Annotated in this window: 49 protein-coding genes (2 of these 49 cut by a window edge); 32 read left to right on the forward strand and 17 right to left on the reverse strand. The window is 67.0% G+C overall.

The window, feature by feature from the left end; translation table 11 throughout:
* The 16 genes from ASF16_RS12235 to ASF16_RS12310 form a co-directional block, all read left to right on the forward strand.
* Positions 1 to 236, forward strand: the 3' portion of a protein-coding gene (locus ASF16_RS12235) for a 3-keto-5-aminohexanoate cleavage protein (protein ID WP_056167246.1). 688 nt of this gene lie to the left of the window's left edge; only the last 236 of its 924 coding nucleotides appear in the window; its start codon lies off the left edge, out of view; it ends in the stop codon at positions 234 to 236.
* A gap of 74 nt (positions 237 to 310) precedes the next feature.
* Entirely contained in the window at positions 311 to 1306 is a 996-nt protein-coding gene (locus ASF16_RS12240) for a Bug family tripartite tricarboxylate transporter substrate binding protein (RefSeq protein WP_056169065.1), read from the forward strand.
* A gap of 55 nt (positions 1307 to 1361) precedes the next feature.
* Entirely contained in the window at positions 1362 to 2312 is a 951-nt protein-coding gene (locus ASF16_RS12245) for a 3-hydroxyacyl-CoA dehydrogenase NAD-binding domain-containing protein (RefSeq protein ID WP_056167249.1), read from the forward strand.
* A gap of 59 nt (positions 2313 to 2371) precedes the next feature.
* A complete protein-coding gene (locus ASF16_RS12250) occupies positions 2372 to 4171 on the forward strand; it encodes a feruloyl-CoA synthase (RefSeq protein ID WP_056167252.1) in 1800 nt (599 codons plus the stop codon).
* 146 nt (positions 4172 to 4317) lie between these two features.
* Positions 4318 to 4830, forward strand: coding sequence for a sigma-70 family RNA polymerase sigma factor (locus ASF16_RS12255; RefSeq protein WP_056167255.1), 513 nt, complete (start codon positions 4318 to 4320; stop codon positions 4828 to 4830).
* Positions 4827 to 5909 (forward strand): FecR domain-containing protein, encoded by a 1083-nt coding sequence (locus tag ASF16_RS12260; RefSeq protein ID WP_235507351.1) that lies wholly within the window; start codon positions 4827 to 4829, stop codon positions 5907 to 5909. The genes ASF16_RS12255 and ASF16_RS12260 overlap by 4 nt, the downstream gene beginning before the upstream one ends.
* Positions 5910 to 6163: 254 nt before the next feature.
* Positions 6164 to 8620 carry a TonB-dependent receptor gene (locus ASF16_RS12265; RefSeq protein WP_056167258.1) on the forward strand — a complete coding sequence of 819 codons (2457 nt, stop codon included), beginning with the start codon at positions 6164 to 6166 and terminating at the stop codon, positions 8618 to 8620.
* 157 nt (positions 8621 to 8777) lie between these two features.
* Positions 8778 to 10400 (forward strand): PepSY domain-containing protein, encoded by a 1623-nt coding sequence (locus tag ASF16_RS12270; protein ID WP_056167261.1) that lies wholly within the window; start codon positions 8778 to 8780, stop codon positions 10398 to 10400.
* A 76-nt stretch (positions 10401 to 10476) separates the two neighbouring features.
* On the forward strand, positions 10477 to 11127 hold the full coding sequence (locus ASF16_RS12275; protein ID WP_056169071.1) for a nickel uptake transporter family protein: 651 nt from the start codon (positions 10477 to 10479) through the stop codon (positions 11125 to 11127).
* 6 nt (positions 11128 to 11133) lie between these two features.
* Entirely contained in the window at positions 11134 to 11445 is a 312-nt protein-coding gene (locus ASF16_RS12280) for a DUF3649 domain-containing protein (protein ID WP_056167263.1), read from the forward strand.
* A complete protein-coding gene (locus ASF16_RS12285) occupies positions 11442 to 11804 on the forward strand; it encodes a DUF3325 domain-containing protein (RefSeq protein ID WP_056167266.1) in 363 nt (120 codons plus the stop codon). Before ASF16_RS12280 ends, ASF16_RS12285 begins: the two co-directional genes overlap by 4 nt.
* A gap of 161 nt (positions 11805 to 11965) precedes the next feature.
* Entirely contained in the window at positions 11966 to 12601 is a 636-nt protein-coding gene (locus ASF16_RS12290; protein WP_056167270.1) for a hypothetical protein, read from the forward strand.
* Positions 12601 to 13905, forward strand: a complete 1305-nt coding sequence (locus ASF16_RS12295) for an efflux RND transporter periplasmic adaptor subunit (RefSeq protein ID WP_056167273.1) — start codon at positions 12601 to 12603, stop codon at positions 13903 to 13905. Before ASF16_RS12290 ends, ASF16_RS12295 begins: the two co-directional genes overlap by 1 nt.
* A 59-nt stretch (positions 13906 to 13964) precedes the next feature.
* Entirely contained in the window at positions 13965 to 15932 is a 1968-nt protein-coding gene (locus ASF16_RS12300) for a MacB family efflux pump subunit (RefSeq protein WP_304439418.1), read from the forward strand.
* Between the two features lie 56 nt (positions 15933 to 15988).
* Entirely contained in the window at positions 15989 to 17368 is a 1380-nt protein-coding gene (locus ASF16_RS12305) for an efflux transporter outer membrane subunit (RefSeq protein ID WP_235507352.1), read from the forward strand.
* A gap of 8 nt (positions 17369 to 17376) precedes the next feature.
* Positions 17377 to 17838: a transcriptional repressor gene (locus ASF16_RS12310; RefSeq protein ID WP_162241076.1), complete on the forward strand. Its 462-nt coding sequence runs from the start codon at positions 17377 to 17379 to the stop codon at positions 17836 to 17838.
* Between the two features lie 91 nt (positions 17839 to 17929).
* Here the strand turns inward: ASF16_RS12310 and ASF16_RS12315 are convergent, their stop codons facing one another.
* Positions 17930 to 18439 (reverse strand): HU family DNA-binding protein, encoded by a 510-nt coding sequence (locus ASF16_RS12315; protein WP_056167283.1) that lies wholly within the window; start codon positions 18437 to 18439, stop codon positions 17930 to 17932.
* A gap of 285 nt (positions 18440 to 18724) precedes the next feature.
* Between ASF16_RS12315 and ASF16_RS12320 the strand changes: the two genes are divergently transcribed.
* Complete coding sequence (locus tag ASF16_RS12320; protein ID WP_056167285.1) at positions 18725 to 20470, forward strand: sensor domain-containing diguanylate cyclase; 1746 nt, start codon at positions 18725 to 18727, stop codon at positions 20468 to 20470.
* Between the two features lie 25 nt (positions 20471 to 20495).
* Here ASF16_RS12320 and ASF16_RS26560 read toward each other — a convergent pair whose 3' ends face one another.
* Complete coding sequence (locus tag ASF16_RS26560; RefSeq protein WP_200926898.1) at positions 20496 to 20669, reverse strand: hypothetical protein; 174 nt, start codon at positions 20667 to 20669, stop codon at positions 20496 to 20498.
* Positions 20638 to 20766, reverse strand: coding sequence for a hypothetical protein (locus ASF16_RS26975; RefSeq protein ID WP_255354952.1), 129 nt, complete (start codon positions 20764 to 20766; stop codon positions 20638 to 20640). The genes ASF16_RS26560 and ASF16_RS26975 overlap by 32 nt, the downstream gene beginning before the upstream one ends.
* A gap of 169 nt (positions 20767 to 20935) precedes the next feature.
* Between ASF16_RS26975 and ASF16_RS12325 the strand changes: the two genes are divergently transcribed.
* Positions 20936 to 21955 (forward strand): M14 family zinc carboxypeptidase, encoded by a 1020-nt coding sequence (locus ASF16_RS12325; RefSeq protein WP_056167288.1) that lies wholly within the window; start codon positions 20936 to 20938, stop codon positions 21953 to 21955.
* Between the two features lie 132 nt (positions 21956 to 22087).
* Positions 22088 to 22900 (forward strand): alpha/beta fold hydrolase, encoded by an 813-nt coding sequence (locus ASF16_RS12330; protein ID WP_056169079.1) that lies wholly within the window; start codon positions 22088 to 22090, stop codon positions 22898 to 22900.
* Between the two features lie 30 nt (positions 22901 to 22930).
* Here ASF16_RS12330 and ASF16_RS12335 read toward each other — a convergent pair whose 3' ends face one another.
* The 3 genes from ASF16_RS12335 to ASF16_RS12345 all read right to left on the reverse strand — a co-directional run bounded on the left by ASF16_RS12335 (position 22931) and on the right by ASF16_RS12345 (position 26735).
* The gene (locus tag ASF16_RS12335) at positions 22931 to 23728 is read right to left on the reverse strand and encodes an SGNH/GDSL hydrolase family protein (RefSeq protein ID WP_056167291.1); all 798 of its coding nucleotides are present in this window, start codon (positions 23726 to 23728) and stop codon (positions 22931 to 22933) included.
* A 155-nt stretch (positions 23729 to 23883) separates the two neighbouring features.
* Complete coding sequence (locus tag ASF16_RS12340) at positions 23884 to 25437, reverse strand: SPOR domain-containing protein (RefSeq protein ID WP_156372056.1); 1554 nt, start codon at positions 25435 to 25437, stop codon at positions 23884 to 23886.
* 239 nt (positions 25438 to 25676) lie between these two features.
* Positions 25677 to 26735, reverse strand: coding sequence for a DUF533 domain-containing protein (locus ASF16_RS12345; protein WP_056167297.1), 1059 nt, complete (start codon positions 26733 to 26735; stop codon positions 25677 to 25679).
* 394 nt (positions 26736 to 27129) lie between these two features.
* Here ASF16_RS12345 and ASF16_RS12350 point away from each other — a divergent pair, with 394 nt between their 5' ends.
* Positions 27130 to 28644 (forward strand): AMP-binding protein, encoded by a 1515-nt coding sequence (locus tag ASF16_RS12350; protein ID WP_056169082.1) that lies wholly within the window; start codon positions 27130 to 27132, stop codon positions 28642 to 28644.
* Between the two features lie 215 nt (positions 28645 to 28859).
* A complete protein-coding gene (locus tag ASF16_RS12355) occupies positions 28860 to 29120 on the forward strand; it encodes a hypothetical protein (protein ID WP_056167302.1) in 261 nt (86 codons plus the stop codon).
* A gap of 166 nt (positions 29121 to 29286) precedes the next feature.
* Here ASF16_RS12355 and ASF16_RS12360 read toward each other — a convergent pair whose 3' ends face one another.
* Positions 29287 to 31338 carry a DUF4238 domain-containing protein gene (locus tag ASF16_RS12360; protein WP_056167305.1) on the reverse strand — a complete coding sequence of 684 codons (2052 nt, stop codon included), beginning with the start codon at positions 31336 to 31338 and terminating at the stop codon, positions 29287 to 29289.
* A 379-nt stretch (positions 31339 to 31717) separates the two neighbouring features.
* On the opposite strand from ASF16_RS12360, the gene ASF16_RS12365 reads away from it, so the two are divergent.
* Both ASF16_RS12365 and ASF16_RS12370 read left to right on the forward strand, forming a co-directional pair.
* Entirely contained in the window at positions 31718 to 36685 is a 4968-nt protein-coding gene (locus tag ASF16_RS12365; RefSeq protein WP_235507353.1) for an ATP-binding protein, read from the forward strand.
* Positions 36686 to 36972: 287 nt separating this feature from the next.
* Positions 36973 to 37629 carry a DsbA family oxidoreductase gene (locus ASF16_RS12370; protein WP_056167307.1) on the forward strand — a complete coding sequence of 219 codons (657 nt, stop codon included), beginning with the start codon at positions 36973 to 36975 and terminating at the stop codon, positions 37627 to 37629.
* Positions 37630 to 38006: 377 nt separating this feature from the next.
* Here the strand turns inward: ASF16_RS12370 and ASF16_RS12375 are convergent, their stop codons facing one another.
* From ASF16_RS12375 to cphA (ASF16_RS12385), 3 genes are all read right to left on the reverse strand, one after another.
* A complete protein-coding gene (locus tag ASF16_RS12375; protein WP_369817146.1) occupies positions 38007 to 38534 on the reverse strand; it encodes a CreA family protein in 528 nt (175 codons plus the stop codon).
* Positions 38535 to 38584: 50 nt separating this feature from the next.
* Entirely contained in the window at positions 38585 to 41173 is a 2589-nt protein-coding gene (gene cphA, locus ASF16_RS12380; RefSeq protein WP_056167312.1) for a cyanophycin synthetase, read from the reverse strand.
* A 237-nt stretch (positions 41174 to 41410) separates the two neighbouring features.
* Positions 41411 to 43615, reverse strand: coding sequence for a cyanophycin synthetase (gene cphA, locus ASF16_RS12385; RefSeq protein ID WP_056167315.1), 2205 nt, complete (start codon positions 43613 to 43615; stop codon positions 41411 to 41413).
* A 241-nt stretch (positions 43616 to 43856) separates the two neighbouring features.
* Between cphA (ASF16_RS12385) and ASF16_RS12390 the strand changes: the two genes are divergently transcribed.
* The 3 genes from ASF16_RS12390 to ASF16_RS12400 all read left to right on the forward strand — a co-directional run bounded on the left by ASF16_RS12390 (position 43857) and on the right by ASF16_RS12400 (position 47659).
* Positions 43857 to 46166: an ABC transporter ATP-binding protein gene (locus ASF16_RS12390; RefSeq protein WP_056167318.1), complete on the forward strand. Its 2310-nt coding sequence runs from the start codon at positions 43857 to 43859 to the stop codon at positions 46164 to 46166.
* Entirely contained in the window at positions 46167 to 46730 is a 564-nt protein-coding gene (locus tag ASF16_RS12395; protein ID WP_235507354.1) for a DUF1854 domain-containing protein, read from the forward strand.
* 497 nt (positions 46731 to 47227) lie between these two features.
* Positions 47228 to 47659 (forward strand): hypothetical protein, encoded by a 432-nt coding sequence (locus ASF16_RS12400; protein WP_056167321.1) that lies wholly within the window; start codon positions 47228 to 47230, stop codon positions 47657 to 47659.
* Positions 47660 to 48062: 403 nt separating this feature from the next.
* Here ASF16_RS12400 and ASF16_RS12405 read toward each other — a convergent pair whose 3' ends face one another.
* From ASF16_RS12405 to ASF16_RS12420, 4 genes are all read right to left on the reverse strand, one after another.
* The gene (locus ASF16_RS12405) at positions 48063 to 48614 is read right to left on the reverse strand and encodes an EF-hand domain-containing protein (protein ID WP_369817147.1); all 552 of its coding nucleotides are present in this window, start codon (positions 48612 to 48614) and stop codon (positions 48063 to 48065) included.
* Between the two features lie 176 nt (positions 48615 to 48790).
* A complete protein-coding gene (locus tag ASF16_RS12410; protein ID WP_056167325.1) occupies positions 48791 to 49708 on the reverse strand; it encodes a 5'-nucleotidase in 918 nt (305 codons plus the stop codon).
* Positions 49709 to 49778: 70 nt separating this feature from the next.
* On the reverse strand, positions 49779 to 51011 hold the full coding sequence (gene gspF, locus ASF16_RS12415; RefSeq protein ID WP_056167329.1) for a type II secretion system inner membrane protein GspF: 1233 nt from the start codon (positions 51009 to 51011) through the stop codon (positions 49779 to 49781).
* Positions 51012 to 51214: 203 nt separating this feature from the next.
* Positions 51215 to 52255 (reverse strand): LLM class flavin-dependent oxidoreductase, encoded by a 1041-nt coding sequence (locus ASF16_RS12420; protein ID WP_056167331.1) that lies wholly within the window; start codon positions 52253 to 52255, stop codon positions 51215 to 51217.
* Positions 52256 to 52456: 201 nt separating this feature from the next.
* Between ASF16_RS12420 and ASF16_RS12425 the strand changes: the two genes are divergently transcribed.
* The 6 genes from ASF16_RS12425 (at position 52457) to ASF16_RS12435 (ending at position 55622) form a co-directional block, all read left to right on the forward strand.
* Entirely contained in the window at positions 52457 to 52942 is a 486-nt protein-coding gene (locus tag ASF16_RS12425; RefSeq protein ID WP_056167334.1) for a CZB domain-containing protein, read from the forward strand.
* 229 nt (positions 52943 to 53171) lie between these two features.
* On the forward strand, positions 53172 to 53537 hold the full coding sequence (locus ASF16_RS12430) for a hypothetical protein (protein WP_156372058.1): 366 nt from the start codon (positions 53172 to 53174) through the stop codon (positions 53535 to 53537).
* Positions 53538 to 53543: 6 nt separating this feature from the next.
* Entirely contained in the window at positions 53544 to 54113 is a 570-nt protein-coding gene (locus ASF16_RS25475; RefSeq protein WP_235507355.1) for a hypothetical protein, read from the forward strand.
* 148 nt (positions 54114 to 54261) lie between these two features.
* Complete coding sequence (locus tag ASF16_RS26150) at positions 54262 to 54525, forward strand: hypothetical protein (protein WP_156372059.1); 264 nt, start codon at positions 54262 to 54264, stop codon at positions 54523 to 54525.
* A 36-nt stretch (positions 54526 to 54561) separates the two neighbouring features.
* The gene (locus tag ASF16_RS26155; RefSeq protein WP_156372060.1) at positions 54562 to 54942 is read left to right on the forward strand and encodes a hypothetical protein; all 381 of its coding nucleotides are present in this window, start codon (positions 54562 to 54564) and stop codon (positions 54940 to 54942) included.
* 251 nt (positions 54943 to 55193) lie between these two features.
* On the forward strand, positions 55194 to 55622 hold the full coding sequence (locus ASF16_RS12435) for a hypothetical protein (RefSeq protein WP_056167340.1): 429 nt from the start codon (positions 55194 to 55196) through the stop codon (positions 55620 to 55622).
* A 157-nt stretch (positions 55623 to 55779) separates the two neighbouring features.
* On the opposite strand, the gene ruvC is transcribed toward ASF16_RS12435, so the two are convergent.
* The 3 genes from ruvC to ASF16_RS12450 form a co-directional block, all read right to left on the reverse strand.
* A complete protein-coding gene (gene ruvC, locus ASF16_RS12440) occupies positions 55780 to 56328 on the reverse strand; it encodes a crossover junction endodeoxyribonuclease RuvC (RefSeq protein WP_056167343.1) in 549 nt (182 codons plus the stop codon).
* Between the two features lie 68 nt (positions 56329 to 56396).
* Positions 56397 to 57389 (reverse strand): phosphatidate cytidylyltransferase, encoded by a 993-nt coding sequence (locus tag ASF16_RS12445; RefSeq protein ID WP_056169095.1) that lies wholly within the window; start codon positions 57387 to 57389, stop codon positions 56397 to 56399.
* A 5-nt stretch (positions 57390 to 57394) separates the two neighbouring features.
* Positions 57395 to 57671, reverse strand: the 3' end of a protein-coding gene (locus tag ASF16_RS12450; protein WP_056169098.1) for a lysophospholipid acyltransferase family protein. 506 nt of this gene lie beyond the right edge of the window; the window shows 277 of its 783 coding nt (coding positions 507–783); its start codon lies beyond the right edge, outside the window — the gene reads right to left on this strand; it ends in the stop codon at positions 57395 to 57397.

The raw sequence follows: 57671 nt of genomic DNA on the forward strand, positions 1-57671 counted from the left end.
CCTCGCAGCTCGAAGCCAATGTCGCTGCCCTGCTGCTGGGCGGCCATGCGCGCGTGGGGCTGGAGGACAACCTGTACTACCGCCACGGCGAGCTGGCCACCAACGTGCAGCTCACCGAGCGCATCGTGCGCGTGATCCGCGAGCTGGGCATGGAGCCCGCCACGCCCGCCGAGGCCCGCGCGCTGATGGGCCTGCCGCGCGTGGGCGGCCCCCGCCCTGAATTCGCGCCGCACTGAACGGCACCATCCCGCCACCGCATCCATCGCCGCCGCACCCATCCCCACCAAAAAGAAAGAGGAGACAAGGAATGATGAAGCCGACACGCCGCCAGTTCATGCACCACGTGGGTGCTGCCACCGCGCTCGGGGCCCTCGCGCCCTGGAGCGCCTTTGCGCAGACCATCGAGCAGGTCAAGATCCTGTATGGCTTTCCGGCCGGCAGCGCGGGCGACAGCGTCGCGCGGCGCGTGGGCGAAAAGCTGGCGGGCTCCGCGTACACCCGCAACAGCGCGGTGGTGGAGAACAAGCCCGGCGCGGGTGGCCGCATTGCGCTGGAGTCGCTTAAGGGCGCACCGGTGGACGGCAGCGTGCTCACGCTCTCGCCGTTCTCGTGCACGTCGATCTACCCGCACATCTACAGCAAGCTGAGCTACGACCCGGTGAAGGATTTCGTGCCCGTGTCCATCGGCGCGGTCATGCACCATGGCCTGGCCGTGGGCCCGCTGGTGCCGGCTTCGGTCAAGACCGTGAAGGACTACCTGGCCTGGGCCAAGGCCAACCCGGGCCAGGCCAACTACGGCTCGCCCGCCGCGGGCTCCACGCCGCACTTCATCGGTGCGCTGCTGGGGATCAACAACGGCGTGGACTTGAAGCATGTGCCCTACCGCGGCTCCATCCCCGGCGTGACCGATGTGGTGGGCGGGCAGATCGCGTCCATGGTCACCCCGAGCGGCGACTTCATCCCCAACCACAAGGCGGGCAAGCTGCGGCTGATCGCCACGTCCGGCCAGGCACGCTCGCCGTTCTCGCCCGAAGTGGCGACCTTCGCGGAGCAGGGCTTCCCCGAGCTCACGACCGAGGAATGGTTCGGGTTCTACGCCCCCGCCCGCACGCCGGCCAGCGTGGTGGCCGCCGCCAATGCGGCCATCAACCAGGCCATCAAGGAGAAGGCCGTGATCGACAGCCTGGCTGTCGTGGGCCTGATCGCCAAGGGGTCGACCCAGGCCGAGATGGCAGCGTCGCAGCAGGCGGAGTTCGAGCGCTGGGGGCCGCTGGTCAAGAAGATCGGGTTCACGGCCGAGTCTTGAACAGGTCTTGACGCACCCCTGAGCCGCTGCGCAACAACGACAAGGAAAATCTTCGATGGATTCGACAGTGAAGCGCGTGGCCGTGGTGGCCACCGGCGTCATCGGCGCCAGCTGGGCGGCCTACTTTCTGGCGCAGGGCCTGGACGTGGAGGCCACCGACCCCGCTGAAGGCGCCGAGCAGAGGCTGCGCGATGCGGTGGGCCGGCACTGGCCCGCGCTGGAGCAACAAGGGCTGGCACCCGGCGCCAGCATGGCCCGGCTGCGGTTTCACGCGCGGCTGGAAGATGCGGTGGCGCAAGCGGACTTCGTGCAGGAGAACGGACCGGAGCGCGAGGATTTCAAGGCCGACCTGATGCGCCGCATCGACGCGGCGGCACCCCCGCACGCCATCGTGGCGTCCAGCTCGTCGGGCCTGTCGGTATCGGCCATGCAGGCCCGGTGCGCCCGGCCGGAGCGCATCGTGCTGGGGCACCCGTTCAACCCGCCACACATGATCCCGCTGGTCGAGGTGGGTGGGGGCGAGAAGACGTCGCCCGCGGCCATCGCCGCCGCAATGGCCTTCTACACCGCCATCGGCAAGCGCCCCATCCATGTGCGCCGCGAGATCCTGGGCCACATCGCCAACCGCCTGCAGGCCGCACTGTGGCGCGAGGCGTTCCACCTGGTGAATGAAGGCGTGGCCAGCGTGGCCGACATCGACACCGCCATCGCCCAGGGCCCCGGCCTGCGGTGGGCGCTGATGGGCCCTTTCATGAACCTGCACCTGTCCGGTGGCGACGGCGGCATGGCCCATCTGCTGGCCCACCTGGGCGGCCCCATCGAAGGCTGGTGGGACGACCTGGGCGCGCCGCGCATGACGCCCGAGCTGCAGCGCCGCGTGGTCGAGGGCGTGGACCAGGCGCTCGGCGGGCGCACGCAGGCAGAGCTGGCGCAGGCGCGCGATGTCGTGCTCATCGGCCTGCTGCGCGCCAAGAGCGCATCCCCCGGACTGGACACGCCGACCTGATGCGCCGGGCGCTCCCCATCACCTGCCTCACCCAGACACCGCCAGAGAGACACCACGCCATGCACCCCGGATTCCTTGACGACGACACCCAGATCGCGCTGGCATTGACCACCCAGACCCGTGCGGACGACGGCTCGATCACGCTGCAGTCCCCCGTGCCGCTGGGCGACTATGCGCGCTGCATCGGCGAGTGGCTGGAGCACTGGGCGCGCGAGACGCCCGACGCGCTGGCCCTGGCCGAGCGCGATGAAAAAGGTGAGCACTGGCGCCGCCTGACGTATGGCGAGTTGCGCCGCGCCGTGGGCGCCGTGGCGCAGTCGCTGCTCGACCTGAAGCTGCCGGCCGACCGCCCCGTGGCGATCCTGTCGGACAACGCGGTGGACCACGCGGTGCTCATGCTCGCGGCGATGCATGTGGGCCTGGCCTCGTGCTCGCTGTCCAGCGCCTACGCGCGCTCCAAGGACTCCACTCGGCTGCACAGCATGCTCGCGGCGCTGGGGCCGTCGCTGATCTATGCGTCCGATGCCCGGGCATACGCACCGGCCTTGGCAGGCTATGCATCGGACGCCCTGCAGGTGTTCAGCCGCCACGCCGACGAGGTGCCGGGCGCGCTGCCCTTCGCGCGGCTGCTGCAGGGGGTGGAGACCCCGGCCGTGCGCCAGGCGTTCGACGCCATCGCGCCCGACGACCATGCCAAGTACCTGCTGACGTCGGGCTCCACCGGCCGGCCCAAGGTGGTCATCAACACCCACCGCATGCTCTGCGCCAACCAGCAGATGATGGCCCAGACCTGGCCCTTCCTGACCCACGAAAAACCGGTGCTCGTGGACTGGCTGCCGTGGAGCCACACGTTCGGCGGCAACCACAACCTGAACATGGTGCTGTGCCACGGCGGCTCGCTCTACATCGACGAAGGGCGGCCCGTGCCCGGGCTCATCGAGAAGACGGTGCGCAACCTGCGCGACGTGAAGCCCACGATGCTGTTCAACGTGCCGCGCGGCTTCGACATGCTGCTGCCCTTCCTCGAAGCGGACGAGCAACTGGCCGCCGAGGTCCTGTCGCGCATGCGGCTGGCGTTCTATGCGGCTGCGGCGCTCGCGCCGTCCACCTGGCAGCGGCTCGAAGCGCTGGCCCTGCGCGTGCGGCCCGCGCAGCCGCTGTGGCTGACGACGTCCTGGGGCTCCACCGAGACGTCGCCCGCCGTCACCAGCGCGCACTGGCGGCTGGAGAAGGCCGGCTGCATCGGCGCGCCGCTGCCCGGGCTGGCGCTCAAGCTCGTGCCCAATGGCAGCAAGCTGGAGATGCGGGTCAAGGGCGTGTCGGTGTTTCCGGGCTACCGCAACGCGCCGGCCGAGACGGCGGCCGCGTTCGACAGCGAGGGTTTCTACCGCATCGGCGACGCCGGCTACCTGGTGGACCCCGAGCGGCCCGAGCGCGGCGTGGTCTTCAACGGGCGCGTGGCCGAAGACTTCAAGCTCTCCAGCGGCAGCTGGGTGTCGGTGGGCACGCTGCGCGTGGAGCTGATCTCGCAGCTCGCGCCGCTGGTGCAGGACATCGTGCTCACCGGCCACAACCACGACGAAGTGGGCATGCTGGTGTTCCCGTCGGCAGCGGGCGCGGCCGACCCTGCGAAGCTCACCGCCGCCCTGCAGGGCGTGATGCGGGCCCGGCGCAACGCCGGCGCGGGCTCGTCGCAGTGCCCCACGCGCGCCCTGGTGCTGGCGCAGCCGCCCGATGCGGACAGCGGCGAGATCACCGACAAGGGCTACATCAACCAGGGCGCGGTGCTGGCGCGGCGGGCCGCCGACGTGGCGCTCCTGCAGGCCAGCCCGGTGGACGAACGGGTCATCACCGGCTAGTCCATCTTTACAAACCGGGGCAGGCCCAAGTCCTTACAATATGAGAATCATTCTTATTAGCCACGGGCCTGACCACACTGCGCCCCCAGCCGTCCCGGTCCCGAACCTGCTGCGTTCGGGCCGCCCTTTGTCAGGCTGCGTGCGCCGTGGTTGCCCACTATTACCAAGAACTGCTGAACTACTTTGCCCGCATGGTGCGCAGCCGCGACACGGCGGCAGACCTGGTGCACGAGGCCTACGCGCGCGTGCTGGCGCTGCAGCGCAGCGGCGAGGCCGTGGCCCAGCCGCGCGCGCTGCTGTACCGCACCGCGCGCAACCTGCTCATTGACCAGCACCGCCGCCATGTGGTGCGGGGCACGGTGCCTTCGGAGGCCGACGACAGCCTGCCTGACGTTGCCGAATTGCCCGCACCCGCCGTGTGCGAGCCCGAAGCCGCCTTCACCTCCGCGCAAGGCGTGGCCTCGATGATCGCCACCATCGAATCGCTGCCGCTGCGTTGCCGCGAAGCGTTCATCCTGCACAAGTTCGACGGGCTGTCGCAGGCCGAGGTGGCCGCGCAGATGGGCATCTCGCGCAAGATGGTGGAGCAGCACATAAAGCGCGCCATGGTGGCCTGCCGCGCGTGCCGTGCCACCGCGCAGGGGGAGGAGCAGCCATGAGCGCGCAGTCCCCCATGCCCATGCCGGACGGCGCCAACGACTGCATCGACGCCATCGACCACATCGACGGTGAAGCCTTGGACTGGCTCGTGCGCAGCCAGGGCGCACCGGATGCCGCCACGCTGCAGGCCCTGCATGCGTGGCGCGACGCCGACCCGCGGCATGCGGCGGCGCTGGCGCGCTGGCAGCAGGAGTGGCGCGCGCTCGACGCATTCCCCGCAACGGCAGTCCGGCAGCTGCGCGCGGGCTTGACGCAGGACAAGGCCCGTGCCGGCGCACCGGCCCGCCCACGTGCATGGACCTGGAGTTGGAGCTGGAGTTGGGGGCAGGGCGCCGCCACGGCCGCATCGGTCTGCCTGGTGGCTGCTGCCACGGTCATGGGCTACCACCACTGGCAGCAGCAACCCGTGTATGAGCAGGCCCTCTCCACCGGCCTGGGCCAGCAGTCCGAGGTGCACCTGCCCGATGGCAGCACCGTGCGCCTGGACACGAACACCCGCCTGGACGTCACCTTCCGCCGCCAGCGCCGCGAGGTGGTGCTGCCGGAAGGGCAGGCTGTGTTCAGGGTGCAGGGCGATGTCGCGCGGCCGTTCGACGTGCTGGCGGGGCCCCTGCGCATCACGGTGGTGGGCACCCGGTTCTCGGTGCGCTACACGCCCGGCGTGCCGGGCGACGCTGGTGTGCGCGTGGCGGTGGAAGAGGGCCGCGTGCGCGTGGCGCGCGCTGCCGATGCCGGGCCCGAGGTGGTGGAGCTGACCGCAGGCCAGCAGGTGCGCAGCGCTGCGGACGGCCACCTTGCCGCCATCGCCCCCGTGCCCCCTGCGGGCATTGCACCCTGGCGCGATGGGCGGGTGAGCTTTGACGACACGCCCTTGTCGCAGGCGCTGGCCGAGTTCGCCCGGTACGGCTCCACGCAACTCGTGGTGCGCGACCCTGGCGTGGGGGCCCTGCGCCTGACCGGCACGTTCGACCCGCGGCGGCTCGATAACTTCACGCGGGCACTGCCCAGTGTGTTGCCCGTGCAACTGCGCGCGCACGGCGCGGTCACCGAGATCGTGGCCGCTCCCCACCCTCAGTAGCCGCCCGCAGTAGCCACTGCCGGTAGCGGCCGGCAGCAGGCCATTGCTGGCCGTTCCTGGCCGCCCGCCGCTGGCGGATGGGTCTGCGCGCCTGTGGGTCCCGCGCGCCCCGCCTTGCCCTGCACAGGGCCCCGCATCTTTTTTCAAAAAACTTGGCCCACCGACCTAGGGGGATGGCTTCGGCCTGCGTCTACATGAGAAGGCGTCTTATTCAAACATCCATTCCAACATCCGTTTCCAGGGAGATCTCTCACATGCCTTGCACCCGATTCCGGCCCGCCCCGTTGGCCCTGGCCGCCGCGCTCAGCCTGGCGGCCATGGGCGCCAGCGCCCAGGTGGCGCCCGCCGCCGCGCAGCCCGCCGTGGCGCTCAGCATTGCCGCGCAGCCGCTGGCCCAGGCGCTCAACGACCTGGCGCGCCAGTCGCGCATGGAGCTCATGGTGCAGCCCGCACTGGTGGCCGGGCGCTCGGCGCAGGCCGTGAACGGGTCGCTCACGGTGCGCGAGGCGCTGGACCGGCTGCTCGCCGGCTCGGGCCTGGTGGGCGTGATCGAAGGCACCAGCATCGTGGTGCGCAGGCCGCCTGCGGCGGCTTCATCGGGTGCTGCGGGTGCTGCCGGCGAGACCAGCCTGGCCGAAGTGCGGGTGCAGGCCCAGGCCGAGCCCAGCGCGCTCACCGAGCACAGCGGCTCCTACACCACGCGCCAGGCGGGCACGTCCACGCCGCTCGCCCTGTCGCTGCGCGAGACGCCCCAGTCGGTCAGCGTGATCACGCGCCAGCGCATGGAAGACCAGGGCCTGACCCAGCTGTCCGACGTGGTCGCGCAGACGCCCGGGCTGGTGTTCAGCCAGAGCGGCAACCAAGGCTCGGACACCTCGCCCATCTACTCGCGCGGCTTCTCGGTCAATACCTACATGATCGACGGCGTCCGCCAGACGGACTCCAACTACTCGAGCATCTTCCAGACCAACGACATGGCGATGTTCGACCGCGTGGAAGTGGTGCGCGGCGCCTCGGGCCTCATGAACGGCATCGGCACACCGGGCGCGGCCATCAACATGATCCGCAAGCGGCCCACCGCCGACTTCCAGGCCTCGGTGCGGGCCGAGGCGGGCTCGTGGAACCATGTGCGGACCGAGGCGGACATCGCCGGGCCCATCAACGCGTCGGGCAGCGTGCGGGGCCGCCTGGTGGCCGCCGCGCAGGACAACGACTCCTACATCGACCGCCTCAAGGAGCGCAAGAAGCTGCTCTACGGCGTGGTCGAGGCCGACCTCACCGCACAGACGCAGTTGCTGGCTGGCGCTTCGGTGCAGCACCACGACGCCACGGGCCATGCGCGCGGCGGCCTGCCGGCCTACTACTCCGACGGCACGCGCACGCAATGGAGCCGCTCGGCCTCGGCCGCGCCGCCCTGGGCGTATTCCAAGCGCCACTACACCTCGGTGTTCGCGGCGCTGGAGCACCGCTTCAGCGACGACTGGAAGGTCAAGGCTACGGCCACCCGCACCAACAACTTCTACGACGAGCTGATCGGCTACGCCAGTGGCGGTGCACCGGTGCGCGCCACCGGCGCGGGGGTGACGCTGTGGGCGGGCCGCTGGAGCGCCACGCCCCGCCAGGACAGCCTGGACGTGCAGACCACGGGCCGCTTCGACCTGCTGGGCCGCAAGCACGACGTGGCCTTCGGCGCGCAGATGTCGCGCACCAGCTACGACGCGCCGTCGTACACCAACTGGACGCACGCGGGCTGGAGCAGCGCCATCGGCAACATCTTCACCTGGGACGGCACCTCGCCCGCCGCGCCGGCCAACCCCAGCATCGGCCGCAACACGTCGGACGAACGCCTGAACAGCGCCTACGCCACCGTGCGCTTCAAGCCCACGGATGCGCTGGCCGTGCTGGCCGGCGCGCGCGTGGTGGACTGGAGCCGCGCGCAGACCAGCACCCGCTTTTCCACCGGTGCCACCACCGCCAACAACCGCTACGAAAGCGGCGAGGTGACCCCGTACCTGGGCTTGGTCTACGACATCGACCGCAACTGGTCGGCGTACACCAGCTACACGACCATCTTCACGCCGCAGAGCCTGCGCCTGGCCAACGGCGACTACATGGACCCGCAGACGGGCGACAGCTTCGAGCTGGGCGTGAAGGGCGCGTTCCTGAACGACCGCCTCAACGTCTCGGGCGCCATCTACAAGGCGCGGCAGGACAACCTGGGCGTGGCCATTCCCAACGTGTTCGCCCCGGACGGCAGCCAGGCCTACGAGGCCGTCTCGGGCACCAGCACGCGCGGCTTCGAGGTCGAGGCCACGGGCGAGGTGCGCCCGGGCTGGCAGGTCGCGGCGGGCTTCTCGCGCAACCTCACGCAGGACCGCCTGCGCACCCGCCTGCTCACCGACGTGCCGCAGAACACGGCCAAGCTGTTCACCAGCTACCGCATCGCGGGCATCGGCAAGGGCCTGACCGTGGGCGGCGGCCTGCGCTGGCAGAACCAGATCTACCGCGACAACCAGGGCGCCGCGCGCGTGCGGTTCACGCAGCCCGCGTATGCGGTGGTCGACCTCATGGTGCGCTACGCCATCACCGACACGGTGGCCGTCACGGCCAACCTGCGCAACGCCCTCGACAAGGTGTACTACACCTCGGTCGGCAACTCGTACTACGGTGCGCCGCGCAGCCTGCAGGTGGCGCTGGACGTGCGGTTCTGATGCACCCCCTGAGTCGCTTTGCGCCGTCCCCCTGGAAAGGGGACGCTCCCAGCGCGGCGGGGCGGCCCTTGCGCGGGAGCCCTGGCCTGTGTTGCGCCAGTTTTACCGGCAGGGAGTGATGCATGCCATCGCATCTCTGCAACCGGAGTGATCTGCCATGAAAGAAGGCTTTCGCCAGTGCATGGCCTGGCTGCACACCTGGGTCGGGCTGGTGGTGGGCTGGGTGCTGTTCTTCGTGTTCGTGACGGGCACGGCCGGCTACTTCGCGCACGAGATCGACCGGTGGATGCGCCCCGAGCTGCCCCTGGCGACCGATGCCGCGGCGGTGGACCCGCACCGGGCGGTCGCGCTGGCGCAGGCCTACCTGCAGGCCAACGCGCCGCCACAGTCGCAGGACTGGTCGGTGCAGCTGCCCGGCCAGCGCGGCAGCAGCGCACTGAGCGTGAGCTGGCGCGAGCCGCCCGCCGATGGCAAGCCCGGCGCGCGCGGCCGCTTCGTGCGCCGAACGCTCGACCCGGCCACCGGCCAGGCAGCCGCCGAGCCCGTGGTGCGCAAGACCGGCGGCGGCCACCTGCTGTACCGCATGCACTACATGCTGCACTACGTGCCGTATGACGTGGCGATCCGCCTGGTGGGCGCTTGCACCATGCTGATGCTCATGGCCGTGGTGACCGGGGTCATCACCCACAAGAAGATCTTCGTGGACTTCTTCACCTTCCGGCCGGGCAAGGGGCAGCGCTCGTGGCTGGACGCGCACAACATCATCAGCGTGACGGCGCTGCCGTTTTTTCTGATGATCACGTACAGCGGGCTGGTGTTCTTCCTGTTCCAGTACATGCCGGCGGGCCTGGCGGCCAGCCACTATGCGGGCAACGCGCAGGTGTTCTACGACGACCTGCTGCAGCGATCGGCCGCTGTGGATGCCACTGTTTCCGCGCAGCCGCTCACCGCTTTGGCGCCGCTGGTGGCCCAGGCCGAGGCGCAGTGGGGCGCGGGCCAGGTCGCGCGCGTGGGCGTGCAGCAGCCCGGGCGCGCCGATGCCGACGTGCAGCTGGTGCGCATGGCGGGCGGGCAGATTGCCGGCAGCGACCGGCTGCGCTTTGATGCCCGCACGGGCGAGGCCCTGCCGCCCAAGGCCGAGGACGGCGCGGCCCGCGAGACGCAGGACGTCCTGCTGGCCCTGCACGAAGGCCGCTTTGCAGGGCCCGTGCTGCGCTGGCTGTACTTTGCGAGCGGCCTCTTGGGCTGCGCGATGATCGCCACCGGCCTGGTGTTGTGGACGGCCAAGCGCCGCACCCAACAGGACAAGCGGGCCAAGGCGGGCGGCAAGCCCGAGTTCGGCTTTCGGCTGGTGGAGTGCCTGAACATCGGCACCGTGGCCGGCCTGCCCGTGGCCGTGGCCGCGTACTTCTGGGCCAACCGCCTGATCCCGGCGGACTTCGCCACCCGCCGCGAGTGGGAGGCGCACGTGCTCTTCATCACCTGGGGCGTGCTGCTGCTGTACCCGGCCTGGCGCACGCCGCTGCGCGCGTGGCTCGAATCGCTGTGGCTGGCCGCCGCGGCGTTTGCGCTGCTGCCCCTGCTCAACGCACTGACCACCGACCGCCACCTGGGCGTCACCCTGCCTGCGGGCGACTGGGTGCTGGCCGGGTTCGACCTCACCATGCTGGCGCTGGGCGCGTGCCTTGCGGTCGCTGCACGCCGCGTGCACCGCCGGCAGCGCGCTGCGGCGGAGCCCGCACGCGCCCGTGGTGCCGTGGTCGCCGGTGCCGCCCTCTAGCGCGCCGCAGTGCTTCTTCCCCGATTTCTCTTTCTTCTTTTTCTTCTTCTTCTTCTCGATCTTCAAAGGAGTCTCCATGTTCAAGAAAACCCTGCTCGCCGTCGCCCTGTCCGGCATCGCCCTGTCTGCCGCTGCCCACCAGCTGTGGCTGGAGCGCGATGCCACCGGCCCGGTGCGTGTGTACGTGGGCGATGCCGACAGCGAGCACGACAAGGGCGCCGAAGTGGCCAAGCTGGCCGCCACCACCCAGGTCTTCACCACCGACCGCCAGCAGACGGCCAAGCTCACCGCCAAGGAGGAATTCCTGGAGGCCGACGTGGCCGCTGCCGGCGACGTGCGCCTGTCCAACGACCAGGTCTGGAAGCCCTGGAAGGCCAAGGACGGCAGCTTCCAGGCCGCCGTGTTCAACGCGCGCGCCGGCCGCAGCGAGACGCAGGCCGTGCTCGACTACGAGCTGGTGCCCGTCACGGCGGGTGGCAACACCTTCACGCTGGTGTTCAAGGGCCAGCCCGTGGCGAACAAGACCGTCACGGTGATCACGCCCGACAAGTGGACCAAGGGCTTCAAGACCGATGCGGCCGGCCGCATCGACGTGCCGGTGAACGGCAAGGGCCGCTACGTGCTCGTCAGCACCCACGAGGCACCTGCCGTGGGCGATGTGGTCATTGCCGGCCAGAAGGTCGCCAAGCTGGGCTACACGACCACGCTGACCTTCGTCGCGCAGTAAGCCGCCATGGCCACGGCACACGCAGGCTCTGCCGCGCGCTACCGCTGCATGGTGGCCAGCCGCGCCCTGGCGGCGGCCCTGGGCGGCTATGCGCTGGCGTCGCTGTTCACCGCGGTGCTGGCCTTGGGGCTGCCCCGCGTGTCGGACACCAGCCGCGCCAGCGCGCTGCTCACGGCCACCCAGCTCAGCTTTGCGGTGTATGCGGCGGCGGTGATCTGGGCCTTCAGCGCGCGCAGCGCACTGCGCGCCTGGATGGGCCTGGCCGTGCCGTCGGCCTTGCTCGCCACTGCGCTCTGGGCGCTGAAGGCGGGCGCATGACGGCGGTGGGCTGGGTGGCACCGCTGGCCGCGCTCACGCTGTCGTTCAGCGGCATGGCGGGCCTGGCATTGGCCATGGACCGCCACCACGAACAAGTGACGGGCCGCGCCGAGGTGCCACGCACGCAGCGCCGGGTGCTGCGCTGGGCGGCCAGCCTGCTGCTGGCGCTGGCCCTGGCCGCCTGCATCGGTGCCTGGGGCGCCACCGTGGGGCTGACCGCCTGGTGCGGCCTGCTCACGGCGGGCGGCCTGCTGGTGGGCGTGCTGCTGACCTACGCGCCGCACCTGGCAGTACGGGTGTCGGCGGCCACGGTGCTGGTGGCGGGCGTGTGCCTTGTGGGGTCCGCTGCCGGGCTGTAGGCACCAGCGGCGCCGCTTGGGGGGGCGTTGGCAAAAAAAGTCCCGAACAGCGTGCGCTTTTTTCCGTCTCGTTGGTCATAGGCAGTAGGTGCAGTGCGTGGCCCTGCAGCCTGCGCCGCTGGCGGCCTGCATTTTTTTCATCTTCGTTTTTCGACCCAGCCATGTCTTCACTCTTTGCCTCACCTTCCGCCGCCGCCGGTGCCTTGCTTGCGCTGGCCGCCTGCGCCTGGGCGGGCCACGCCCATGCCGACTATGTGTGGCTGCAGCGCGATGGGGCCCAGGCCCGCGCCTACGCCGGCGAGCTGCCCCGCCGCAGCGCGGCGCTGCCGCCCCTCCAGGCGCCGCGCGCCTACCTGGCCGACGGCAAGGACCTGCCCGTGGCGCCGCAGGCCGGCCACATCGACATCACCGCGCCGGGCGGGGACGACCTGCGCCTGAGCACCTTGCACATCACCGGCCACGGCGCGGTCACCTACTACCAGGCCCGCACCGGCCGCAGCGAGACCCGCGCCGCCAACGACCTGGAGCTGGTGCCCACCACGCCGGGCGGCAACACCTTCAAGCTGGTGTGGAAGGGGCAGACCGTGGCGGCGTCGCAGGTGAACGTGGACACCAGCGCCGGCTGGCGCCGCACGCTGGCCCCGGCGGCCGATGGCACGGTGCAACTGGACACGCCCTTCCCCGGCCTCTACGTGCTGGAGGTGAGCGCCAAGGTCAATGGCTCCGTCACCGTGGACGGCAAGAAATACGACGACGTGCGCCACACCGCCACGCTCAGCTTCGAGGTGCCCCGCTGATGGCCCCGACTCCTCCTACCGAACGCACGCCCCGCCGCGTGGGTGCCCTGTTGGTGCTTGTGGTGCTGGCGAGTGCCATCGCCGCCGGCGCTTGGTGGTGGACGCGGCAGCCCGCCATGGTCTACGACACCGTGCCCGTGGCGCGCGGCGACATCGAGGCCACGGTCAGTGCCATCGGCACGCTGCAGCCGCGCCGCTATGTGGACGTGGGCGCGCAGGTGTCGGGGCAGATAACGCGCCTTCACGTGCAGCCCGGCACCGAGGTCAAGAAGGGCCAGCTGCTGGTGGAGATAGACCCCAGCGTGCAGCAGGCCACGGTGGACGGCGCGCGCGCCGCACTCGCCGGCCTGCGCGCGCAGCTGGCCGAGCAGCAGGCCCAGCACCGCCTGGCCCAGCAGCAGCAGGCCCGCCAGCAGCAGATGGAGCGCGAAGGCGCCACGCGCCTCGAAGATTTGCAGACGGCCGAGGCCGCGCTCGCATCGGCCGCAGCGCGCATCGACCACCTGAAGGCGCAGATCGACCAGACCCAGGCGAGCCTGAAGGCCGACGAGGCGCGCCTTGGTTACACCCGCATCTACGCGCCCATGGCCGGCACCGTGGTGGCGCTGGAAGCGCGCGAGGGCCAGACCCTGAACGCCACCTACCAGACGCCCAACATCCTGCGCGTGGCGGACCTGTCGACCATGACGGTGTGGACCGAAGTCTCCGAGGCTGACATCCGCAGCGTGCGGGCCGGCCTGCCGGTGTACTTCACCACGCTGGGCGGCCAGGCCGACGCCGCCGCGCGCCGGTGGCGCAGCACCGTGCGCCAGGTGCTGCCCGCGCCGCCCACGCCGGAGGCCAAGGCCGCGGGCGGCGCCAACGCACAGGCCGCCGCGAGCAAGGCCGTGTCGTACACCGTGCTGTTCGACGTGGACAACGCCGACGGCGAGCTGATGCCGCAGATGACCGCGCAGACGAGCTTCGTCACCGCGCAGGCGCAGGGCGTGATCGCCGTGCCGCTGTCGGCACTGGCCAGTCCGACCAGCCCTGCCAGACCGGCCAGCGGCAAGGCGGCTGGTGGCAAGGCAGCTGATGCGGAGGGTGACGGTGACAGCGCTGGTGCCGGCGCTGGCGAGAAGGCCGCCGCAGCCACCCACAGCGCCCGCGTGCTGCGCGCCGATGGCGTGGTGGAGCAGCGCGCCGTCGTCGTGGCGGTGAAAAGCCGCCACCTGGCCGAGGTGCGCTCGGGCCTGCAGGAGGGCGAGCAGCTGGTGACCGGCGAGCGCCCTGCGCGCAGCGGCCCGCAAAGGTTCAAGCTGTGACCGCAGGCAACGGCATCCAACACGACACCCTGCACGGCGTCTTGCATGACGCGCATGGTGTGCCGCTGATCGAGCTGCGCGGCGTGCGCCGCCGCTACGGCGGTGGCGAGCAGCCCGAGGTGGAGGTGCTGCGTGGCATCTCGCTGTCCATCCACGCGGGCGAGTTTGTCGCCATCGTGGGCGCGTCGGGCTCGGGCAAGTCCACGCTGATGAACCTGCTCGGCTGCCTGGACAAGCCCAGCAGCGGCAGCTACCGCTTCCAGGGCGAAGACGTGGCGGGGTTCGACGCCGACCAGCTGGCCTGGCTGCGGCGCGAGGCCTTCGGCTTCGTCTTTCAGGGCTACCACCTGATCCGCGCCGAGTCGGCGTGCGAGAACGTCGAGGTGCCCGCCATCTACGCCGGCACCCCGCGCGAGGAGCGCACCCGCCGCGCAGCCGCACTGCTGTCGCGCCTGGGCCTGGCCGACAAGCTGCACCACCGGCCCACGCAGCTGTCGGGCGGGCAGCAGCAGCGCGTGTCGATCGCGCGGGCGCTGATGAACGGCGGCCGCATCATCCTGGCCGACGAGCCCACCGGCGCGCTGGACACCCACAGCGGCGCCGAGGTGATGGCGCTGCTGCACGAGCTGGCCGATGCGGGCCACACCATCGTGCTCATCACCCACGACCGCGAAGTGGCCGCCCAGGCGCGCCGCGTGATCGAGATCCGCGACGGCGAGATCGTGGCGGACAGCGGTGCGGCCGTGGCAGGGGCGTTTGAAGCAAAAAAAGCCTCTACCGCTCAACCAGCAAGCGCAAGTAGCTATAAAAATGGTAGCAAGCGTTCCGGCCGCGCCTTCTGGGCCGAACTGGCCGAGGCCGCCCGCTCGGCCTGGCGCGGCATGCGCATCAACCGCGCACGCACCGGGCTCACGCTGCTGGGCATCGTGATCGGCGTGGCGTCGGTCATCGTGATGATGGGCGTGGGCGAGGGCGCCAAGCAGCGCGTGGTGGAGCAGATGGGCTCCATGGGCACCACGATCATGTACCTGGGTGCCAGCCACCCGCGCGAGGGCGGGCCGCAGGGCGAGATCACCGCAGAGGACCTGGAGGCCATCGCCCGCCTGCCCGAGATCGGCCACGTGATGCCCGTCATCGGCGACCCTATCCCCGTGCGCCACGGCAACGTCGAGCGGCAGATCTACGTGTTCGCCGCCAGCGAGGACATGCCCCGCGTGCACCACTGGAAGGTGGCCCAGGGCCGCTACTACAGCGCGGCCGAAGACCGCGACCTGGCGCCGCTGGTGGTGCTGGGGCACAAGGCCAGCGCGCAGTTTTTTCCGGACCACCCGAACCCGTTGGGCCGCCACCTGCTGATCGGCAACGCGCCGTTCGAAGTGATCGGCGTGATGGCAGAGCGCGGCGCTGATTCGGGCGCACAGAACTACGACGACATGGTGTTCATCCCTTACCAGTCGGGCCGCGCGCGGGTGTACCGGGTGCAGACCCAGCCCGACTACACCGTGGTCGCTGCTGCGTCGGTCGAGCAGGTGCAGGCGGCCGAGAAGGCCATGCACGCGCTGCTGCTGTCGCGCCACGGGCGCGAGGACTTTCGCATCGGCAACGCCGCGGCCAAGCTGCAGGCCGAGGCGCAGACGCGCAACGCCATGACCATGATGCTGGGCTTGATCGCGGCTGTGTCGCTGGTGGTGGGCGGCATCGGCGTGATGAACGTGATGCTGATGACGGTGCGCGAGCGCACGCGCGAGATCGGCATCCGCATGGCCACCGGCGCGCGGCAGGGCGACATCCTGCGCCAGTTCCTCACCGAGGCCGTGCTCGTCACGCTGGTGGGCGGCGCGGCGGGCCTGGCCATCGGCCTGGCCGTAGGCGCGGTGCTCATCGTGTCGGGCGTGCCCGTGATCTTCTCGCTCACCGCCATGGGCGGTGCCTTCGCCTGCGCCGTGGCCACGGGCCTGGTGTTCGGCTACATGCCCGCCCGCCGCGCCGCCGGGCTCGACCCCGTGGTGGCCCTGGCCTCCGAATGATTGTGATGGTTGGTATGCGCACTTGTATTGCCTCTGTGTCCTGTCTTGCCGCTGGCGTGCTCCTGCTGAGCGGCTGCACCGCGGTGCAGCCGCTGCCTGAAGATGCCGCTGCCGCACCCGCCTTGCCCGTGCAGTGGGCCAGCCCGTTGCCGCCCGCGCAGGGGGTGGCGACGGGTGTCTCTGCGCTCGGCGTCGCAGAGCTCGACGCGCTCATCCGCGCGGCCCACGCGCAGAGCCCGGACCTGGCCGCCGCCATCGCGCGGGTGCAGCAGGCCGATGCAGTGGCGCGGGCCGCCGGCGCCAGCCTGCTGCCCGCGGTGACCGGCACGCTCGACGCCCGCCGCCAGGCCCGTGCCGGCGGGCAGGCCGAGGTGGCCGGCAACCAGATCGGCGCCGCGTTGGTCGCCAGCTACGAGCTTGATGCCTGGGGCCGCCTGGGTGCCGAGCGTGCCAGTGCCCAGGCCCTGCGCACGGCCAGCGTGCACGACCGCGGCGCGGTGCAGATCACGCTGACGGCGGCGGTGGCGCAGGCCTGGCTGCAGCTGGTGGGCGGGCGCGAGCGCCTGGCTATTGCCGAGCTGAACCTGCAGAGCGCCGACCGCGTGCTGGCCGTGGTCGAGTCGCGTGCGCGCGCCGGGGCTGCTACGCAGCTGGAGCAAGCGCAGCAGCGCGGCCTGGTGGCCACGCAGCGCCAAATGCTGGAGGCACGGCGCCAGCAGGTGTCCGGTGCGCACACGGCGCTGGCCGCGCTGCTGGGCCAGGCGCAGTGGCCGGTGGTGCAGGCCAGCGCGTTGCCGGCCGCGCAGACGCTGGCGCCCGCTGCCGGATCGCCCGCTGACCTGCTGGTGCGGCGGCCCGACATTGCGCGGGCCGAGGCGCGGCTTTTTGCCGCCCACGCCGACGTGGCCGCAGCCCGCGCGGCGCTGCTGCCGCGCATCAGCCTGAGCGCCAGCCTGGGCACCGGGGGCAGCAACCTGCCCCGCCTGTTCGACAACCCGCTCTACAGCCTGGCCGCCGCGCTGGCCGCGCCCATCTTCAACGGCGGGCGCCTGGCCGCCGACCGCGATGCGGCCCAGGCGCGCCAGGCCGAGCTGCTGGCGCAGTACCGCGCCAGCATCGTGGCGGCCGTGAGCGATGTGGAGCAAGCCCTGCAGGCCGTGGCGGGCACGCAGGCCCAGCGCACCGCGCAGGCGCAGGTGGTGCAGCAGGCGCAGCAGGCGGCCACGCTGGCGCAGTCGCGCTACCGCGCCGGGGCCGAGACGCTGCTCACGCTGCTGGATGCACAGCGCACCCTGTACGCCGCGCAGGACATGGCGGCCCAGCTGCACCAGGCCGAATGGCAGGCGCAGGTGGCTCTGTACCGCGCATTGGGCGGGGGCTGGCAGCCCGACGCCGATACTGGCGCGCACCGCGTGGCCGCCATGGCGCAGCCATGAACCCAGGCATGACAGAGCCGGTGACCATGCTGCAGCGCCTGCGCACCGCGGGCCTGCGCCCCACCACGGCGCGCATCGGCGTGCTGCAGGTGATCCATACCGCGGGCAGCGCGGGCATCGGCGCTGACGAGGCCTTTCACCAGATGCTGCTGCGCGGCACACACGTGAGCACCAGCACGGTGTACCGCATCATCCACGAGCTGCAGACCCTGGGCGTGCTGCTGCACGACCGCAGCGACCGGCGCCACACGGTGTACCGCCTGCGGCCCTTTGCGCCGCCGCCGTCGGCTGACGTGCGCATCGCCTGCCGCCGGTGCGAGCGCTCGGCCACGCTGCCCGGCGCGCAGCTGCGCAACGAGCTGGAACTGCGTGCCGCCGAAGTGGGCCTGCGGCCGCTGGTGGCGGACCTGGTGCTGCAGGTGGACTGCCTGGGCTGCGACGGCGCCACGGGGCATTGCCAGCCCAACTAAACCTAACTAAACCCCACGGGCCGCACAAAGAAAAAGGACCAAACGCCCGGGGGCGTCTGGTCCTTGTCGCTGGGGAGCGCGGGCTGATTGATCAGGCCGTTGCGTCCTTGAGCTTCTTCAGCGCGCGGGTCTTGATCTTGACCGATGCGGGCTTGGCGGGGAACCAGCGCTCAGCACCGGTGAAGGGGTCCTTGCCGAAGCGCTTCTTCTTGGCGGCGACTTGCTGCAGGCCGATCTTCAGCACGCCTGGCAGCGTGAATTCGCCGGAGCCCTTCTTGTGCACGGAGCCCAGGATGGCGGCTTCGAGCGCTGCCAGCACGGCCTTGGTGGCCTTGGGGTCCACGCCCGACTGCTCAGCCAGGTGGGCGACCAGCGTCGTCTTGTTGAACGCTGCCTTGATGGGCTTGAGCGCGGCGGGCACTGCGGCTGCCTTGACGGCAGGAGCCTTCTTGGCGGGAGCAGCAGCCTTCTTGGCGGCTGGAGCGGCCTTGGGAGCAGGCGCAGCCTTCTTCGCGGGAGCGGCCTTCTTGGCTGCAGGAGCGGCGGCCTTGACGACGACCTTCTTCGCGGGAGCAGCGGTGGTTTTTTTTGCAGTTGCCATGATGTTTTGTTGTTTCAAAGTTGCAAGACGCCCCTGTCAAATTTTGTAGGGGACGCGCGATTTTAGGTGCGGAAGCGCAGGGCGTCTGCATATGGAAGACCCGCACAGGCCTGAGGATTCTTGCCGCGGGCGTTTCGCGCAGCGTTTGCAGCGCGTGCTGAACGCCTGCAGCGGTCTCTACAATCAGGCCGCGCTGCGGGTCGGGGTAGGGAGAGCCTGCAGCAAAAACACCTGAAAACAAGGCCTTTTTGAGCGTGACTGCCGCGGCAGGCAGCGCGTGTATTCATGCAACTCAGCCGATTGCTTCAACTGCTGGGAGCGCTCATCCTGCTGGCCACCGTGCTGCTGGTGGGGCGCGTGGCAACGACCGAATGGCAGTCGGTGCGCAAGGCGACCCACAGCCTGCACGCGCTCGACGAGCTTCAGCTGGGCCTGCGCGCGGTCGAGATGCTGTCGCGAGAGCGCGGCCCCACCAACGCAGCGCTGGGCGACGGCTTGCCCGCGGCGCCAGAGCGTCTCAAAGCCCTGCGCGATGCCCGCGAGCGCACGGACCATGCGCTGGCGCAGTTGCAGCAGTCCGTGGCGCACGCACCGTATGCCGACGATGCGGCCGAGCGGCAGCGGCGTGCAGTGATGGCGCTGTCCAGGGCCCGCACCGCGGTGGACGATGTCCTCGCGCTCCCGAAGGCGCAGCGCACGCACCCCATGATCCGGCAGGCCGTGAACGGCATGGCTGCGGTGGTGCCTTTGCTCGCACCGTTGATCAATGCATCGGCCCGGTCGTCGCTGAGCGCGTACCCGGCGCTGGGTGACGAGGTGCACGGCGCCAGCCTGGCGATCCATTTGCGCGACCAGGCGGGGCTGCTCGGCTCGCACTTCACGGCGGCCATTGTCACGGGCCAGACGTTTGCGGTGGCAGAGCGCCGCGCCATCGACGAGACCCGTGGCGGCATCGAGCGGCTGCGCGCGCTGCTGGAGTTGCGCTTGCAGTTGCACCAGGCCTCCGACCCGGTGGTGGATGCATGGGGCGCGGTGACCATGCGGTACTTTGGCGCGGCCTATGCGCTGGCCGAAGACGTGATGGCCCGGGGCGAGCGCGACGGGATCTATGGCCTGACGGCTGCGCAATTCGCCGCGCTCTATGTGCCCGACATGGAGCCCTTACCGGCGCTGCGCGATGTGCTGCTGGCGCAGGCCCGCCACAAGGCATCGGCCGAGCATGCGCGCGCGGTGACCACGCTGCTGTGGGTGCTGGCGGGTGCCACGGGGCTGCTGCTGGTGCTGGGCGGTGCGCTGGTCATGATCCAGCGGCGCGTGCTGCAACCCCTGGTCAAGACCACCAGCGCCCTGCGCGCGCTGGCCCGCGACGACCTGAGCGCGCCGCTGCCCGTGCCGCTGGGCGACGACGAGATGGCCGAGGTGATCGGCGCCGTGCGGTCGCTGCAGGTGCAGACCCGGCAGCGCCGCGACCTGGAGCGCGAGCGCGACCAGCTCATCGAGCAGCTTCGGCTGCAGTCCGAAACCGATTGCCTGACCGGGCTGCCCAACCGGCGGGCGTTTCTGGCAGCGGCGCAGTGCATGCTGGCCGCTGCGTCGCGCCATGGGTTTGCGGTGGCGGTGGTGATGATGGACATCGACCGGTTCAAGCAGCTCAACGACAACCACGGCCATGCAGCGGGCGACACGGCGCTGCGTGCGGTCGCCGACGGGGTGCGTGCGATGCTGCGAGAGGGCGACCTGGCCGCGCGCTTTGGCGGCGAAGAATTCGTGGTGCTGCTGGGCTACTGCGACAGCAGCCACGGCGTGCTGTTTGCCGAGCGGCTGCGTGCTGCCATTGCCGGTGCGGCCGTGCTGCTGCCCGCGGGGCCGGTGCAGGTCACGGCCAGCCTGGGCGTGGCGGATTCGGCCTTGGCCGGGCTGGACCTGGATGCGCTGCTGTCTGCCGCAGACGCTGCGATGTACCGCGCCAAGCAGGCGGGGCGCGACCGGGTGATGGTGGCGGCGCAGTGCGGGCAGAGCGCAGCGGCCTGAGGAGCCAGGCCGCGCGCAAGCAGCCCTACCGCAGCAGCCGCGTGTGGGACGTGTGGTGCTTGTCGCGCCACAGCTGGTAGCGCGATCGCTGCAGCGCCAGCAGCTCCACCAGGCCCCATGCAAACGCGCAGCCCAGCGTGCCGCACAGTACCGCGAGGCGGTAGGCCTCAGTCTTGCGAAGGGACCGGCGCGTCGTCATGGAACCATCCGTCCGTGCGGGGAAGGTCAAAGCGCACCCAGCCTTGATCGAAGAGCTCATCCAGCAGCCGCTGCAGCCCGAGAATTTTCCAGAGCATGGTGTACCTCCACCCGTTGACTGCGGCCACGTTAGCCCGCCAATGTGACGGTTTGGCGTCACCGGGATGAATAGCAACAGCTGCCCGCGCAGGGCTATCGCGGGGCCCGGGCCCCGCTTAAGCTCGCCTGTTGGTGCGCGCCCCACGGGCCGCCATTCACCGGAAAATCATGCTGTCCGAGCTGCTGGCACTGGAAAAGATCATCGAGCAGGGCGCCCCGCACCTGGACGTGCGGGTGGTGCGCCAGGTGCAGGTGCCTGCGGGGCCCAGCCTTCCCATCTACGCCATCGGCATCGGCAACGACGCGCCAGACATACCTGCGGTCGGCTTTTTCGGCGGCGTGCACGGGCTGGAGCGCATCGGCACCGAGGTGGTGATGGCCTACCTGCAAAGCGTGGTGATGCGGCTGCGCTGGGACGCCACGCTGCACCGGCAGCTCGAGCAGGTGCGGCTGGTGTTCATGCCCATCGTCAACCCGGGCGGCATGTGGTCGTCCACCCGCGCCAACCCGCGCGGCGTGGATTTGATGCGCAACGCGCCGGTCGAGGCCATGGACCGCGTGCCGCTGTGGGTGGGCGGCCAGCGCCTCAGCGCGGGCCTGCCGTGGTTTCGGGGCCGTGCGGGCGAGCCCATGGAAGAAGAAGCCCAGGCCCTGTGCGAAGTGGTGGAGGCCGAGCTGCTGCCGCGCAGCTTCAGCCTGGCGCTGGACTGCCACTCGGGCTTTGGCGTGCGGGACCGGCTGTGGTTTCCGTTCGCCCACACGCGCAAGCCCATCCCGCACCTGGCCGAGCTGCATGCGCTGCAAGAGATCTTTCTGCAGGCCCACAGCCACCACCCGTACGTGATCGAGCCGCAGAGCGCGCAGTACCTGACGCACGGCGACCTGTGGGACCACCTGTACCTGCAGGCCTGCCGCAACGTGCCGACGCACACCTTCTTGCCGCTGACGCTGGAGATGGGCTCGTGGCTGTGGATCAAGAAGAACCCGCGCCAGCTGTTCTCGCGCTGGGGCATCTTCAACCCGCTGATCGACCACCGGCAGCAGCGCGTGTTGCGCCGGCACATGCTGCTGCTGGACTTTCTGTCGCGCGCAGCGTGCAGCCACGCGCGCTGGGCCCCCGCGACCGAGCAGCGCGCGCAGCGGCGGGCGGATGCGCTGGCGGCCTGGTATGGCGATGCATTCGACTGACCCGCGCCGGGCCACCAGATGGCAGGCTGATGCCGCAGCACGCAGCCGTGCGCGGTGGCTGCAGCAGCGTGCGTCGGCACGGGGCCTTGTGCAAACTGCGCCACCGTTGTTGGGCATGACGGCATGACGGCGATGACCACCTGGATCTTCCTGCGCGGGCTCACGCGCGAGTCAGCGCACTGGGGCGGCTTTGTGGCCGACTTCGAGCGTGCGCTGCCGGGGCATGTTGTCACCGCGCTGGACCTGCCGGGCAATGGCCTGCTCCACCTGTTGCCATCGCCCACCACGGTGGCGGGCATGGTGGCCGCGTGCCGGGCCGAGCTGGCGCGCCGGGGCGTGGCGCCGCCGTACCACCTGCTGGCCATGTCGCTCGGTGCCATGGTCGCCACCGAATGGGCGCGCGTGGCGCCGCACGAGGTGGCGGGCTGCGTGCTCATCAACACCAGCTTCCAGCCCTTCAGCCTCTTCTACCAGCGGCTGCGGCCGCGCAATTACGCGGCGCTGCTGGGGCTGGTGCTGCGGCCAAGATCGCCCGAGCAGATGGAGCACACGGTGCTGCGCCTGACCAGCCACCGCGTGGCAGACCATGGCGCTGCCGTGGCCGAATGGGCCCGCGTGCGGTTGGCACGACCGGTGTCGTCCACAAACGCACTGCGCCAACTGGCCGCTGCAGCCCGCTACCGCGCGCCGGTGGTTGCCCCGCTGCAGCGTGTGCTGATGCTGGCCAGCCAGCGCGACGGGCTGGTGGATGTGCAGTGCTCCATCGCCATTGCGCAGGCCTGGCAGGTGCCACTGCAGCGGCACCCCGCGGCAGGGCACGACCTGCCGCTGGATGACGGCGCCTGGGTGGTGGAGCAGGTGGCGCGCTGGGTGGCCGGTGGGGACGGTGATGGCCACCCGCAGGGCGATGCCCAGGCCTGCAGCGGCACTACCGGCCCTGGTTGAGCCGCTGCGTGTTGCGGCCGCAAACGCGGGTTAGTTGGTGGTGGACGCGGCGGGGGTGGAAGTGGCAGACGTGCCCGGCGTGGCCGGAGCCAGGCCGCCCTGGGCCACCAGCTCCTGGTACCACTGCGCATAGCCTGCACTGCTGGGGTGCAGGCCGTCGGCGGCGTTCAGCTCGTCGCTGCGCAGCACGAAGGGGTCTTCATCGCGCGGGCGCAGCAGGCGCACGTAGCGCACCTGATTGGCCGCGGCCACTTCCTGCACCATGGCGTGCAGCCGCTCGGACCGGCTGGACATGGCCCACGACAGCGGCGGTACGAAGAACGGCGCATGGCCCACATTGCCGCAGGGCATCAGCACCACGGTGCGGCCCTTCTCGCGCGCCAGCGCCACGGTCTGCTCCAGGTTGGCGCGCAGTGTCTTCTGGGTGGTGAGGCGGATCACGTCGTTGCCGCCGGCCAGCACCAGCACCATGTCGTAGCCCGCCTCGGCGCCCTGCAGCTGCTGCGCCACATCGCCGAACTTGGCGCCGTTGGCGGCCAGGTTGTCGATGCGCCACTGCGGGTGGGCCTTGCCGATCAGGCCCGCCAGGCTGTCGGCGGGGCTGCTGGCCCCGGTGCCCAGGGCCGTGCTGTCGCCCACGACCAGCAGCCGCTGGCTGGGCTGCGGGGGCTGCGCGGTGTAGGGCTGGGCCTGCTTGGCCAGGTCTACCGACGTAAAAATGCGCCAGGGTGCGCAGGCCGAGACCAGCAAGGCGCCCCCTATTGCTGCCGCAGTGACCAGGGCCAGTCGGCGGGTGCTGGAGGGGCGGTGGTGGGGGTGGTGTGGCATGGTGGGGCAGGACGTGGGCTAAATCGCGAGCGTATCGCCGCGCCCCTGGCCCCACCGTCGGTGGTGCGCCGTGGCCCGCGTAGGACAGAGTACCCGTGGCCATTGCGCCGCAACCGCAGCGACCGCCATGGCCGCTGCTTCAGCCACCCAGTCTGCTACTGCTTGAAGACCACCGCGTCCAGGTCCATCGCGCGGATGGACTCGGCCGCTGTTGCCGCCTGCGCGCGGCTGTCGTACGGGCCCACGCGCACGCGGATGCGGCGGCCCTTGGAGTTGTTGAGCTCTTGCCGGAAGGCGGGTAGCCCCTCGTTGAGCAGCCGGGCCTGGGCCTTGCGGGCATTGGCCTCGTCGGCAAACAGGCCCACGTTGATGTAGTAGCCCGCCGTGCTGCCCACGGTGGTCAGCGGGGCGCTGGCAGAGCCGGACGCAGGGGCGGTGGCCGCGTTGGCAGAAGAGGCTGCAGCGGCAGATGCCTTGGCGGTAGCGGTGCGCGCGGCACGGTCGGGCGCGGCAGCGGGTTTGCTGGCGGCCTTCGTGGCCGCCTTGGCAGCAGCAGCAGCCTTGGCGGCGTCGGCTTTGCTGGCCGGCGCTGCGGGCTTGGACGCGGGCGCCTCGGCCTTGGCGGCGGGTGGGCTGCTGGGCTTGGCGGAGTTCGTCTTGTCGCTGGCCGCGTTGCCCGCTGGCGCTGTCTGGGCAGCTGGGGCTGCGGGCGTGTTGGCCTGGGATCTTGCCGTAGTGGAATTGGTGGGCGTGGTGGCGGTAGCGGCGGGCGCGGGGGCCTGTGCGGGTGCAGTTGTCGGTGCTGGCGCTGGTGCTTGTGCTGTCGTTACTGCTGAGGATTTGGCTGCGGGCGCAGGCGTCGGTGTGGGCGTCGGTGTAGTGGCCGGTGCAGGGGTGGCAGGTGCCGCCCCGGCTGGGCCGGGGCTTGCAGTCACCGCAGCACGGGTCGCAGCAGGCTGGGTGGTGGCTGGGGTGGCGTCGTCCTGCGAAGGGGCGGATGCGGCTGCGGTGGACTGGGCCGCCGCCTGCGCAGACGCCACAGACGCCGCAGCAGCCGCGGCCGACGACGCCTGCGCCACGGTCACGGCGGGCGTCATCGACGCATCGGCCTCGGGCTGAACCCCTGTGCTGGGCACCGACAGGTATGCCGCCACCGCGATGATGGCCAGGGCCACATTCACCCCGACGATGGCCTGCAGGCGTTTGCGCGAGCTTGCGCGCTGCTCCAGCAACGCGCAGGCCTCGGGCACGGTGCGCGACGCTGCCAGCGCGCGCGAGATGCGGCGGCGGACATCGGCGTGCAGGATGGCGTTGCCGTACAGGCCAGGCACCGTGAACGCCAGCATGGCAAACGCCGCCAGCACGCCCAGCTCCACACCCTGCGGCCAGTTCAAGAACTGGCGGCCCAGCGCAAACACCAGCAGGGCCAGGCCCTCGGCCACGGCCACATAGGCCAGCGCACCGCTCCACACCTGGCGGAACACCATCCAGTTCAGCGTGGACAGGCTGGCTGCCCAGTTCCAGGTGGTGGTGGTGCGGCCCGCGGTGTCAAAGCGAGCGAAGACGGGGAGGTAATAGTCGGTGTTGACCGGCCCCAGCGCCACGCGGTACAGCGCCGTCATGGCGTTGTCGGACGGCGAGTCCAGCGACATGGCGGGGATGAGGGAGTCTGCAAAATCCGTGGTGGCGCGCATGCCTGATTTTGTCATGCACTGGCGCGCATGCGGCGCCTGTTGCGGCCACGCAGCGCTGGCGCGGTGCCATGTGGGCGCCCGCGGTGGCGGCTGACGGCGCTACTGCAGCAGGCCCCGCCGCTGCGTGGCAGGGCGGGTTTGGGTAAAAATGTGCCGCTACCGCTTGATAGACAAGCGCTAGCAGCTATCAAATCAGGAGCGTATGTGCAGGGTTGCCGCGCTGCTCGTCACCGGCACCGCGCACCCGGCGCCCGTCAACCGCCCCGCACCATCGCCATGATCTTGCCGGCATCCAGCGTGGCCGCCTTTTGCTGGATCTGCGGCAGGTACTGCGTCTGCATCTGCTTGGCCGGGCCCAGCAGGTTCTGAAAACTGTCGCGCAGCATGGCGGTGCTCATCACCCGGCCGCCCGCGTAGTAGCGCTTGGCCACCTGCCCCAGCGCATACGTGGTGGCAAAAGAAAACGCCATGCCGGTGGCCGCGCTGCCCACGCCCCCGATGGTGCGGCCCGCCACCTTGCCCAGCAGGCCGCCCAGCAGCTTGCGGCCAAACTGCTCCAGGTACTGCGACGTCATGCCCACGCCTGCGGCGGCGATGAACTCCTTGATGTGGCCCTGGTCCAGCTCCACGCCGTGCGCCTTGCCGATGCCGTAGACCATCTTCACCTGCATCGGGATGATGGCCATCGACGCCCACGACTGCGGCAGCAGCTCCAGCGCGCCGTTGAGCATCGCGTAGTTCAGGATGGACTTGTCCAGCTCGGCGTCGCCCGGGCCTGCGGGCACGGCCACCGGCACAGGCATGGATGCAGGCGACGAGGACGACGAAGAAGAAGGAGAGGAAGGCGCCGACGCAGCGGCTGCATAGGCCGCAGCACCCGTGGCCGCAGCACCCGCCACGCCCCAGGGCACGGCAGAGGGCGGCGCTTTTTCGGCCACGTCCACCAGTGCATCGGCCTCGTGCTCGAAGGCGGCGGTCTGCTGCGCGCCCAGTTGCAGCGCAGACTTGAGCGTGGCCAGGAACTGCGCCTCCGCAGGCGTCTGGCGCCCATCCACATCGCACACGCACACCGCCATCTCGTAGGCCAGCTGGCGGTGGCCGGGGTCGGTCAGCGCGGCGGCGGCGGCCTGCACCGTGGTGCGCTTGAGCAGCACGTCCTGGTAAATGCGCGGCAGGTCGGCCATGCCGCTGTCGCCTGCGAGGGACTGGGCGATGCGGCGGATCTCTTCACGCTCGGCGTCGTCCTTGGTGCCGTCCGCAAACGCGGCCAGCAAGGCGATGGTGAGGATGGATTTTTGCTGTTCTGGAGTCATGCGGTGCGGGCCTGCAAGGCCGTGAAATTAAGGGGGTTGGCACTCCGCCCCAGCCTAAAGGGGCTACGGGCGACGTGCGGAGTCAGGTGCAGTCTAGGGCGCGCGCTTTCAACGCCACGGCTTGTGGGGACTTGCAGCCATCTGGTAACCAGGTGCATCGGGGCAGGGGGCTGCCAGCCCTGCGGCCCACCCGGGTTTCCCCTTGCGTAGTTGATCGGCTGTGCGCTTGGGCGCGGCTTGCGTACAGTGGCTGTCTCAATGCAAGGAGGCAAGGCATGCGGCAAGCGGCGACGACCAGCAGGGCAAGCAATACCAGCGTTACGGGCAATACGGGCAGTACATGCAGCACCAGCAGGGCAGGCACCACCACGCCCAGCGCGCGGGGCGCCACCCGATGAACATCGCTCACCTGCTGCGCCGCAGCGCGCAACTGCACGCCCACCAGCCCGCCGTGCTGCAGGGCGACCGTGTGCTCTTCGACTACCAAACCCTGGGTGCCCGCACCGCCGCGCTGGCCGCCAGCCTGCGCACACGCTACGGTGTGTTGCCCGGCGACCGCGTGGCCATCTACGCCGCCAATGCGCCCGAGTACCTGGAGGCGCTGCACGCCATCGTGTGGGCCGGCGCCGTGCACGTGCCCGTCAACTACAAGCTGCACGCCAAAGAGCTGGCTTACGTGCTGGCCGACTCCGGCGCGCGCGTGGTGCTGGTGTCCGAGGCCCTGCACCCCGCCGCGCGTGATGCGGGCGCCGACCCCGCAGCCACCCTGGTGCTGGGCTCAGCCGACTACCAGCACGCCGTGCAGCAGCACGGTGCGCCGATGCCCGTGCACGACCGCGCCCCGGACGACATCGCATCGCTGTTCTACACATCGGGCACCACCGGCCGGCCCAAGGGCGTGATGCAGACCCACCGCAACCTGCTGGCCATGACGGCCTGCTACTTCACCGACGTGGACGACGTGCTGCCCGGCGACGCCATGGTCTACGCCGCGCCCATGTCGCACGGCGCGGGTTTGTACAACTACGCCCAGGTGCTGCGCGGCGGGCGGCACGTGGTGCCCATGTCCGGCGGCTTCGACCCTGCTGAGCTGGTGCAGCTGGCCGCCACAGTGGGCCAGCTCACCCTGTTTGCCGCGCCCACCATGGTGCACCGCCTGGTGGACCACGTGCGCGCCACCGGTGCCGACGTGTCGGGCTTCAAAACGATTGTCTACGGCGGCGGCCCCATGTATGCGGACGACCTGCGCACCGCCATGGCCGTGATGGGCAACGACCGCTTCGTGCAGATCTACGGCCAGGGCGAAAGCCCCATGACCATCACCGCGCTGTCACGCGCGCACCTGGCCGACACCACCCACCCCCGCTGGCCTGAGCGCATGGCCTCGGTCGGCGTGGCGCAGTCGCTGGTGGAGGTGCGCGTGGTCGACGCCCAAGGCCAGCCCATGCCCCCCGGCGACACCGGCGAGGTGCTGGTGCGCGGCGACACCGTCATGCCCGGCTACTGGAACAACCCGGACGCGACGGCCCGCACGCTGCAGGCCGGCTGGCTGCACACGGGCGATGTGGGCGTGCTGGACGCCGATGGCTTCCTGACCCTGAAGGACCGGTCGAAGGACGTGATCATCTCCGGCGGCAGCAACATCTACCCGCGCGAGGTGGAAGAGGTTTTGCTGCTGCACCCCCAGGTCCGCGAAGTGGCCGTGGTGGGGCAGCGCGATGCCGAGTGGGGCGAGGTGGTGGTGGCCTACCTGGTGGCGGGCGAGGGCGGACCGGTGGAGGATGCAGTGCTGGACGCGCTGTGCGGGGAGCACATCGCGCGGTTCAAGCGGCCGAAGGTGTACCGGTGGGTGGAAGGGTTGCCGAAGAACAGCTACGGCAAGGTGTTGAAGACGGAACTGCGCGGGTAGACGCTTTGCATGCGCTGGCGATGAAGCACCGCGTCATCGCTGCTCTCCATGCGCCTATTCAGCCACACATGCGCCACTTGTGAGCGGGTTCCGTTGCGGTCCTACAAGCGGTGGCCTCCGGTGTCCCTAAAGTTGCGGGCTTCGTGTGTCCGAGTCGAGCGGTAACAGCTCAACGGCACAACCCTCCAATTCACTTCGTTCTTATCTCTCCGACCATGATGCAGATCGTCTCCGATGCAGCGCAACCCGGCCTCATCATCGTGAACCTGGACGCGCAAGGCCACGACCTCTCCGTCCGCCTGGACCGCGCCATGCTGGAGCACACCCTGGGCGTGCACGGCGCTTTTGCATCCCTCGCCCAGGCCGTGGGCCGCAACATCGAACGCATCCAGGACGCCGCATTGCGCAAGTACCAGCAGACCCGCCAGCGGTGTGTGATTTTGTCGAAGGCTGAGTTGATGCGGGTTGCGTGGTGATGGCTGGGCCCGTGTTGGATCAGCGGGCGTTCTGAACGTGTAGTCGTGGTCTTTACTCGCGTTATGAACTACCGGTATAGGCTGACAGTGGCCGTTCTGATTTGCGTCGGGAATGTCAGTTTTCGCTGTAACGCGACATTGACAGACAAGCACCGAGTTCGCCGCATCAGGCCCTTAGCATCAGACGCACATTATCGAATTGCTCGTCCACAAATACATCCATCCAGATCTGTTCCGGGGTCGGTGTTGACAGCGCGATACCGAAAGACCAAAGCACGCGCTCGATGTGACTGCCGAGAAGTACAAGGTCGGTGTCTCCTGCGACGTCCTTGTGGGAGTCAAAGAAGCGCCCTAGGTCAAGAGAAAGGAGTTCGAACCAGTCACTTAGGCTGACCGCCTTCAGTATCTCAATGCTCTTGCTGGCCTTCCAGCGGCCGACTTCACCGCAAGTAGCCGCGCATGCACTGGCTGTGGCGCAAAGCATTTGCTCCACATGGCAAAGCGCTGGAAGCAGAGCTGTATCCACATCCCGATGCCGAATGAAGTGCAAACGTGCATCGGCAATTCCTTGAAAACAAGCAGCCAGAGTCTGGCTGTAGAGGTCGTCGGCGGCTGTGAAATCCTCGTCCGACATGCGGCCAAGCCCCGACAGCCGACCACCAAAGTAATGCGAGCAGAAGAGGTGTGCGATGCGCAAGCCAATCGCTTCAAGCGGTGGCCTCTGTCGTTCCATTATTTCCTGGGGAATCTTAGAGATCACCGCGGCGTAGTACACCGCCCGTCCTGCTTGGTGACGAATCAGTGCTGCTGCAGCGCGGGCAAGCGGATGCCTCTTGGCGACTAGATTGACAGCTTGCGTAGTGACGAAGAGTTGACAGGAGACGCCGTCTTGGCGTGCATTCACATGGCAGGTTCCTAGCTGCACGGCTTGAGCGGTGTAGTCGTTCACAAGCACTCCGCGCTCGCGCATGGAGCGTACTATGTTGTCTGTAACTACGATGGTTTCAACGATTCGCAAACCAGCCTGCAGTTCGGGTGCGCCCATCAGATTGCGAACAGCGGCCTGTGCCTTGCCGCTCTTGCGACTCGTTGGATCGAACATGATGGGAACCCTGACCAGTTCCGGCACTTGACCATTGGTTTTTTGCGATTCGACACTACTCTCAGGTGCGTCAAACGGCTGTTCCTCAACCAAACTGTCAACGTACTTGGAAACTGTGCTTCCGAGGAACTGCGCGGCATCGAGCGTTTGCTCGTCAACCTGCGAACTGATAAAGAAGTTCAAAGAACACTGGGCGAGACAGCGATTCAGAGATGTCACATTGACCTCTGGACTACTGAAGCTGCCCACCAGCACTTTCGTGGAGCCAATAGGCATCGCTACTCCGGAAAATTCATCGTCGCTCATGAGGGAATATGGCAACACTTCCCGGAAGTCCGATGTTTTTGATCCCACCGCAAGGCAATCGGGGAGTATGAAGTGGTTCGGCGGTTCAACTCCGAAGATTTGCCAGTTCATCGCCTTCAGGCGTTCCACGCGAGGCGGTGGAGCCATATTTGTATCCAGTGCCTTGCTGTGTCCGCTAATAATCATCTGGGGAACTCTATCGAGCAGTATCCCGAGCTGTTGCAAAAACATCGTGGCCATGGCCGGAAACATCTCGGGAAACTTCTCTCGTGCCCGGAAGTGAACCAGCTTTGCAAGCACTTTTCTGCCGCTTTCAGGAATAGCTTCAAATTGTAGAAAAAGTTCTTCTTCAATCAACTTGACTAAAGCCGCCTCGGATTGGAGTGAGTCAATTTCGAGAAAGACGCGCGCGGTCTCGTCGCTGCGCATAGCGTCTGTGAGACTACCCAAAATCTGGGTCGCGATAGCGGAGGAACTGTCCCTGAAGAATGCTGAACGGATTGACAGATGAACAACCACCGCTGCTGCCACGTGTGAGTCAACAGGTCCGACTGGGGCCTCACGCAGCGCGTTGATGGCAGGGGACAAGACTAAGCGCTCATAAGTCGTGATCTTGTCATCGAGCGATTGTTCGTCCGAAGGCTCAGAGTAGAAGTCTCGCTGCGCCGCAACTCCCTCGGTTGAAGAATGATAGGGCTCTTGCCCTTTCTTAAAGACATACACCTGTGTTTTCTTCCCCTTGGCCACCCCGAAGCCGCGTTGAAGGGCTTGCGGAATGAAATGCTGCTTTCGACCTGCCATTTTGTTCATGCTCCTCGTGCGTAAATTTCCAGCGCTATGGGGCCGGTGGCTTTGTATTGGCGTCTGCGCTTCGTTGCCACCGGCTGGCATGCTTAACTGACCTTCAGAAGTTCCGAACGGGTTGGCGTACTGCAGTGGTCGATCCGGGAAACATCTCCGGCACCCTGTCCTTCGAAGACTCTGCGATGCCGCCACAATAGCAAGCATGCCAACGAAGCGAAGCATGAGCGAGCAGGAAATACCTCCAACTGACAGTAGTCCAGGAACGAGCACGTTGGCCAGTGGGCCAGCGGGCGCCCATTTCGAAGCCCAGGTCGGTGCGTCATACTTGCTAGCCATGCTCGCCAGGGCACCCGCCCGCGGCCTTCCCGGTGCCACGATAGATCGAGTGGCGCTACAGCAAGCCAATGCGGGGCGTCCGCTCGACGACGTGGTCATCTATGCCCACGACAATGTGTCTGGGAAGCTGGCGGTGCTGGAGGTTCAGGTCAAGCGATCCATCACCTTCGCTGCCGCCGATCCCATCTTTCGCAAAGTCGTAGGCCAAATCGTCAAAGCATCGCAACGGCCTGACTTCCTGACTCAGCGATATGAGCTGGCGATTGCAACGACGAAGGGATCGCGCAAGATCGATGGGGCATATCAGGATGTACTCACGCTCGCGCGCCAGATTGGCGACGCGGCTACGTTCGCCGCTCAAATTGATCTGGCGGGAGTGGCAAACGACGACATGCGCGCCCTCGTCAAGACGTTCAAAAGCCACATGCGAGACGAAGGTTCGCCAGACGACAACGAGACCGTCTGGCTATTGCTGCGCCGGTTGCAGATTCTGACGTTCGATTTCACGGCCCCAGGCTCTGCATCTCATGACCTGGCGCTAGAACGCGCTGTGCGTGTGCTGCACACTGACGATGGATCGCGCGTCGGCGCCTTCTGGGGCAGCCTCATTGAACTAGCAATCGATGTGGCGAAAAGTGGTGGCGACAGAACTCGCGAGACAGCATTGCAAGCTCTTGCGCAGCTGGGCTATCGGCTCCTAGGCGAACGTCGGCACGCTATGGCCCGAGCAGCGCTAGCCGAGTCGTCCCGTTTGGCACTTGCTGACATTCGTAATCGCGTGGGCAAGGTCGTACTTCCACGACAGGAGCGTGTGGCCGCAATGCGTGAAGCATTGGATCGTGGACGCTATGTGGAGATCCGTGGTGATGCAGGCGTCGGCAAATCTGGTGTCTTGCGGCAGATGGCCGAGGCCATGCAAGCCGAAAGTCAGGTCATCGTTCTCAGCCCAGGACGGTGTGTTCCCCGCGGGTGGACCGCGTTGCGCGCACAGCTCGGCTTCGACGGAACGCTTCGCGAGTTGCTTGTCGAACTGGCCAATGACGGCGGCGCCACGATCTTTGTCGACAACCTCGACTCTTTCAGCACAGAGGAGAGGCTCACGGTCGTCGATGTCCTCGGGGAAGCCTCTGTCGTTCCGGGAGTTTCCGTTGTTGCGACGGCTCGGAGCGAATTTGGGATTGATGAGCCCAGTTGGCTGCCGAGCGATGCACTGGCACGCCTGGGTGAAACCGACCCCGTCATGCTCGGTGAGCTGAGCAAGGTGGAGATTGAGCAGTTGAAGGTGACTGATCCTGCGCTTGCCTCCCTTCTAACGGACAGCCATCCCGCACGCCAGGTCGCCAGAAACCTGTTTCGCCTCGCACGCCTAGCAAGTCAGCCAGCATCTGATCCCGTACCGCGCACTGAAGTCGATATGGCTGAGCAGTGGTGGACCACAGCGGATGGCTCCCGCGATGCCGGTTGGCGTGATCGGGCGCGGCTGCTGCAAGCCGCAGCAACGCAAACCCTGGCTGGCGCTGACTTCCTTGACGTTACAGGCCAAGCTGCGGCGCCAATCGATGCGCTGGTATTCAGCGGCACTCTGCGGGATTTGGGTATTGACCGGGTCGCGTTTCGTCATGACGTACTGCGCGAGTGGGCAATTGCAGGCACCCTGCACGCCCACTCCGAACTCGTCGACAGGCTACAACTAGATCGGCCGGCCACGGCAATGTTTGCACGTGGTGTTGAGCTGGCAGCGCGTATGGCAATCGAGCGGGCGACTGATGGCGTGAGGTGGTATGCGCTCGTTGATCGGCTGAGCCAAGCGGGAGTTCATCGTTCTTGGCGCCGCGCCGCGTTGCTTGCCATCGCTCGATCCGAAGCTGCGGAAGCGCTTCTCCATCGCGCATCGCCCGAGCTTCTCGCCAATGGCGCCGAACTGCTGCGCGAACTCATCCGAACGGTCATTGCTGTCGAAGTGCTTCCTGCCACACAAGTCTTTGCGGCTGCGGGAGTCGACCCTGCGCTCATACCCTCATCAATCAACGTCCCGCGCGGCTTGGCATGGACGACATTGATTGTTTGGCTCTTGGGTGTAGGAAATGGCATTCCTAAAGATGCTATCCCAGAGGTTGTTCAGCTATACACGAATTTCTCGCTTGGCACGCTTGGCGCCTCCGATATCACGCCGTTTACGACACGACAGATTTACCGTTGGCTGAGGTTGGTGGAGCCAATAGATTCAATGTCGATGCGAAGCGGGGGCTTGAAATCGGATCTTCGCGAAGCGTTCGTCATGTTCGCGGAGACTACGCCAGAGCTTGCCGCTGAATACCTGACGGCAGTGGGGGAAAGTGAGCACAACGAAGATATCGTGCGCAGCATCTTGAAGATGCGCGGCACGCTGGCGCAAGCAGCTCCGGCAGAACTGGCTAACCTGACTGCACGGGCGTTGATCACAAAGCCCCGGCGACACGAGCACCGCTTCAACCGGGAGCGCGAAGAGGCGTTTACCTATCTCGACTATCAGTTCATTCCAGCATCGCCGGCACAAGGTCCATTCCTCGATTTGTTGACCAACTCGCCCAAGAACGGGTTAGCCTTGGTTCATCGCTTGGTCGCACACGCAGTCGCACACCGAAGCCTAGGTGCAGACCCAGGAACGAATGGATTCGACTTGGCTTTGCCAGGAGGTGCGCGCACATTCCCGTGGGCGCAGACCTACTTCTGGTCACGCAACAGCAACTTCTACGCCGTCACGTCGGCACTGATGGCACTCGAAGCATGGGCGCACCGCCGCATCGAGGCAGGCGAAGCACTCGAAGGTGTGCTAACAGACGTGCTCGGACCGCAGGGCTCGTGTGCTGCGTATTTGCTGGTGGCAGTTGATCTCATCATTTCGCATTGGCCCAAGTCGCTTGACGTGGCGGCAGCTTTTCTCAGTAACCCCGAACTGTTGTGCATCGATCACACACGTCAGGTGCATGATCGCGTCGAAATGCCGGATTTCTTCGGGTTTGGCGCCTTGCATAGCGAACCGCGTGGCAGCGTGACCGCCGCTGACCTGAAGTGCCGGCCATCCCGACGGACAACGCTCGACGAACTGATTGGCAACTTCACGTTCCTGGCATCTCCGGATCAACTCGCGACACTGAGAACCCTGTTGGCGACCGCAGCAGCACGATTGGGTGAACCTGCCGCGAGCGCGCATTTGGGCAATCCGGAATTCATGGTTCAGTACGCGCTAAACCTCTCGGATGCCGCAAATTGGCAGGAAGTTGAAGTGACGCTCAAGGACGGATCATCCGCGACTGCGCGCCAGTATCTATCGCCAACGGCAGAGCAGACCCATCTACAAGCTTTGCGAGACGCCGCGACTGAGGGAGATTCAGACTTCGCCACGCGGGCTGCGCTGGCCCTTGCGGTCGAGGATCCCCCTCGGTTGCTACCAGAAGGTCGGTCTGCAGCGGTGGCTTGGGCGCGGCGTTCTGCGACAGCTATGGCAGAAGTCGAATCTGACGACGACGGCGGAGAGCGGCGCATGCAAGAGGAAGCGGTCGTGACGGCCGCGATGATCGTCATGCGGGACGGCGATGACGCCTTTCGCGCCGAGCACGGAGAATGGGCCCGATCTCAACTGGACAAGACTCTTGCAGCTCTCGACGATGGTCCTGCACGTCAGATGCGAGGGGGGCTGCGCTTCAATCCGACCGCAATCGCTTATGCCGGATTGATCCACGCGTTGCGACATCAGACAACGCCGGAAGACGTGCGGTCGCTTCTTGAAGTAGCGGCGACAGGAAACCACGCTGCAGCGCACGGCTTTGGGACGTCCGCCGCAGTCCTCGCGGATGTCGATATTCGCCTGCCGAGAGCTGTGCTCCGATGTGCATTCAGCGCGAGTGTCGTAGAGGATCGAGTTTGGAATGCGTCACAGGAAGAAGTCGACGCTAGCAAAGCGCGCAGTCATGAACGGGTACTGGCTGCCGTTGCGGCTGAGATGGCGTGGCTTGAAGGTAAAGGCTCAGAGCCAACGTGGCCAAAATTCCCGGTAGAGCGAGCTCGGTCGAGAAGGCAACTAAGCTTGTACGAAACCCAGATTGCTGCACCGGAAGCGTCGGCGCTTTCGCTAGCAGAGCATGTAAATCATCAGGCAGCGGCTCTCTGGTTGCGCCAAGCGCACGCTCTTTCCCATGATGACACCCGCCCTTGGCTCAGTGAGATCGTGAGAGCCTACATGCCTTGGACGGCCCTCGCGAATGGAGCGAACCTAGACGACGGAGACGAAACGGACCGTCCGCCATCTGAGTGGAACGATACGTTCTTTGCGGCGGTTGCGCGCTGCATTGTCGGTCTGTCAACGTCTGAGGCTACTGAACTGGCATTGCGGCATATCGTTGGGCTTCCAGATCGGCATTTCTACGACGTGCTCGTCGATTTCTTGCGCAGCCTCGATGCGGTGTACTTCGGGGGCGACAGCATTCCGACGCAGGTGGCCGTAGACATTCGGAGTGCACTCGCCGACCACATGCTGACAACGCGTGGATGGGAGCGCCTCAGCCGAAGCAGGGACTTGTCCATCGAAATACACATTGGCCCAGCAATCGCCGTCTTGTTTTTTAACGACTACATGTACGGGCAGGGATCGAAGTGCTACCTGTTTGAGAAGGGCGTGGAGCGAGTCGGTCCGTTTCTTCCTGTTCTGGACAAACTGGTCAGCAAAGGGCCGTCACTCTTCGTCGCCATGGCATTACTCAACCTGCTTGAAATTGCTCCACGAGCCGAGCAACTGGATGTGCTGGTTAAGGCTGGAGGTGTATGGCTTGAGGCATATCCTGATTTCCGACAGCTGTGGATCGATCACGGGGTGGGCCACCGCTGGTGCTTGGTGATGGAGACCATCCGTGTACATAGCCCTTCCAGCTTCAGTAGCAACGCACCGTTGCGGCCTGCCATCGACAACCTCGTCGCAGCGCTCGTTGCGCTCGGCGTGCCTGAGGCCACGCGGCTGGAAGAGGAGCTTCTCAAGCTTTGAACGACGAACAGTCCTTTGGCGATTATTGATCGCGTTTCGTCACGCATGGATATATGGGACAGCTGGCAATAGCTGGGACGCCGACGTCAACTGTCTAAGTTCGATCCAAAGACGGTAAGGCAGAGCAATGCGGTCTCTGCGCTCTCGCGATTGTGCGACGGCAATCGCTGCAAAGCAGTCAACCGCCTCACCGCCAGCCACACGAACCCACCCAGTAAACCCCCTCCCACCACGGTTATCCCACCCCGCCTACCATCCCGTCCTTCTTCCCTTCCCAAGGCCCTCCCATGCCCAACCCCACCACCCTCAAAATCGATTTCGTCTCCGATGTCTCCTGCCCCTGGTGCATCATCGGCCTGCAGTCGCTGGAGCAGGCGGCGGACCGCCTCAAGGATGAGGTGGCGCTGGACCTGCACTTTCAGCCGTTCGAGCTGAACCCGCAGATGGGCCCGGAGGGGCAGGACATTGGCGAGCACCTGCAAGAAAAGTACGGCGCCACGCCCGCGCAGAGCCAGAAGAACCGCGAGGCGATTGCGGCGCGTGGGGCGGAGCTGGGCTTTACCTTCAGCATGGACAAGCGCAGCCGCATCTACAACACCTTCGATGCGCACCGGCTGCTGCACTGGGCCGAAGAGCAGGGCGTGCAGCCCGCGCTGAAGAAGGCGCTGTTCAAGGCCTATTTCACCGACGGGCAGGACCCGAGCAACCATGAGGTGCTGGCGCGGGTGGCGGGCGAGGTGGGGCTGGATGTGGCCGAGGCGCGTGCGCTGCTGGCGTCGGACCGCTTCACGGACGAGGTGCGCGAGCGCGAGCAGTTGTACCTGCAAAGCGGCATTAATTCCGTGCCGGCGATCATCATCAACGAGCGGCACCTGATCCAGGGTGGGCAGCCGGTGGAGGTGTTCGAGCAGGCGCTGCGGCAGATTGCGGCGCAGCAGGTGTGAGGCTGTGATTTGCTATTGAATGTATAGCTGCTGGCGCTTGCTGGATAAGCGGTAGGGGCTGAAAATACATAAAACAAAGGGGCCCTGGGGCCCCTTTGTCGTTGTGGTGTGGTGGTGTGGTGGTGTGCTTGTCTTGCTGTGCGTTGGGTGCTTTGCGTGCTGTGCGCTCTCGGGCTGGGTCCATTCACATGGCGTGAATGGGGTTGGGCGGCGTGCTGTGTGGCGCTTCGACAGGCTCAGCGTGAACGGATTGGGGTGGGGTGGGGTGCCAGGGGCGGGGCGGGATGCTTACCCTGGCTGACAGTGACGGGGCTGCAGCCGCAGCCGCAGCCGCAGCCGCAGCCGCAGCCGCAACCGCAGTTGCAGCCACGGGGGCATCACTTGCGCAGCGGGATGGCCGTGGCGCGGTCCACGGGCACGGCGGTCACGCTGTTCTGGGGGGAGCCGTCCACCAGCTTTTCAGAATACGTCAGGTACACCAGTGTGTTGCGTGTGGCGTCCACCATGCGCACGATGCGCAGGCGCTTGAACAGGATGGACATGCGTTCGCTGAAGACTTCTTCCTGCTTTTTCAACGGCTCCGGAAAGCTGATGGGCCCGACCTGGCGGCAGGCGATGGAGGCCTCGGCGCGGTCTTCGGCCAGGCCCAGCGTGCCCTTGATGCCGCCGGTGCGGGCGCGCGAGACGTAGCAGGTCACGCCCTGCACGGCGGGGTCGTCGTACGCTTCCACGATGATGTCGTGGTCGCGGCCCACCCACTGGAAGGCGGTGTCCACGGTGCCGATCTTTTCGCCGGACGCGGCGTGCGCCGGTGCGGCCATGCCCATGCACAGGGCCGACGCTGCGAGCGCAGCGAAGGCGGCAGCGGCCCGGGTCTTGGTCGTCTGCATGGTCGTGATCTTCATGGTCATCGTCATTGTGGGCCGCGCCTTCTTCGTCATCATCACAATCATCGTCACGCGGCCGTTCCGGGCGCGGGGGCTTCGGTGCAGCGCTGGGCCAGGTGGGCCAGGGCTTCTTCGACCTGGTCGACCAGCACCAGGCACAGGTCGCCGGGCTGCAGGCGCTCCAGGGCGGCGTCGATGGCGATGAATTCGCCGCGGATCTCTTCGACGTGCTTCGTGCGGGGCGCGCCGGCCAGGCCTTCGCGCAGCAGGTTCATCACTTCGCCGTCGGCACGGCCGCGCTGGGCGGCGTCTTGGTACAGGATGACGTCGTCGAACGCGGCACCCAGGATGACGGTCTGCTCGCGGATGTCCTCGTCGCGGCGGTCGCCCGCGCCGCTGATGACCACGCTGCGGCGCTTGGCGGGCAGGGCGTCGACGGCCTGCACCAGGGCGCGCATGGCATCGGGGTTGTGGCCGTAGTCGGCGATCACGGTGGCGCCGCGGTAGTCCATGATGTTGAAGCGGCCCGGTGCGTTGTCGCTGTCGTTCACAAAGCCCGACAGGCCGCGGCGGATGGTCTGCCAGGGCATGCCCACCCCCCAGGCGGCGGCGACGGAAGCCATGACGTTCTCGACCTGGAAGCCGATCTTGCCGTTGCGGGTGATGGGCACGTCGCGCAGGTGGATGGTTTCGCGCCACGAGCCTTCGGATGCGACGATGGAGTCGCCGTCCACGTACACCGTGCGGTGGCCCTGCGCGCGGTGCGTGGCCATCACGGGGTGGTGGCGGTCGGCCGCAAAGAAGATGATCTTGCCGGGGCACGACGGTGCCATGGCCGCCACGATGGGGTCGGCCGCGTTCAGCACGCCGTAGCCGGTGGTGGCCACGTTCTGCACGATCACGCGCTTCAAGACCGCCAGGTCTTCCACCGTGGTGATGTAGTTCAGCCCCAGGTGGTCGCCCGCGCCGATGTTGGTGACCACGGCCACCTGGCAGCGGTCAAATCCCAGGCCTTCGCGCAGGATGCCGCCGCGGGCGGTCTCGAACACGGCGGCGTCCACCTCGGGGTGCAGCAGCACGTTGCGGGCGCTCTTGGGGCCGCTGCAGTCGCCGCTGTCGATCTGGCGGCCGTTGACGTACACGCCGTCGGTGTTGGTCATGCCCACGCGCAGGCCCTGGGCCGTGAACAGGTGGGCGATGAGGCGCGCGGTGGTGGTCTTGCCGTTGGTGCCGGTGACGGCCACGGTGGGGATGCGGCCGTCGTCGCCATGCGCATACAGCTTGTCGACCATGGCCTGGCCCACGTTGCGGGGCTTGCCGTAGCTGGGCGCCAGGTGCATGCGCAGGCCGGGGGCGGCGTTCACTTCGACAAAGCCGCCGCCTTGCTCTTCCAGCGGGCGCAGCACGGTCTCGGCGACCATGTCCACGCCGCAGATGTGCAGGCCGACCATTTGGGCGGCGGCGATGGCGCGCGCGGCGACTTCAGGGTGCACGTCGTCGGTCACGTCGGTGGCGGTGCCGCCGGTGGACAGGTTGGCGTTGTTGCGCAGGATGACGCGCTGGCCCTTGTCAGGCACGGAGTCGGGCGTGAGGCCCTGCAGCGTGAGGCGTGCGACGGCGATGTCATCCAGGCGGATCTTGGTGAGCGAGGTGGCGTGGCCTTCGCCACGGCGCGGGTCCTGGTTGACGATGTCCACCAGCTCGCGCACGGTGCGCTGGCCGTCGCCCAGCACCTGGGGCGGCTCGCGGCGCGCGGCGGCCACCAACTGGTCGCCCACCACCAGCAGGCGGAAGTCGTGGCCGGGCAGAAAGCGCTCGACCATCACGGTGCCGTATTCGGCCGCGGTGCGGAAGGCTTCGTCGAGCTGCGCGCGGTCGGTGATGTTGACGGTGACGCCCTTGCCCTGGTTGCCGTCCTGCGGCTTGACCACGACGGGCAGGCCGACCTTGAGCGCGACTTCCCAGGCCTCGTCCAGCGTGTCGACGGGCTTGCCCAGCGGCACGGGCACGCCGGCGGCGTGCAGCAGGCGCTTGGTCAGGTCTTTGTCCTGGCCGATGGATTCGGCCACGGCACTGGTGGAGTCGACCTCGGCGGCCTGGATGCGGCGCTGCTTGGAGCCCCAGCCAAACTGCACCAGGCTGCCGCGCGTGAGGCGCCGGTACGGAATGTTGCGCGCCACGGCGGCGGCCACGATGGAGCCGGTGCTGGGGCCCAGGCGCTCGTCTTCGTCCAGCTCGCGCAGTTCGGCTATGACGGCATCGGCGTCGAAGCTGCCGGTGCCTTGCGCGGCGTGGATGAGGTGCTCGGCGTATTCAAACGCCTTGCGGCCCACGGCTTCTTCGCTGTATTCCACCACCACCTGGTACACGCCCGCGTCGGTGGTGGCGGTGGTGCGCGCAAAGGTGACGGGGCAGCCGGCCTGCGCCTGCAGCGCCAGGGCCGCGGTCTGCAGCACGTGGGCCAGCGAGATGTCGGGGCCGCCGCTTTCCGGGTGCAGTGCGCCGATGCCCGGGAACAGCGCCCGCAGGCGGGCTTCGAACCCGGCCATCTGGCTGACGGCACGCTCGGCTTCAGGGCAGGTCACGATGGCCTCGATGGCCATGTGGCGGCTCCAGAGATTGGGGCCGCGCAGGGCCCGTGTGCGGGATACATCCATGGGGAGTCTCTTTCTCAATATCCGTCGGGACCACAGTCCGACTTCACTACATCTGTCAGGTTGCTCAGCGTCAATTTCACACAGTACGTGGTGACGCCAGCGGCACATGAAACTGGCGCGACCAAGGCGAGTGCCCCCGCGCAAGGGCCGCTCCGCCGCGCTGGGGGCGTTCCCCTCCCGTATTGCGCAGCAATACGAGAGAGGCGGAAGGCGCGAAGCGACTCAGGGGGTGCCATTTCAGGTGGGCAGGCCAAGGGGTGCGGGCAGGTCGGGCTCGAAGGTCTTGATGCCCGCGCCGATCAGGTCGGGCGCGATGTCCAGCGCCCAGGCGGCGCCCACGGCGGCCAGCAGGGCGTCGGTGTCGGGCACCACCGCGTTGCGGCCGAAGGTCAGGTCGGCCAGCGAGCCCAGCACGTGCTCGGCACTGCCGGTGGCCAGCACCACGCGGCCGTTCTTGACGATGACGGCGCGGCCGTTGTCGGTGGCGCGGTGTTCGACGATGACGGGCAGGGTCGGGTCCTGCGCGTACAGCACGACCGAGCCGTCCGACAGGGGCGCCAGGTCGGCCACCTGCTCGATGGCGGCGTTCAGCACCGCGGCGCCTTCGGACAGCACCACGTCGACCTGGGTGCGCATCACCTTGGTCATCTGGTCTTGTTCATGCACGTCGAACTCGGCCAGCGTTTCCACGCCGTCCATGTCGGTCACCACGCCCACCTGGCAGCGGTCGTACGCCAGGCCGTCGCGCAGGATGGTGCGGGCATCGCTTTCGATCACGGCGGCCTGCACGGTCTGGTTCATCAGCAGGCGGTGGGCGGCTTCCCAGTGCGCGCAGTCGGTGGTCTCGACACAGCGGCGGTCCAGGAACAGGCCTTCGCGGCAGGCCAGGCCGGTGTGGTGGCCGCCCAGGTGCAGCAGCCAGGCCACCAGCCGCGCAATGGTCGATGTGCTGCGCGTGCCGGCCACGCCCACCACCGGAATGCGGCCCACGGGGCCGGAGTCGTCTTCGGACGGGAACAGGTGCTCGGCGATGGCCTGGCCAACGGGGCGGGGCGCGCCCACGGCGGGCTTCAGGTGCATCAGCAGGCCGGGGCCGGCGTTCACTTCGACGATGGCGCCGCCCTGCGTGTGCAGGGGCTTGGAGATGTCGAGCGCCACCATGTCGATGCCGGCGATGTCGAGGCCCACCACCTTGGCGGCGAGCTGGGCGATGTAGGCGACCTCGGGGTGCACGTCGTCCGTGCAGTCCACGGCCACGTTGCCGTTGCGCTGCACCACGATCACGCGGCCCGCGGCGGGCACGGAGTCGGCGCCCAGGTCCTGGCGCTTGAGTTCGAGTTGCACCTTGGTGTCGGTGGCCAGGTCGATGATCTCGAGCGGGTACTCTTCTTCGTAGCCGCGGCGCGGGTCGGAGTTGAGCTGGGTGTCGATCAGCTCCTTGACGGTGTTGCGTCCGTTGCCGGTGATGCTGACCACCTCGCCACGCGCTGCGGCCACGACCTTGCCGCCCACCACCAGCAGGCGGTGTTCGTCGCCGGGGATGAAGCTCTCGACCATGACGTCGCTGCCTTCGGGGTAGGCCACGTGGTAGGCCGCCTCGATGTCTTCCTTCTTGCGCAAATCGAGCGTGACGCCGCGGCCGTGGTTGCCGTCGGAGGGCTTGACCACCACGGGCAGGCCGATGTCCTGCGCGGCTTCCCACGCTTCTTCGGGGCTGTTGACGACCTGGCCTTCAGGGATGGGCACGCCGCAGGACTTGAGCAGGGTCTTGGTCAGGTCCTTGTCGCTGGCGATGCCTTCGGCGATGGCGCTGGTGAATTCGGTCTCGGCCGTCCAGATGCGGCGCTGGCTGGCGCCGTAGCCCAGTTGCACCAGGTTGCCGTCGTTCAGGCGGATGTGCGGGATGCCGCGGTCGGTGGCGGCGGTGACGATGCAGGCGGTGCTGGGGCCGAGGTACTGGTCGTCGACCTCGGTGCGCACGCGGGCCACGGCGGCCTTCACGTCGAACGGTTCGTCGTTGATGGCCGCCATGATGAGTGCATGGCCCTGGGCCAGCGCCACGCGCGCCACGCTTTCGTCGCGGGCGCGGAACACCATGCGGTACACGCCGCGCTGGCTGGTGCTGCGCGTCTGGCCGAAGCCGGTGGGCATGCCCGCCAGGTTCAAGAGCTCGATCACGATGTGCTCGAGCACGTGGCCGCACCAGGTGCCTTCTTCCAGGCGCTGCAGAAAGCCGCCGCGCTCGCCCACGCCGCAGTGGTGTTCGATGAGTGCGGGCAGCCAGGCGGTCAGGCGCGGGGTGAAGCCGGGGATGGTGTGGGAGGGGTAGTCCTCCAGTTCGCCCAGGTCCAGCCAGACTTCCAGGACCGGCCGGTAGGTCCAGATATTGGGTCCGCGCAGGTAGTTGATGCGCAGCAGTTGGATGTCGTTGAGTTTCGCCATGGATTGCAGCGGGTGTGTTTGCGGCCTTAAAGAGGCGTCGAAGGACAAAGAAGACGTGATGGACGGGGATTGTGCGTCAGCCGCGCACTGGCTGGCAGTGTCAGCCAAATGATCGCTGCAGACGTTACATGAGGATGCCGCCACGCCTCGAAAGAGGTTCTGAGGCGCAGTATCGGCGAGAATTCGCGCTTTCGCGAGACCGGTTGCGGCAGGCTGCCGGGAGCGGGGATACCAACCAAAAATGCAACATCACCATTCTGTGGACGCCTCGGGTGTCTTTTCCAGCCCCGTGGGGGCTGATCTGCGGGCCATGCTCGCACCCAGAGAGAACGTACTGGCGGCGTTACAGGTTGACCTGAGCGCGGACCTGCGGTTCGCCGCGGGCTGGGTGGTGGTGACGTCGCAGCGCCTCATCGCCTGCGAGCCGGGCGCGACCACCTGGCGCGCCTGGCCCCTGGGCGACGGCCTGTCCCTGCGGCTGCAGGACCATGGCGGCGTGGGCTCGCTGGAGCTGCACGGCCCCGCCGAGCGCCTGGCGCTGTGGCGCTTCACCCTGGCGCACCACGCCCAGGTGCTGCGCGTGGTGCAGCGGTTCGAGCAGCAGGTGGCCCGCGGCGACCTGGATGCCGAGGGCGACGTGGACGAGCCCGTGTGCCCCACCTGCCACACGCCCCTGCCGCCCGACACCGAGGAATGCCCCGCCTGCGCGCGCGCCCAGCCGCCGCAGACGTCCACCTGGGTGCTGCTGCGCCTGTGGCGCTTTGCGCGGCCCTACCGCAAGCACCTGGCTGCCGGTTTCGGGCTGACGCTGGCGTCCACCGCGGCCACGCTGGTGCCGCCGTACCTGACCATCCCGCTGATGGATGACATCCTGATCCCGTTCCAGAACGGCAAGCAGATCGACCCGGGCCTGGTGCTGCTGTACCTGAGCGGCCTGCTGGCATCGGCCCTGGCGGCCTGGGGCCTCTCCTGGGCGCGCACCTACATTCTGGCGCTGGTGTCCGAGCGCATCGGCGCCGACCTGCGCACCACCACGTACGAGCATTTGCTGCGCCTGTCTCTCGACTACTTCGGCGGCAAGCGCACCGGCGACCTGATGGCGCGCATCGGCTCGGAGACGGACCGCATCAACGTCTTCCTGTCGCTGCACGCGCTCGACTTCGTGACCGACGTGCTCATGATCATGATGACGGCGGCCATCCTGTTCTCCATCAACCCGTGGCTGGCCCTGGTCACGCTGGTGCCGCTGCCCTTCATCGCCTGGATGATCCACACCGTGCGCGACCGGCTGCGCACCGGCTTCGAGAAGATCGACCGCGTGTGGTCCGAGGTGACCAACGTGCTGGCCGACACCATCCCCGGCATCCGCGTGGTCAAGGCCTTCGCCCAGGAAAAGCGCGAGGCCGAGCGCTTTCGTGCGGCCAACCAGCACAACCTGGAAGTCAACGACAAGCTCAACAAGACGTGGAGCCTGTTCACCCCCACGGTGTCGCTGCTGACCGAAATCGGCCTGCTGGTGGTGTGGGGCTTCGGCATCTGGCTGGTGTCGCGCAACCAGATCACGGTGGGTGTGCTGACCGCCTTCATCGCCTACATCGGGCGCTTTTACAGCCGGCTCGATTCGATGAGCCGCATCGTGTCGGTCACGCAGAAGGCCGCTGCGGGCGCCAAGCGCATCTTCGACATCCTGGACCACGTGAGCAACGTGCCCGACCCCGCCCAGCCGGTGAAGGTGGACCGGGTCGAGGGTGCCATCGCCATGCGCAACGTCGGCTTCAGGTACGGCAGCCGCTCGGTGATCAAGGGGCTGGACCTGGACATCCGTCCCGGCGAGATGATCGGCCTGGTGGGCCACAGCGGCTCGGGCAAGAGCACGCTGGTGAACCTGATCAGCCGCTTCTATGACGTGAGCGAAGGCTCCATCCAGGTCGATGGCGTGGACGTGCGCCGCTTCGCCGTGGCCGACTACCGCCGCCACATCGGCCTGGTGCTGCAGGAGCCCTTCTTGTTCTTCGGCACCATTGCCGAGAACATTGCCTACGGCAAGCCTGAGGCCACGCGCCAGGAGATCATTGCCGCCGCCCGCGCCGCGCACGCGCACGAGTTCATCCTGCGCCTGCCGCACGGCTACGACTCGCTGGTGGGCGAGCGCGGCCAGGGCCTGTCGGGTGGCGAGCGCCAGCGCATCTCCATTGCCCGTGCGTTGCTGATCGACCCGCGCATCCTGATCCTGGACGAGGCCACCTCGGCCGTCGATACCGAGACGGAAAAGGAGATCCAGAAGGCGCTCGACAACCTGGTGCAGGGCCGCACCACCATCGCCATCGCCCACCGCCTGTCCACGCTGCGCAAGGCCGACCGCCTGGTGGTGATGGACCGCGGCGAGGTGGTCGAGGTCGGGCCGCACGACGAGCTGATGGAAAAGCAGGGCGCCTACTGGCGCCTGTACGAAGCGCAAGCCCGCCGCGCCGAAGAAGACGCCCAGGCCGCTGGCGTCGTCATTGTCGACAGCAGCCTGCTGCACCCGGCGCACCCTGCCGGCAACGCCTGAATGAACCGCGAACCGCTGGACCCTGCGATGAACGACGCCCACACTGCCAACGCCCGCCCCCAGCCCACCGTGTCGCTGTCCCAGCCGCCTGCGGGACTTCCCCGTTTCACGCTCAGCCGCAATGCGCATGGCCGCTTGGTGCTGACCTTTGCCGACGGGGCCGTGCACGAGGGCGTCACGCCCGTGCGGGCATTCCCGATTGCCGCCCCGGGCGAGGGGCTGTCCCTGGTCGGCACCGACGGGCATGAGCTGGTCTGGGTGGACCGCATCGCGCAGCTGGAGGCAGATTCCCTGCGCCTCATCGAAGAAGAGCTCGAAGCCCGGGAGTTTGTGCCCACTATCGAGAAAATCGTCGCTGTGTCGAGCTTCTCGACCCCCAGCACCTGGGATGTGGTGACCGACCGCGGCGCGGCCAAGCTGGTGCTCAAGGCCGAGGAAGACATCCGCCGCCTGGGCGGGCGCACCCGGCTGTTGATTGCAGCCAACGACGGCCTGCAGTTCCGCGTGCCCGACACCACCGCGCTGGACAAGCACTCGCGCAAGCTGCTCGAGCGGTTCCTCTGACGCCTGGCCGCGCCTGCGGCTTCTCGGGACGAGCGCCCCAGCGGCGGCGCTGCGCACGCCTGCGCACATCTGCACATTCGGGTCTCTGCATCCGGCCTGACGAGGGCGCTGTACGACGCTGCCTGGAGCGCCAATGGCCTTCATGGGGCGCTTGGATCGCATGGCGCCGGGGCATTGCCGCGCTGCATGCTCCTGTTAACAGCCGCCTTGCCCGAAAGCGGCTTCGATTTCGTCTTTTTCTGCCAAATGGCGCGCCCACAACGATGCGCAGGCGTCTCCGTCTCCCGTTCCAATCATCCTGCGAACAGCACCTATGGCTGCTCAAGGCAGCCTTAAGGTCTGCAGGCGGTTCCAAACATGGTCAAACACCTAGGGAAAACCCTATTTTTTGTTTGATCGGTGAAAAAGACCTAAATTTCCCTTTCTTTTTGCCGTAATGAAGTACGAAGAAGGTGAAAGACCCTCTGCACGTTTTTACCAACTACCGGGCCCTCGTCATGCAAATGCCACCTGTCGACCGATCGCCGAGTTGGCGTCCTCAGGGCGCTGATTTGTATTCCACCGGGGCCTCCGGCGCGCCACCGGTGCGCCCAGTCAACGCTCCCAACCCCGTCGAGTCCATGGACCGGCTGGGCGAGGGCGCCATCGTGCGAGAGCCGGACAAGCCGTCCAACCCCGACACCGCCAACCGCGACTGGACCGAGGTCAAGAAAAAAGACACCGTCGAGGAGCCGCCAGAGCCCCCCAAGGAGCCCATCTACAAGCAGCTGCTCGAACTGATCCAGTCCATGTGGCGCGCCAGCGGCAGCGCGGTGGAAGTGGCCCAGGACATCAACAAGATGACCCTGCAGGAGCGCCTGGCCCAGCAGGCCAAGAACGAGCCGCTGATCTACTCGGACCCGAAGGTCAAGCGCACGGGCGGGCTGTAGGCGGCCGACAGGTTCGTCCGTCGCCCAAAGAAAAAGCGCAGTGCGGTTTCGCAGTGCGCTTTTTCTTTTTGGATGGGGCTTTTGACGTGGGTTGCGGCAGGTCGATCCAGAGGCGGGCAGCGGGGGGGCCGGCTGCCGTGGGTAGGGTGGGCCGCTCTCACCGTCTGCTGGGTGTTCGATGGAATTGCTATTAAAAATATAGCTGGTGGTGCTTGCTGAGTAAGCGGTAAAAGCCATTTTTGGCATTTTTGATCAGAAAAACAGCTGCACTGGCACCGCTTGGGCTTTGCTGGGCCAGCCAGCGACCAAGATGGTCGATGGTGAACCCATGTCATCCCATGCCATGCCGATCCCGCCCAAGCTTCAGCACTCCCAGATACCCAAGACCGATGCCGGCGCCCAGTCAGGGCTGCGCTGAAGACGCTTTCGGCAAGGGGGCTGCCGGCGGTGGCTCGGACGCCAAGGCCGGTGCCGCTGTGGGAGCTGGTGTTGTGACTGGCGCCGGTGCCGGTGCCGGGGCTGCGGCTGCTGGTGCCGATGGCTGCGGGCTTGCAGCAGCCTGCTCTGCCTTTTTGCGGTCCCGCTCGGCACGGTACTTGGCGGCGAAGGCGCGGACTTCCGCGTACGAGGCAAAGCCGTCGTGGTCTGTGTCCGCATCATCGAAAGCCGCGGCCAGGCGGGGGAACAGCTTGACCTCAGACCGGCTCAGCTTGCCGTCGCCGTTGAAGTCCAGCATCTTGAACTCGCGTATCGCCTTGATCTCGCCTTTAGAGAGGCCAGGCTGCGATTCGTCGGGCACCGCAGTGGGGGCTGCGGCAGGTGGTGGCGCTTTCGCGTTCGCTGGCTGCTGCGAGAACGCGTTGCCACATAACGCAGTGGCACCCAGAACGATGGAGGCAATGGACGCGATGGATGTGATCGATGCCAGTGACGTGTTTGAAATTGTTTTGCGCAATACAGGCTCCTTCGACGCAAGGTCGTGATGGTGGCATGGTGTCACAGGTGGGCCCCCAGCCCGCGGATTGCAACGGGGGCTTTGCAGCCTTCACCCAGTGTTGCAGGGGCTTTGCAGAACTTTTCAGGCTGTGGCGAGCGGGGGTGCGGGTGCCCTCAGGCGCCCGGCGGCGGCGTCTACTGGCCGTCGGCCTTGAGCGGGTTCGAGATGCCGCTGTTCACGTGGCCCGCTGGCACATGGCGCGCGGCGGATGTCGCATGGCCCGTCTGGTCGTCGAAGAAGAAGTCGGGCTCAAACTCGCGCAGGAACGGGCCCTTTTCCAGTCCGCCCAAAAACATGGCCTCGTCTACGGCCAGGTTCCATTTCAGAAGGGTGTTGATGGCGCGCTCATGGGCGGGCGCGCTGCGGGCCGTGACCAGCGCAGTGCGCAGCTTCATGCCTGCGGCGCCGGCTTGCTGCTGCAACTGGTGCAGGGCGGCCAGCAGTGGCTTGAACGGGCCACCTGACAGGGGCAGCGCCGCCTTGCTGATCTCGTGCAGTTGAAACGCCGCCAGCCCCTCGGCCTGGTACACGCGCTCGGCCTCGTCGGAGAACAGCACCGCGTCGCCGTCGAAGGCGATGCGCAGCTCGTTCGGGTAGTTGGAGCCGGCCGCAGCCGAATCGGTGAGAACCCGCGCCGCCGGGAAGCCCAGCGCCAGCGCCTCGCTCACGTCCTTCTCGTTGGCCGACAGGAACAGGTGCGCGCCCAGCGGACGCAGGTACTTGAACGGGTCGCGGCCCTGGGTGAACACGCCGCGCTCCAGCGGCAATCCGGCGTTGTGGGCCGAATGAAAAATGCGCAGCGCACTCACCGGGTCGTTGCGCGACAGGATGACCACCTCCACCGGCCGCGCATCGGCCGTGTTGAAGGCCAGCAGCTTGTTCACCAGCGGAAACGCCACGCCAGGCTTGGCCGGCACATGCAGCCGCTGCTGCTGCAGCTCCATGTAGGGGCGCGGGTCCAGCGGGTCGAAGATGCGGTTTTCTTCCTCGAAGTCGAACAGCGCCCGTGAGGAGATCGCCACTACGAGCTTGTCGTCCAGAGTCAACGCCATGGTGTTTCCTAACGTCCATTGCCGCCCGGCGGGCCGCCCAGCGCAGGGGCGCGGCGCCGGGCTGCTTTTCTTATTTCACGAACTGGTTGAGCTGGATGATGGGCAGCAGCACGGCCAGCACGATCATCATGACGATGAGGCCCATGCCCACGATGAGCAGTGGCTCCAGGATGGTGGCCAGCGCCATGGCGCGGCGCTGCACCTCGGTCGACAGCTGGCGTGCGGCACGCTGCAGCATTACCGGCAGCTGGCCGGTTTGCTCGCCCAGCCGCGCGAACATCGACAACAGGCCCGGAAAGCGCTTTTTCTGCGCCAGGGCCGAGGCCAGCGGGGCGCCTTCGCGCACCAGTACCAGCGCATCGAGCGCGTCGGCACGCAGCGCCTGGTTGCTCAGGGTTTCGGCAGCGGCCTGCAGCGCTTTGAGGATGGGCACCCCGGCGCCCGACAGCATGGCCAGCGTGCTGGCAAACCGCGCCGCGTTGTAGCCCCGCGCCAGCTTGCCCACCAGGGGCAGGTTGAGCCACGCGGCGTCGAACCTTTCGCGCACCGAGCCGATGGTCAGCGCCCAGCGCCCGGCGCTGCCCAGCACCACCAAGGCCAGCAGCATCGCCCAGCCGTAGTTGCGCACAAAGGCGCTGATGCCCAGCATGGCGACGGTCAGGAAGGGCAGCGCGCGCTTGGTGCCCGCAAACACGCTGGCCACCTGCGGCACCACGTAGCCCACCAGGAACAGCACGATCACGATGGCCACGATGGTCACGATGGCCGGGTAGAGCGCCGCGCCCATCAGCTTGGCCTTGAGCGCCTGGCGCTCTTCCAGGTCGTCGGCCAGCCGCTCCAGCACCAGACCCAGGTTGCCGCTGTGCTCGCCCGCGCCGATCACGGCGCAGTAGATGTCCGAGAATTCGCGCCGGTGCTGCGACAGCGCGCGCGCAAACGACGCGCCGGCGTTGACCTCGGCCCGCAGGGCCGCGACCAGGTGGCGCTGGCGCTCGTCCTCAGCCTCTTCCGACAACGCGGTCAGTGCGCGCTCCAGCGGCAGGCCGGACGACACCAGCCCCGCAAGCTGGCGGGTCCAGATGGACAGCGCCGTGGCGCCGAAGACCGGCCGGGTGAACAAGCGCTGGCCCAGGCCGGGCGCGCCGCCCTGGGTCGATTGGCCCGTCTGCACCATCTCCACCGACAGGGGCACCAGCGCCTGGGCCCGCAGCAGGCCGCGCGCGGCCTTGGCGGTGTCGGCCTCCATGAGGCCCTTGCGGGTCTGACCCTGGGCGTCCAGGGCTTCAAAGGAAAAAGCGGGCATGCGGCGTGGGCGTGGGGCGTGAAGAGGCGGTCTGTGTGCCGGCTGCCCGGTTGGGGGCGGTCACCGGCAGAGCATTCGGTAGCCCGAGATGGTAGCCGCTACCCGTGGGCCGTTTCGCAGACTGCGTCACGCAATCCCTTCGCGCGGTGCTTTGCGTGATCTCCTTGCGCAGGCCCTGGCGTGTCGCCCGCTGCGCGCCGGCTTCAGGCGGCCACTGCCGGCCCGCTGGCGGGCGCCCCAAGGGCCGCGTGGGCCTGCGCTGCAATTTCCAGCGAGCGCAACCGCAGGGCGGGGTCCCACACGTCGCTCACCAGCATGAACTCGTCGGCCTGCGTGGACTCGGCCAGTTGCGCAAGGCCTGCGCGCACAGTCTCAGGCCCGCCAATGACGGCGGCCGCCAGAAAGTCGCCAATCGCAGCGCGCTCCTGCGGTTGCAGGCGCGCAGCGAAGTTGTCGATGGGCGGCAGCAGGCGGCGGCGGTCGCCCGTCAGGATGCCGAGCACGCGCTGGTAGGTGCTGCTGGCCAGGTACTCCGCCTCGTCGTCGGTGGGGGCTGCGATCAGCGGCACACCGATGGCCAGGTACGGTTTGGGCCAGGCGGCAGACGGGCGGTACAGGTTGCGGTACAAATCGATCGCCTGATGCAGCAGGCGGGGCGCAAAGTGCGATGCAAACGCGTACGGTAGGCCGCGCTCGGCCGCCAGCTGCGCCGAGAACAGGCTCGAGCCCAGCAGCCAGATGGGCACATTGGTGCCCGCACCCGGCATGGCGATCAGCCGCTGGCCTGGCACCTCGGGCGCCAGCAGGCGCTGCAGCTCGGCCACGTCCTGCGGGAAGTCGTCAGCCGTCTCCACCCGGCTGCGGCGCAGCGCGCGCATGGTGGCGGGGTCGGTGCCCGGCGCGCGGCCCAGGCCCAGGTCGATGCGGCCCGGGTACAGCTCGGCCAGCGTACCGAAGGCCTCGGCCACCACCAGCGGCGCGTGGTTGGGCAACATCACCCCGCCCGAGCCCACGCGAATGCGCGACGTGCCGCCCGCGATGTGGCCCACCAGCACCGCGGTGGCCGAACTGGCGATGCCCGACATGTTGTGGTGCTCGGCCAGCCAGTAGCGGGCAAAACCCAGTTTTTCAGCATGTTGTGCGGTGCGCAGGGCAATCTGCAGCGCCTCGGCCACCGTGCCGCCTTCGCGGACGGCAACCAGGTCAAGCATGGACAGGGCGGAACGGGGTGCGGTGGAAGTCATGCACCTATTGTCTTGCGCGCAAGGTATTTGTGCCGGCAGGGTCACCAGAGCCGGCTGCGCCAGAAGGGTTGCCTTCGGGCCGAACAGGCACGGCGCAATTTTTTGATAGCCAAAAATGCTCGGGCGACACAAAATGTTTCAAGCCATTTCTGGCGGGACGATTTTCGGCCCCGTGCACGGGGGCCTTTACCGGTAATTAGCATGGGTTTTTTCAGCCGCCTGTTCAAGATCAAGGAACAAGATCCCGCCAGCCCCGACACCACCTGGGCCCTGGAGGAAAACGGCAGCGAACTGGTGCTGGATGCCGAGTACGCGTCGATGCTGATGACCGAGATCGACATCGACGCCGCCATCGCCAGCCACGAGCGGTGGCGCCTGCAACTGCAGGACATGGTCAACGGCCGCTCGCAAGAGGTCATGCGCCCCGAGCGCATCTGCCAGGACGACCGCTGCGACCTGGGCCGCTGGCTCTACGGCACGGGCAAGGTGCGCCTGGGGCATTTCCCGGCGTTTGCGATGCTGGTGGCCCGGCACAAGTACTTTCACCAACAGGCGGCCGACGTGGTGACGATCTTCCAGGCGGGGGAGCAGCAAAAGGCGGTGCAGCTGCTCAACAGCAGCTGCCGGCATGCGTCGAACCAGGTGTTGTTGCTGCTCAAGGAACTCAAGCGGGGTTTGGGGCGGTGAACTGATCGGTTGAGTCTCAAAGTTTCTTGCACCAAATGCCTAGCAAAAAAAAAGCATTGTGTTTTGCGATGCACCCTTACGACCGCTGATACACAGCTCTTACATCTGTAGACACGGGAAATTCTAGAAAAACCGTCTTCAGTGGATATTCTCCGGCGCGCATTGATTGGCTGTTCATGACAGCCTCAGCGCACCAAAAATACCAACTGAAAACTAAGAGGGATTCCCGATGGACCGCCATCCACAGTTGACGCTCGCCACTTTGGCATCTGGCGTAAACGCAGTCTCGCCTGTATGTTTGCAATTCGAATTGGGCGAGGTTTTCGATTTCGGTAAGGACCTGACCCAGTCGGGTAGTCAGACCGATGCCGAGGTCAGCAACTACTGCGGCCGGATGGCCGCAGAGAGCAATCGCCTGTACCGCCTCGCCCTCGCATGCCGCCTCTGCGGTTCGCGCCTGAGCAAGCTCACCGCAGGCCTGGGTACGACGGCCAAAAAAGGTGTCAGCAAGGGCTCCATCCAGGCCGCACAGTGCATCAGCACGTTGCGCAAAGCAGTCTCTTGCGCGAAGCAGTTGAAGATGCAGCAGGCCTGAACGAAAATGATGCCTACCAAAAAGAACACCAGTGTCTATTGCCATCCCATGGGCTGTCCAAGGCCGATTGAGTTGTCTGACGCAAGCAGTTTGCTTTGGCGCCTCAAAACTTTGTACGAAGCTACTACTTCAGTCGCTAGTGATGCCACTCAGTTTTGGGCCGATATAGCTGTTCAGTCGAAGAGTCCCCTTGCCCCGTTGGCAAACATCCCGGGCGGCTTTGCTGCACTATGGACTCCGGGAGTTGCTCCTGTTACTGCGCTTACTTTGGGGGCGGCTGGCTTCTCGTTCGTCAACATCCCCAAAACGCTGGTTCACTTCTCTACTACGGCCGGAGCGAGTGGAATTGTGGCGGATTCCGCCATCAATCCATCTCTCAACATGCTCAAGAATGCTTTGTTCGGGCCAGGTATTTATCTCGCAAGGGTGGGACGTCCAGTCAATCTTTTTATCAACAGAACGTCGTTAACTCCTATAGTTATTTCGACTCCCGCAGGTGTTGCTAGAATTGTTCCATACCTGGTTTATGTTCGTTGGGGTGTCACCCCTTTGGCAGTTAATATTATAAATAAATGAGGTTTAGAAAAATACTCGAATACGCTGCGGTCCCTTTTGCATGGGGCTGTTGGCTATGGGTGTTGTACAGCCATCAATGGTGGTGGATGGCTGTTTCAGTTATTCCATATATCTTGTTGAGAAATAGGTCGTAGGTCGTCTGGGTCTGATGAGTTTGATGAAATCATTTGTAGTCTTCATTTTCATATTGATTGGCTGTCAAGAGTCGCAGATTAATTGGCTGGCAACTGAACGTGTAGATGTTTATAAAAATGACGATAGTTTTGAGGTTCTATTTCGCATATTGCCTGGCGAAATGTGTGGCTTGTCGTTGCACTGGGAAGCGACGAAAGCCGCTGGATATAAAAAAGTAATATGTGAAGCAGGCGAAGGTTGGGTGATTGATGACAGGTCATTCAAGCGCGCAGACTAGATTCTGCGGAGGTCGCGTGTCTGCACGGAATGAGAAATGCCGACAAACTGGATCAATCAGATAAATCGCTACTTTTTGGACACTATCGCCAAGCGGACCCACCGTAGATATCGTTCATCAAGCCGAACGTTGCTGCCCATGTCACCAGTTCTCATTGACCAGTTGGTGCGCCTTGACCTGGCTTCTCACGCAGGGTTCGTTGGCGAAACATGGGTCTTGTGGGGCTCGCTTGTCGATGGCACACCCACCGCGATCAGCGAAACCGATCCTGGCTGGCAAACTATGCGCAGTGCGCTTGAGCAAAGCGGGCGATTGCATGTGGCACTGCATGAGGCTGAATTGCGCTTACTGGCTGATCCGGACCGACAGCCTGCTTGTCTTATCGGCGACGCAAGGCGGCGCCACGTGACGCTGTAGAAAAAATTAAGCGCCAAGACACAGCCAAGTACCAATAGATGAAGATGACAAACCGTTCGAGCGTGTTGATGGATGTCGGCTATGCCGAAGAGATTGTGAGTTGCTCTGACGGCTCCCCGAGGCCGTGCGGGATTCGCGGCTCGTTACGAAGGTTTGCGCGTTGTGGTGCCGTGTTGGCCTTGGTCTGTATGACAAGTCACGCTAGCGAGCACACGCCCGAAGTTGTCTGGAAGCCAGCGCCACCCGCGCCCATGGAGGACTTGGAAAAAGAGCAGCTCGCCAAAGCCATGGCGATGACCCCATACACCGTGGTGATCGTGCACACCCGCCTCACCATCGTGCCCATCCCCAGCCCGGATGTGCCCACCGGGCTCTATTACGCGGACGAAGGTCGCACGATGACCGAAGAGCGCCATTTCTACGAAGGGCGTGTGGTCGCCACCTTGCGCGGCAAGCCCATGAAGCGGGTCCGGTATGAGGTGGTTGTTGACCGCGGAGACAGCACGGCCCTGTCTACAAAGCCCGCCATCGTGATGCTCTGTCGCGGCCCCAGCGGTTTTTACTGGGGTGGTGTTGGGTCGCATCTCACAGCGTCGCGCGAAGCCGTGGCCTTGGCGCGCAAAGTTGGGAAAGAGCTGGCGGCGAAGCCAGCGGGCAAATTCGGTTACTGCGATGGATGACGCAGTGCGTGCCCTGACGTGCTGAGCATGGGGCGAAGGGGGCAAGATGGCCATCCGCCCGCCCGGTTCACAGCAGCTGGCGTGCCTGCCTTAGGCATCTGCGGTCTTTCCTTTGACCTCAACCTCAGAGCGCTGACCTCTGACCCTTCCCCCTGCCTCAATAACTCCGCCCCCCCTTGTACATCGCATGCTGCCGCCGATTCAGCGTGGCCGCCTCACCCAGCCGGCTCATGGCGGCCCCCGCATGCGCATGGGTGATGGCCATGCCCAGGCCATCCGCCGCGTCGGTGCCCGGCAGGCCGGGCAAATGCAGCAACCGGCGCACCATCTCCTGCACCTGGCTCTTGGCCGCGCGGCCGTGGCCCACCACGGCTTTCTTCATCTGCAATGCGGTGTATTCGGCCACTGGCAGGTTGCTTGCCACCAGGGCCGTGATGCAGGCCCCGCGCGCCTGGCCCAGCAGCAGGGTGGACTGCGGGTTGACGTTGACGAACACGATTTCGACCGAGGACACGTCGGGCTCGTACCGCGCGGCCACCTCGGTGATGCCGTCGAACAAGATCTTCAGCCGGCCGGGCAGATCCCCCAGCGCCAGGGTGGTGGTGCGGATGGTCCCGCTGGCCACGTAGCTGAGCTTGTGGCCGTCCATGTCCACCACGCCGAAGCCGGTGGTTTGAAGGCCAGGGTCGATGCCTAGAATTCGCATTGCTATTGTTTTGCTATTATTTTTGTAGCTGCTAGCGCCTGTCTATCAAGCGGTAGAAGGTTTTTTTCTTATAAACCGAAGTACCACCGCACCGAGTGGAAGAACACCGGTGCCGCAAAACACAGCGCGTCCACCCGGTCCAGCAGCCCGCCCGCGCCGGTGACCGACATTCCCTGCATGCCCCAGCTCGTGATGCCGCGGTCGCGCTTCAAGGCCTTCATCACCAGGTGCCCCAGGCTGCCCGCCACGCAGGCCAGCAGCGCCATGCCCAGGGCCTGCCCGGGCTTGAAGGGCGTGATGAAGGTGAGCAACCCGCCCATCAGCCCCCCGACCGCCACGCCGGCGAGCCAGCTGGCCCATTGAAAGCTCTGGCTCACCTGCGGCGCCACGGGCCTGTGCGGAAAGCGGCGCCCCAGCAGGTGCTGCACGACCATGCAGGTCTGCACCACGAAGACCAGGAAGAACACCAGGAACGCGCCCTTGTCCTTGTAGCCCGGAAAGTCGAGCAGCAGCAGCGCGGGCACGTGGCTCATGCCGTATACGCAGACCATGATGCCCCACTGCAGCTTGGCGTTGCGCTCCAAAAAGCGCTGCGGGTCGTTGGCCAGCGCGCTCACCACGGGGATCGCCAGAAACACGTAGACGGGGATGAACACGGTGAACAGGTCGAAGTGCTTGCTGCCCACGATCCAGAACTGCAGCGGCAGCACCACGAAGAACGCCAGCACCAGGCTGCGGTGGTCGCCCCGCCGTGTGGGCGACAGCGTAATGAACTCGCGCAGCGCGAAGAACGCCACGATGGCGAACAGCACGGTGGCGACGGTCTCGCCCAGCACCCAGCCCACCCAGAACACCGTGGCCATCATCCAGGACGTCTTGAGCAGGCCCCAGAAGCGCTTGGCCTCCACGACGCGTGCTTCAGCCTGCGGGTCGTCGCTGGCATGCTCGCGCAGATTGCGCACGAAGGCCCACACGGTGACGATGGACAGGATGCCGAACACGGCCAGGAACAGCGCCCCGATCTGCTGCGTAGCGGTGAGGTTGCGAAGGAAGTCGTTCATGGTGGTCAAACTTCCCGCAGGGCGATCACCGCGCGGCGTGCACGGTCCAGAAAAGGGCGGCGTTCTTCGCCGGATTCGAGCGCAATCGGCGTGCCGAAGGTCACCGAACACAGGATGGGCACCGGCACCACTTCGCCCTTGGGCATGACGCGCTGCACGTTGTTGATCCAGGCGGGCACCAGCACCACCTGCGGGAACATCTGCGCCAGCTTGAAGAGGCCCGACTTGAACGGCTGCGGCTCATCACCATGGCCGCGCGTGCCTTCCGGAAAGATCACGATC

It is taken from the genome of Acidovorax sp. Leaf78 (assembly GCF_001422735.1).
Classification (GTDB): Bacteria; Pseudomonadota; Gammaproteobacteria; order Burkholderiales; family Burkholderiaceae_C; genus Acidovorax.

Coding starts and splice junctions, on each gene's coding strand:
- ASF16_RS12240 (WP_056169065.1), top strand. CDS start 311: ATGAAGCCGACACGCCGCCAGTTCATGCACCACGTGGGTGCTGCCACC.
- ASF16_RS12245 (WP_056167249.1), top strand. CDS start 1,362: ATGGATTCGACAGTGAAGCGCGTGGCCGTGGTGGCCACCGGCGTCATC.
- ASF16_RS12250 (WP_056167252.1), top strand. CDS start 2,372: ATGCACCCCGGATTCCTTGACGACGACACCCAGATCGCGCTGGCATTG.
- ASF16_RS12260 (WP_235507351.1), top strand. CDS start 4,827: ATGAGCGCGCAGTCCCCCATGCCCATGCCGGACGGCGCCAACGACTGC.
- ASF16_RS12265 (WP_056167258.1), top strand. CDS start 6,164: ATGCCTTGCACCCGATTCCGGCCCGCCCCGTTGGCCCTGGCCGCCGCG.
- ASF16_RS12270 (WP_056167261.1), top strand. CDS start 8,778: ATGAAAGAAGGCTTTCGCCAGTGCATGGCCTGGCTGCACACCTGGGTC.
- ASF16_RS12275 (WP_056169071.1), top strand. CDS start 10,477: ATGTTCAAGAAAACCCTGCTCGCCGTCGCCCTGTCCGGCATCGCCCTG.
- ASF16_RS12280 (WP_056167263.1), top strand. CDS start 11,134: ATGGCCACGGCACACGCAGGCTCTGCCGCGCGCTACCGCTGCATGGTG.
- ASF16_RS12285 (WP_056167266.1), top strand. CDS start 11,442: ATGACGGCGGTGGGCTGGGTGGCACCGCTGGCCGCGCTCACGCTGTCG.
- ASF16_RS12290 (WP_056167270.1), top strand. CDS start 11,966: ATGTCTTCACTCTTTGCCTCACCTTCCGCCGCCGCCGGTGCCTTGCTT.
- ASF16_RS12295 (WP_056167273.1), top strand. CDS start 12,601: ATGGCCCCGACTCCTCCTACCGAACGCACGCCCCGCCGCGTGGGTGCC.
- ASF16_RS12310 (WP_162241076.1), top strand. CDS start 17,377: ATGACAGAGCCGGTGACCATGCTGCAGCGCCTGCGCACCGCGGGCCTG.
- ASF16_RS12315 (WP_056167283.1), bottom strand. CDS start 18,439: ATGGCAACTGCAAAAAAAACCACCGCTGCTCCCGCGAAGAAGGTCGTC.
- ASF16_RS12320 (WP_056167285.1), top strand. CDS start 18,725: ATGCAACTCAGCCGATTGCTTCAACTGCTGGGAGCGCTCATCCTGCTG.
- ASF16_RS26560 (WP_200926898.1), bottom strand. CDS start 20,669: ATGACGACGCGCCGGTCCCTTCGCAAGACTGAGGCCTACCGCCTCGCG.
- ASF16_RS26975 (WP_255354952.1), bottom strand. CDS start 20,766: ATGCTCTGGAAAATTCTCGGGCTGCAGCGGCTGCTGGATGAGCTCTTC.
- ASF16_RS12325 (WP_056167288.1), top strand. CDS start 20,936: ATGCTGTCCGAGCTGCTGGCACTGGAAAAGATCATCGAGCAGGGCGCC.
- ASF16_RS12330 (WP_056169079.1), top strand. CDS start 22,088: ATGACCACCTGGATCTTCCTGCGCGGGCTCACGCGCGAGTCAGCGCAC.
- ASF16_RS12335 (WP_056167291.1), bottom strand. CDS start 23,728: ATGCCACACCACCCCCACCACCGCCCCTCCAGCACCCGCCGACTGGCC.
- ASF16_RS12340 (WP_156372056.1), bottom strand. CDS start 25,437: ATGACAAAATCAGGCATGCGCGCCACCACGGATTTTGCAGACTCCCTC.
- ASF16_RS12345 (WP_056167297.1), bottom strand. CDS start 26,735: ATGACTCCAGAACAGCAAAAATCCATCCTCACCATCGCCTTGCTGGCC.
- ASF16_RS12350 (WP_056169082.1), top strand. CDS start 27,130: ATGAACATCGCTCACCTGCTGCGCCGCAGCGCGCAACTGCACGCCCAC.
- ASF16_RS12355 (WP_056167302.1), top strand. CDS start 28,860: ATGATGCAGATCGTCTCCGATGCAGCGCAACCCGGCCTCATCATCGTG.
- ASF16_RS12360 (WP_056167305.1), bottom strand. CDS start 31,338: ATGAACAAAATGGCAGGTCGAAAGCAGCATTTCATTCCGCAAGCCCTT.
- ASF16_RS12370 (WP_056167307.1), top strand. CDS start 36,973: ATGCCCAACCCCACCACCCTCAAAATCGATTTCGTCTCCGATGTCTCC.
- ASF16_RS12375 (WP_369817146.1), bottom strand. CDS start 38,534: ATGAAGATCACGACCATGCAGACGACCAAGACCCGGGCCGCTGCCGCC.
- cphA (WP_056167312.1), bottom strand. CDS start 41,173: ATGGATGTATCCCGCACACGGGCCCTGCGCGGCCCCAATCTCTGGAGC.
- cphA (WP_056167315.1), bottom strand. CDS start 43,615: ATGGCGAAACTCAACGACATCCAACTGCTGCGCATCAACTACCTGCGC.
- ASF16_RS12390 (WP_056167318.1), top strand. CDS start 43,857: ATGCAACATCACCATTCTGTGGACGCCTCGGGTGTCTTTTCCAGCCCC.
- ASF16_RS12395 (WP_235507354.1), top strand. CDS start 46,167: ATGAACCGCGAACCGCTGGACCCTGCGATGAACGACGCCCACACTGCC.
- ASF16_RS12400 (WP_056167321.1), top strand. CDS start 47,228: ATGCAAATGCCACCTGTCGACCGATCGCCGAGTTGGCGTCCTCAGGGC.
- ASF16_RS12410 (WP_056167325.1), bottom strand. CDS start 49,708: ATGGCGTTGACTCTGGACGACAAGCTCGTAGTGGCGATCTCCTCACGG.
- gspF (WP_056167329.1), bottom strand. CDS start 51,011: ATGCCCGCTTTTTCCTTTGAAGCCCTGGACGCCCAGGGTCAGACCCGC.
- ASF16_RS12420 (WP_056167331.1), bottom strand. CDS start 52,255: ATGACTTCCACCGCACCCCGTTCCGCCCTGTCCATGCTTGACCTGGTT.
- ASF16_RS12425 (WP_056167334.1), top strand. CDS start 52,457: ATGGGTTTTTTCAGCCGCCTGTTCAAGATCAAGGAACAAGATCCCGCC.
- ASF16_RS12430 (WP_156372058.1), top strand. CDS start 53,172: ATGGACCGCCATCCACAGTTGACGCTCGCCACTTTGGCATCTGGCGTA.
- ASF16_RS25475 (WP_235507355.1), top strand. CDS start 53,544: ATGATGCCTACCAAAAAGAACACCAGTGTCTATTGCCATCCCATGGGC.
- ASF16_RS26150 (WP_156372059.1), top strand. CDS start 54,262: ATGAGTTTGATGAAATCATTTGTAGTCTTCATTTTCATATTGATTGGC.
- ASF16_RS26155 (WP_156372060.1), top strand. CDS start 54,562: ATGCCGACAAACTGGATCAATCAGATAAATCGCTACTTTTTGGACACT.
- ASF16_RS12435 (WP_056167340.1), top strand. CDS start 55,194: ATGGAGGACTTGGAAAAAGAGCAGCTCGCCAAAGCCATGGCGATGACC.
- ruvC (WP_056167343.1), bottom strand. CDS start 56,328: ATGCGAATTCTAGGCATCGACCCTGGCCTTCAAACCACCGGCTTCGGC.
- ASF16_RS12445 (WP_056169095.1), bottom strand. CDS start 57,389: ATGAACGACTTCCTTCGCAACCTCACCGCTACGCAGCAGATCGGGGCG.